Annotated in this window: 47 protein-coding genes and 1 pseudogene (2 of these 48 cut by a window edge); 20 read left to right on the top strand and 28 right to left on the bottom strand. The window is 72.2% G+C overall.

All coding sequences use genetic code 11. From position 1 onward, the window contains the following. On the bottom strand, positions 1–270 hold the start of the coding sequence (locus ACIBQ1_RS16890; protein WP_397278375.1) for an acetate/propionate family kinase. Its footprint begins 897 nt before the window's first position; only the first 270 of its 1,167 coding nucleotides appear in the window; the start codon lies at positions 268–270; its stop codon lies off the left edge, out of view. An 87-nt stretch (positions 271–357) separates the two neighbouring features. Here ACIBQ1_RS16890 and ACIBQ1_RS16885 point away from each other — a divergent pair, with 87 nt between their 5' ends. The 3 genes from ACIBQ1_RS16885 to ACIBQ1_RS16875 are packed head-to-tail and all read left to right on the top strand — an operon-like array spanning position 358 to position 3,838. Further along, positions 358–846 (top strand): (2Fe-2S)-binding protein, encoded by a 489-nt coding sequence (locus tag ACIBQ1_RS16885; protein ID WP_397278374.1) that lies wholly within the window; start codon positions 358–360, stop codon positions 844–846. Then, positions 843–1,811, top strand: coding sequence for an FAD binding domain-containing protein (locus ACIBQ1_RS16880; RefSeq protein WP_397278372.1), 969 nt, complete (start codon positions 843–845; stop codon positions 1,809–1,811). The genes ACIBQ1_RS16885 and ACIBQ1_RS16880 overlap by 4 nt, the downstream gene beginning before the upstream one ends. Continuing rightward, positions 1,808–3,838, top strand: coding sequence for a xanthine dehydrogenase family protein molybdopterin-binding subunit (locus tag ACIBQ1_RS16875; protein ID WP_397278370.1), 2,031 nt, complete (start codon positions 1,808–1,810; stop codon positions 3,836–3,838). The genes ACIBQ1_RS16880 and ACIBQ1_RS16875 overlap by 4 nt, the downstream gene beginning before the upstream one ends. 128 nt (positions 3,839–3,966) lie before the next feature. On the opposite strand, the gene ACIBQ1_RS16870 is transcribed toward ACIBQ1_RS16875, so the two are convergent. The 7 genes from ACIBQ1_RS16870 to ACIBQ1_RS16840 form a co-directional block, all read right to left on the bottom strand. After that, positions 3,967–4,284 (bottom strand): cation:proton antiporter, encoded by a 318-nt coding sequence (locus ACIBQ1_RS16870; RefSeq protein WP_397278369.1) that lies wholly within the window; start codon positions 4,282–4,284, stop codon positions 3,967–3,969. Between the two features lie 18 nt (positions 4,285–4,302). Continuing rightward, on the bottom strand, positions 4,303–4,563 hold the full coding sequence (locus tag ACIBQ1_RS16865; RefSeq protein ID WP_397278367.1) for a monovalent cation/H+ antiporter complex subunit F: 261 nt from the start codon (positions 4,561–4,563) through the stop codon (positions 4,303–4,305). Then, the gene (locus ACIBQ1_RS16860; RefSeq protein WP_397278365.1) at positions 4,560–5,063 is read right to left on the bottom strand and encodes a Na+/H+ antiporter subunit E; all 504 of its coding nucleotides are present in this window, start codon (positions 5,061–5,063) and stop codon (positions 4,560–4,562) included. Before ACIBQ1_RS16860 ends, ACIBQ1_RS16865 begins: the two co-directional genes overlap by 4 nt. Next, positions 5,060–6,664: a Na+/H+ antiporter subunit D gene (locus tag ACIBQ1_RS16855; RefSeq protein WP_397278441.1), complete on the bottom strand. Its 1,605-nt coding sequence runs from the start codon at positions 6,662–6,664 to the stop codon at positions 5,060–5,062. The genes ACIBQ1_RS16860 and ACIBQ1_RS16855 overlap by 4 nt, the downstream gene beginning before the upstream one ends. A 26-nt stretch (positions 6,665–6,690) precedes the next feature. Then, entirely contained in the window at positions 6,691–7,518 is an 828-nt protein-coding gene (locus ACIBQ1_RS16850; RefSeq protein WP_397278363.1) for a Na(+)/H(+) antiporter subunit C, read from the bottom strand. After that, positions 7,515–10,301 (bottom strand): Na+/H+ antiporter subunit A, encoded by a 2,787-nt coding sequence (locus ACIBQ1_RS16845; protein ID WP_397278362.1) that lies wholly within the window; start codon positions 10,299–10,301, stop codon positions 7,515–7,517. The genes ACIBQ1_RS16850 and ACIBQ1_RS16845 overlap by 4 nt, the downstream gene beginning before the upstream one ends. 136 nt (positions 10,302–10,437) lie before the next feature. Continuing rightward, complete coding sequence (locus ACIBQ1_RS16840) at positions 10,438–11,856, bottom strand: alpha/beta hydrolase (RefSeq protein ID WP_397278360.1); 1,419 nt, start codon at positions 11,854–11,856, stop codon at positions 10,438–10,440. Positions 11,857–12,210: 354 nt separating this feature from the next. Between ACIBQ1_RS16840 and ACIBQ1_RS16835 the strand changes: the two genes are divergently transcribed. From ACIBQ1_RS16835 to ACIBQ1_RS16825, 3 genes are read left to right on the top strand one after another with little or no spacing between them, the layout of a single operon-like run. Further along, positions 12,211–13,842, top strand: coding sequence for a TIGR02677 family protein (locus ACIBQ1_RS16835; RefSeq protein ID WP_397278358.1), 1,632 nt, complete (start codon positions 12,211–12,213; stop codon positions 13,840–13,842). Next, positions 13,839–15,047, top strand: coding sequence for a TIGR02678 family protein (locus ACIBQ1_RS16830; protein ID WP_397278357.1), 1,209 nt, complete (start codon positions 13,839–13,841; stop codon positions 15,045–15,047). The genes ACIBQ1_RS16835 and ACIBQ1_RS16830 overlap by 4 nt, the downstream gene beginning before the upstream one ends. Further along, positions 15,044–19,138 carry a TIGR02680 family protein gene (locus ACIBQ1_RS16825; RefSeq protein WP_397278355.1) on the top strand — a complete coding sequence of 1,365 codons (4,095 nt, stop codon included), beginning with the start codon at positions 15,044–15,046 and terminating at the stop codon, positions 19,136–19,138. Before ACIBQ1_RS16830 ends, ACIBQ1_RS16825 begins: the two co-directional genes overlap by 4 nt. 15 nt (positions 19,139–19,153) lie before the next feature. Here the strand turns inward: ACIBQ1_RS16825 and ACIBQ1_RS16820 are convergent, their stop codons facing one another. Together ACIBQ1_RS16820 and ACIBQ1_RS16815 are read right to left on the bottom strand one after the other, a co-directional pair. Further along, positions 19,154–22,336: an NACHT domain-containing protein gene (locus ACIBQ1_RS16820; protein ID WP_397278353.1), complete on the bottom strand. Its 3,183-nt coding sequence runs from the start codon at positions 22,334–22,336 to the stop codon at positions 19,154–19,156. A 68-nt stretch (positions 22,337–22,404) separates the two neighbouring features. Continuing rightward, the gene (locus ACIBQ1_RS16815) at positions 22,405–23,358 is read right to left on the bottom strand and encodes a carbohydrate kinase (RefSeq protein WP_397278351.1); all 954 of its coding nucleotides are present in this window, start codon (positions 23,356–23,358) and stop codon (positions 22,405–22,407) included. A 148-nt stretch (positions 23,359–23,506) separates the two neighbouring features. Between ACIBQ1_RS16815 and ACIBQ1_RS16810 the strand changes: the two genes are divergently transcribed. Genes ACIBQ1_RS16810 through ACIBQ1_RS16795 form a run of 4 tightly spaced genes read left to right on the top strand, consistent with a single transcriptional unit; the run spans position 23,507 to position 27,319 of the window. Next, positions 23,507–24,499: a sugar ABC transporter substrate-binding protein gene (locus ACIBQ1_RS16810; RefSeq protein ID WP_397278349.1), complete on the top strand. Its 993-nt coding sequence runs from the start codon at positions 23,507–23,509 to the stop codon at positions 24,497–24,499. A gap of 10 nt (positions 24,500–24,509) precedes the next feature. After that, the gene (locus ACIBQ1_RS16805) at positions 24,510–25,472 is read left to right on the top strand and encodes an ABC transporter permease (RefSeq protein ID WP_397278348.1); all 963 of its coding nucleotides are present in this window, start codon (positions 24,510–24,512) and stop codon (positions 25,470–25,472) included. After that, positions 25,469–26,281 (top strand): ATP-binding cassette domain-containing protein, encoded by an 813-nt coding sequence (locus tag ACIBQ1_RS16800; protein WP_397278346.1) that lies wholly within the window; start codon positions 25,469–25,471, stop codon positions 26,279–26,281. The genes ACIBQ1_RS16805 and ACIBQ1_RS16800 overlap by 4 nt, the downstream gene beginning before the upstream one ends. 24 nt (positions 26,282–26,305) lie before the next feature. Further along, the gene (locus ACIBQ1_RS16795; RefSeq protein WP_397278345.1) at positions 26,306–27,319 is read left to right on the top strand and encodes a LacI family DNA-binding transcriptional regulator; all 1,014 of its coding nucleotides are present in this window, start codon (positions 26,306–26,308) and stop codon (positions 27,317–27,319) included. On the opposite strand, the gene ACIBQ1_RS16790 is transcribed toward ACIBQ1_RS16795, so the two are convergent. After that, positions 27,316–28,044, bottom strand: a complete 729-nt coding sequence (locus ACIBQ1_RS16790; RefSeq protein WP_397278343.1) for an SDR family NAD(P)-dependent oxidoreductase — start codon at positions 28,042–28,044, stop codon at positions 27,316–27,318. The two genes, ACIBQ1_RS16795 and ACIBQ1_RS16790, sit on opposite strands and share 4 nt — an antisense overlap. Before the next feature lie 122 nt (positions 28,045–28,166). Between ACIBQ1_RS16790 and ACIBQ1_RS16785 the strand changes: the two genes are divergently transcribed. From ACIBQ1_RS16785 to ACIBQ1_RS16770, 4 genes are all read left to right on the top strand, one after another. Continuing rightward, positions 28,167–29,261, top strand: coding sequence for a glycerophosphodiester phosphodiesterase (locus ACIBQ1_RS16785; protein WP_397278341.1), 1,095 nt, complete (start codon positions 28,167–28,169; stop codon positions 29,259–29,261). A 55-nt stretch (positions 29,262–29,316) separates the two neighbouring features. Continuing rightward, positions 29,317–30,717, top strand: coding sequence for a tetratricopeptide repeat protein (locus ACIBQ1_RS16780; RefSeq protein ID WP_397278339.1), 1,401 nt, complete (start codon positions 29,317–29,319; stop codon positions 30,715–30,717). A gap of 115 nt (positions 30,718–30,832) precedes the next feature. Next, on the top strand, positions 30,833–31,660 hold the full coding sequence (locus ACIBQ1_RS16775; RefSeq protein ID WP_397278337.1) for a PIG-L family deacetylase: 828 nt from the start codon (positions 30,833–30,835) through the stop codon (positions 31,658–31,660). Positions 31,661–31,686: 26 nt separating this feature from the next. Continuing rightward, the gene (locus tag ACIBQ1_RS16770) at positions 31,687–32,391 is read left to right on the top strand and encodes a crotonase/enoyl-CoA hydratase family protein (RefSeq protein ID WP_397278336.1); all 705 of its coding nucleotides are present in this window, start codon (positions 31,687–31,689) and stop codon (positions 32,389–32,391) included. A 92-nt stretch (positions 32,392–32,483) separates the two neighbouring features. On the opposite strand, the gene ACIBQ1_RS16765 is transcribed toward ACIBQ1_RS16770, so the two are convergent. After that, positions 32,484–33,080, bottom strand: coding sequence for a TetR/AcrR family transcriptional regulator (locus ACIBQ1_RS16765; RefSeq protein ID WP_397278334.1), 597 nt, complete (start codon positions 33,078–33,080; stop codon positions 32,484–32,486). A 55-nt stretch (positions 33,081–33,135) separates the two neighbouring features. Here ACIBQ1_RS16765 and ACIBQ1_RS16760 point away from each other — a divergent pair, with 55 nt between their 5' ends. After that, entirely contained in the window at positions 33,136–33,933 is a 798-nt protein-coding gene (locus ACIBQ1_RS16760) for an SDR family NAD(P)-dependent oxidoreductase (RefSeq protein WP_397278332.1), read from the top strand. A 141-nt stretch (positions 33,934–34,074) separates the two neighbouring features. Here ACIBQ1_RS16760 and ACIBQ1_RS16755 read toward each other — a convergent pair whose 3' ends face one another. The 3 genes from ACIBQ1_RS16755 to ACIBQ1_RS16745 form a co-directional block, all read right to left on the bottom strand. Beyond that, positions 34,075–36,003 carry a hypothetical protein gene (locus tag ACIBQ1_RS16755; protein WP_397278330.1) on the bottom strand — a complete coding sequence of 643 codons (1,929 nt, stop codon included), beginning with the start codon at positions 36,001–36,003 and terminating at the stop codon, positions 34,075–34,077. Between the two features lie 33 nt (positions 36,004–36,036). Continuing rightward, on the bottom strand, positions 36,037–36,924 hold the full coding sequence (locus ACIBQ1_RS16750; protein WP_397278328.1) for a class I SAM-dependent DNA methyltransferase: 888 nt from the start codon (positions 36,922–36,924) through the stop codon (positions 36,037–36,039). An 85-nt stretch (positions 36,925–37,009) separates the two neighbouring features. Then, on the bottom strand, positions 37,010–38,173 hold the full coding sequence (locus ACIBQ1_RS16745) for a cytochrome P450 (RefSeq protein WP_397278326.1): 1,164 nt from the start codon (positions 38,171–38,173) through the stop codon (positions 37,010–37,012). A gap of 666 nt (positions 38,174–38,839) precedes the next feature. Here ACIBQ1_RS16745 and ACIBQ1_RS16740 point away from each other — a divergent pair. Further along, positions 38,840–39,301 carry an RrF2 family transcriptional regulator gene (locus ACIBQ1_RS16740; RefSeq protein ID WP_397278439.1) on the top strand — a complete coding sequence of 154 codons (462 nt, stop codon included), beginning with the start codon at positions 38,840–38,842 and terminating at the stop codon, positions 39,299–39,301. Between the two features lie 218 nt (positions 39,302–39,519). Here ACIBQ1_RS16740 and ACIBQ1_RS16735 read toward each other — a convergent pair whose 3' ends face one another. Continuing rightward, entirely contained in the window at positions 39,520–40,413 is an 894-nt protein-coding gene (locus ACIBQ1_RS16735; RefSeq protein ID WP_397278325.1) for an IS982 family transposase, read from the bottom strand. 113 nt (positions 40,414–40,526) lie between these two features. Continuing rightward, complete coding sequence (gene tnpA, locus ACIBQ1_RS16730; RefSeq protein ID WP_397278323.1) at positions 40,527–40,955, bottom strand: IS200/IS605 family transposase; 429 nt, start codon at positions 40,953–40,955, stop codon at positions 40,527–40,529. A gap of 23 nt (positions 40,956–40,978) precedes the next feature. On the opposite strand from tnpA, the gene ACIBQ1_RS16725 reads away from it, so the two are divergent. Together ACIBQ1_RS16725 and ACIBQ1_RS16720 are read left to right on the top strand one after the other, a co-directional pair. Continuing rightward, positions 40,979–42,292 (top strand): RNA-guided endonuclease InsQ/TnpB family protein, encoded by a 1,314-nt coding sequence (locus tag ACIBQ1_RS16725; protein WP_397278321.1) that lies wholly within the window; start codon positions 40,979–40,981, stop codon positions 42,290–42,292. Between the two features lie 47 nt (positions 42,293–42,339). After that, positions 42,340–42,459, top strand: a pseudogene (locus ACIBQ1_RS16720) (hemin transporter); the annotation flags it as partial. Positions 42,460–42,571: 112 nt separating this feature from the next. On the opposite strand, the gene ACIBQ1_RS16715 reads toward ACIBQ1_RS16720, so the two are convergent. The 9 genes from ACIBQ1_RS16715 to ACIBQ1_RS16675 are packed head-to-tail and all read right to left on the bottom strand — an operon-like array spanning position 42,572 to position 51,305. Beyond that, positions 42,572–43,780, bottom strand: a complete 1,209-nt coding sequence (locus ACIBQ1_RS16715; protein WP_397278319.1) for a M20 family metallopeptidase — start codon at positions 43,778–43,780, stop codon at positions 42,572–42,574. Further along, positions 43,777–45,084 carry an amidohydrolase family protein gene (locus ACIBQ1_RS16710; protein ID WP_397278317.1) on the bottom strand — a complete coding sequence of 436 codons (1,308 nt, stop codon included), beginning with the start codon at positions 45,082–45,084 and terminating at the stop codon, positions 43,777–43,779. Before ACIBQ1_RS16710 ends, ACIBQ1_RS16715 begins: the two co-directional genes overlap by 4 nt. Next, on the bottom strand, positions 45,074–46,363 hold the full coding sequence (locus ACIBQ1_RS16705) for a glutamine synthetase (RefSeq protein ID WP_397278315.1): 1,290 nt from the start codon (positions 46,361–46,363) through the stop codon (positions 45,074–45,076). Before ACIBQ1_RS16705 ends, ACIBQ1_RS16710 begins: the two co-directional genes overlap by 11 nt. Next, positions 46,360–47,130 (bottom strand): HpcH/HpaI aldolase/citrate lyase family protein, encoded by a 771-nt coding sequence (locus tag ACIBQ1_RS16700; RefSeq protein WP_397278313.1) that lies wholly within the window; start codon positions 47,128–47,130, stop codon positions 46,360–46,362. Before ACIBQ1_RS16700 ends, ACIBQ1_RS16705 begins: the two co-directional genes overlap by 4 nt. Further along, positions 47,123–47,971, bottom strand: coding sequence for a carbon-nitrogen hydrolase family protein (locus ACIBQ1_RS16695; RefSeq protein WP_397278312.1), 849 nt, complete (start codon positions 47,969–47,971; stop codon positions 47,123–47,125). The genes ACIBQ1_RS16700 and ACIBQ1_RS16695 overlap by 8 nt, the downstream gene beginning before the upstream one ends. After that, positions 47,968–48,675 carry an RraA family protein gene (locus tag ACIBQ1_RS16690; RefSeq protein ID WP_397278310.1) on the bottom strand — a complete coding sequence of 236 codons (708 nt, stop codon included), beginning with the start codon at positions 48,673–48,675 and terminating at the stop codon, positions 47,968–47,970. Before ACIBQ1_RS16690 ends, ACIBQ1_RS16695 begins: the two co-directional genes overlap by 4 nt. Next, entirely contained in the window at positions 48,672–49,484 is an 813-nt protein-coding gene (locus ACIBQ1_RS16685) for an amino acid ABC transporter ATP-binding protein (protein WP_397278308.1), read from the bottom strand. Before ACIBQ1_RS16685 ends, ACIBQ1_RS16690 begins: the two co-directional genes overlap by 4 nt. Then, entirely contained in the window at positions 49,481–50,368 is an 888-nt protein-coding gene (locus ACIBQ1_RS16680; RefSeq protein WP_397278306.1) for an amino acid ABC transporter permease, read from the bottom strand. The genes ACIBQ1_RS16685 and ACIBQ1_RS16680 overlap by 4 nt, the downstream gene beginning before the upstream one ends. Positions 50,369–50,372: 4 nt before the next feature. Then, positions 50,373–51,305: an ABC transporter substrate-binding protein gene (locus ACIBQ1_RS16675; protein ID WP_397278304.1), complete on the bottom strand. Its 933-nt coding sequence runs from the start codon at positions 51,303–51,305 to the stop codon at positions 50,373–50,375. Positions 51,306–51,555: 250 nt separating this feature from the next. Between ACIBQ1_RS16675 and ACIBQ1_RS16670 the strand changes: the two genes are divergently transcribed. Further along, positions 51,556–52,455, top strand: a complete 900-nt coding sequence (locus tag ACIBQ1_RS16670) for a MurR/RpiR family transcriptional regulator (protein ID WP_397278302.1) — start codon at positions 51,556–51,558, stop codon at positions 52,453–52,455. Between the two features lie 110 nt (positions 52,456–52,565). After that, positions 52,566–53,303: a Stf0 family sulfotransferase gene (locus ACIBQ1_RS16665; RefSeq protein WP_397278300.1), complete on the top strand. Its 738-nt coding sequence runs from the start codon at positions 52,566–52,568 to the stop codon at positions 53,301–53,303. Positions 53,304–53,393: 90 nt separating this feature from the next. Here the strand turns inward: ACIBQ1_RS16665 and ACIBQ1_RS16660 are convergent, their stop codons facing one another. Both ACIBQ1_RS16660 and ACIBQ1_RS16655 read right to left on the bottom strand, forming a co-directional pair. Next, a complete protein-coding gene (locus tag ACIBQ1_RS16660) occupies positions 53,394–54,734 on the bottom strand; it encodes an SLC13 family permease (RefSeq protein ID WP_397278298.1) in 1,341 nt (446 codons plus the stop codon). A 25-nt stretch (positions 54,735–54,759) separates the two neighbouring features. Continuing rightward, positions 54,760–56,482, bottom strand: the 3' portion of a protein-coding gene (locus ACIBQ1_RS16655) for an FAD-binding and (Fe-S)-binding domain-containing protein (protein WP_397278296.1). It continues 1,049 nt past the right edge of the window; 1,723 of the gene's 2,772 nt are visible here — the last part of the coding sequence; its start codon lies beyond the right edge, outside the window; it ends in the stop codon at positions 54,760–54,762.

The raw sequence follows: 56,482 nt of genomic DNA, 5'->3' as shown, positions 1-56,482 counted from the left end.
GGGGGCGCGGACGAGATCACCGCCGTGCACGAGGCGGTGCGCCACGGCGCGGATGCCGCGCCCGAAGTGCCCGCCGAGGAACGCCGACAGCTCCTCCCTGGCCGAGCCGGGGTCCAGGGCGCGCTCGGTGCGCACGCTGTCCAGCACGCAGCCGCCCTCCACCATGTCCAGGCGGAAGCTCGACGAGCCGGCGTTGACGGTCAGTATCGCCGCCGACTCCGTCACCTGCTCGTCGATCGACACCCCCATGCCCGCTCGGCTACCCCCCATCACAGCGACAAAACGGACACCATGGGGCGGGCCGCGCTTTACCCACCTCAGAGATTGGCTCTTCGGGAGGTCGGGTAGTCGTGCGCCATGGACATCACCCTGAAGGTGAACGGCGTGTCACGCTCTGTGCACGTGGACCCTCGGATGTCGCTGCTCGACCTGCTGCGCGAACGGCTGGGCCTGATCGGCGCCAAGAAGGGCTGCGACCACGGGCAGTGCGGGGCCTGCACGGTCCTGATCGACGGGCGGCGGGCCAACTCCTGCCTGGCCCTGGCGGTGGCGATGGACGGCTCGGAGATCGTCACCGTCGAGGGGCTGGCCGAGGGTGACGATCTGCACCCGCTGCAGGCCGCGTTCATCGAGCACGACGCCTTCCAGTGCGGCTACTGCACGCCGGGACAGCTCTGCTCGGCGGTGGGGATGCTGAGGGAGACGGGCCCGAGCGCGGTCACCGGCGATCTCCGCGACGATCCCGGCCTGACACCGGAGGAGATCAGGGAGCGCATGAGCGGCAACCTGTGCCGGTGCGGCGCCTACGTCAACATCGTCGGCGCCATCGCCGAGGTCGCGCCGTGAAGCTCTTCGAGTACGCCCGGGCGGGCAGCGCGGCCGACGCGGTGCGCCGGTTCGGGCCGGGCGCCATGTACCTGGGCGGCGGCACCAACCTGGTGGACCTCATGCGGCTGGGCGTGGCCGAGCCGGACCGCCTGGTGGACGTCGGCAGGCTGCCGCTCGACACCATCGAGCAGGCCGGCGACCGGGTGCGCATCGGCGCCGCAGTCCGCAACAGCGACCTGGCGGCCGACCCCCTCGTGCGCTCCCGCTACCCGATGCTGGCGCGGGCGGTGCTGTCCGGCGCCTCCGGCCAGGTGCGCAACATGGCCACGGTGGCCGGCAACCTGCTGCAGCGCACCCGCTGCCCCTACTTCCAGGACGTCACCCGGCCGTGCAACAAGCGGCAGCCCGGCTCGGGCTGCCCGGCCATCGAGGGCGACCACACGAACCTGGCGATCCTCGGCACCACGCACGCGTGCGTGGCCACCCACCCGTCGGACATGGCGGTCGCGCTGGCCGCTCTGGAGGCCGAGGTGCACGTCACCGGTCAGGGGGGTGACAAGGTCATCCCGATGCCGGGGCTGCACCGGCTGCCGGGCGACGCGCCCGAGCGGGACACCGTGCTGGAGCCGGGCGACCTGATCACGGCCGTGGAGCTGCCCGCGCCGCCGCCAGGCGCCTCGCTCTACCGCAAGGTACGCGAGCGGGCGTCGTTCGCCTTCGCCCTCGTGTCCATCGCCGCCGTGCTCGAGGTCCGCGACGGCTCCGTGACCGGCTGCCGCATCGCGCTCGGCGGCGTGGCCCACGCGCCCTGGCGGGCCGAGCGCGCCGAGCAGGTCCTGGTGGGCGGCCCCGCGACGGCGGAGGCGTTCCGCACCGCCGCCGAGGCCGAGCTGGAGCGGGCCCGCCCGCTCCCGCGCAACGGCTTCAAGGTGCCGCTGGCCCGCAACCTGATCGTCCGCACCCTTGAGGAGCTGGCGCCGTGAACCGCGTCGAGGGCCGCGTCAAGGTCGCCGGGCTGGCCACGTACGCCGCCGAATACCCGGTCGAGGGCGTCACGTACGCCTGTCCCGTGCAGTCGCGGATCGCCAAGGGCCGCATCAGGCGCATCGACGCCCGTGACGCGCTCGCCATGCCAGGGGTGCTGGCCGTGCTGTCCACCCAGGACCCGCCCCGGCTGGGCCCGGCCGCCGAGGGCGAGCTGGCGCTCTTCCAGAGCCGGGACGTCGCCTACCGGGGCCAGCTCGTGGCCGCCGCCGTGGCCGACACCTACGAGAACGCCCGCGCCGCCGCCGACGCGATCGTCGTGGAGTACGAGCAGGACATCCACGACGTGGCCCTGCGCTCCGACCACCCCAATCTGTACCGGCCGGAGACCGTCAACCCCGACTACCCGTGCGACACCGTGAAGGGCGACGTCGAGGCCGGGCTCAACGCGGCCGAGACCGTGATCGACGTGACCTACACGACGCCCGTCCAGCACAACAACCCGATGGAACCGCACGCCGCCCTGGCGCTGTGGGACGGCGAGGGCAGGCTGCTGGTGTACGACACCACGCAGGGCACCTCCGCCAGCCGCGACCTCATCGCCAAGACCCTGGGCCTGCCCGGCGAGCAGGTGCGGGTGGTGGCCCGGCACGTCGGCGGCGGATTCGGCGCGAAGGGCACGTCGAGGCCGCAGGCCGTGCTGGCCGCCCTGGCGGCCAGGGCCGTCGGCAGGCCTGTCAAGATCGTGCTGACCAGGCAGCAGATGTTCGACGTCACCGGCTACCGCACGCCCACGATCCAGCGGCTGCGGCTCGGCGCGGACGCGGACGGCCGGCTCACGGCGCTGGAGCACGTGGCCTGCGAGCAGAGCTCGACGCTGGTGGAGTTCGCCGAGCAGACCGCGATCCCGGCCCGCGTCATGTACGCCACGCCCGCGCTGCGCACGGCCCACCGGCTCGTCCGGCTGGACGTCGCCACCCCGTCGTGGATGCGCGCTCCGGGCGAGTGCCCCGGCATGTACGCGCTGGAGTCCGCCATGGACGAGCTGGCCTGCGCCGCCGGCGTCGACCCGATCGAGCTGCGCGTCGTCAACGAGCCGGAGACCGAGCCGGACAGCGGCCTGCCGTTCAGCTCCCGCAACCTGGTCGCCTGCCTGCGCGAGGGCGCCCGCCGCTTCGACTGGGACCGGCGCGACCCCGAGCCCGGACGCCGCCGGGAAGGGGAGTGGCTGATCGGCACCGGCGTGGCCGCCTCCACCTACCCGTCCAGGCGCTGGCCGTCGAAGGCCGTCGTCTCCATGCGGGAGGGCGACTTCCTCGTCCAGATGGCCGCCGCCGACATCGGCACGGGCGCGCGTACCGCGCTGGCCAGGATCGCGGCCGAGGCGCTGGGCGTCGCGCCCGACCGGGTGCACGTCGAGCTGGGCGACAGCGACCTGCCGGACGCCCCGCTCGCGGGCGGCTCCATGGGCACGGCCTCGTGGGGCTCGGCGATCGTACGCGCCTGCGAGCACCTCAAGGTGAACGGCACGGTGGGCCGCGCCGACACCGCCGAGGAGGTCGCGCGGGACGCGGAGCTGGCCAGGCACGCCTTCGGCGCCCAGTTCGCCGAGGTGCGGGTCAACTCCGTGACGGGCGAGGTGCGGGTGTCGCGCCTGCTCGGCGTGTTCGCCGCGGGGCACATCGTGGACGCCGAGCTGGCCAGGTCGCAGTTCATCGGGGGCATGACGATGGGCATGGGGATGGCGCTGATGGAGGAGACGTACACCGACGAGGAGTTCGGCGGTTTCCTCCGGCGCGACCTGGCCCAGTACCACGTGCCCGCCTGCGCGGACGTGGAGCGGATCGAGGCGGTCTGGCTGGAGGAGGAGGACGGCGACCTCAACCCCATGGGCAGCAAGGGCATCGGCGAGATCGGCATCGTCGGCACCGCCGCCGCGGTCGGCAACGCCGTGCACCACGCCATCGGCCATCGCGTGCGCGATCTGCCCATCACCCCGGCCAAGATCTTGCGGGCGATGTTCTAACGCGCCCCGGCGAGGAAGGAGAAGCCTCTCGGCGGCGGGCGGCGGCGGCTGTTCCGGCAGGGGCGCAAGGAGACCCTGGTACGGAGCTCCGACTTCTACGGCCAGGCGGCGATCAGCCGCTCGGACGATCAGTCCTCCGGCGGCAGCTCGGTGTCGTCGTCCGCGCGCTCGCGCGAGTAGGCGCCCCGCGCCACCGTGTACGCCGCGACCGACACGGTGATCACCTGGGAGACGCCCGCCAGCAGCAGCGGCCCGGCGCTCGCCCAGGTGGGCCGGTGCAGCCACATGGCCGCCAGCACCAGCAGCACGCCGAGCACCTGCGGCTTGGTGCCCGCGTGCATGCGGTCCAGCGTGGTGCGGAACCGGACGAGCCCGGCCCCGGCCGACAGCGCCAGCACCGCGCCCAGCAGCAGGCAGGCCGCCGCCGCCACGTCGAGCCGGCTCACCGCGATCTCACCATGACCTCACCGCGATCTCCCCGAGAAGAAGCGGGCCAGCGACACGGACCCGACGAAGCCCAGGAGCGAGAGCACCAGCAGGATCGGCAGGTCCGAATAGTCGTCCCGGACCACGGCGAACGCCCCGACGGCGCACATGGCCAGCGAGGTCATCACGTCGACCGCGACCGCCCGGTCCAGCATCGTGGGGCCGCGCGCCACCCGGTAGAGCGTGGCCGCCGCCGCGCATCCGAGCAGCACGAGCGTCACGAGGTACACCACGGTCACGGCAGCTCCTCCCGGTCCCGCCGGGTGCCGAACGCCGCCACGACGCGCGACTCCAGCCCGGCCACATCCGCCCGCACGGCCTCGGTGACGTCACCCGGACGCCCCAGCACGTGCAGGACCAGCTCGCGCTCCTCGGGGTAGGCCTCCACGACGAGGGTGCCGGGCACGGTCGACAGCGCGATCATGATCATCACGGTCATGGACTCCGACGACGTACGCAGCCGTACCCGGACGATCTGGGTGGGCGGCACGCCGGGCCGCACCACCCAGACCACCACCCGCACGGTCGAGACCACCAGGTCCCGGCCGAACCAGAGCAGGAAGCCCACCAGCGCCACCGGGTGGATCCTGATGCCCGGGTCGAGGACGGGCAGCGGGAGCAGCCACGTCACCACGAGCCCGGCCGCCAGGCCGCCCAGCACGTTGCCGGGCGACAGATCGCCCCACAACATCACCCACACCACCGCCAGCCAGGCGATCAGCGCCAGCCGCGGCGTCACGGCCGCCCCCCGAGGACGGCCGTGACGTACGGCTCGCGGGCCATCAGCTCGGCGGCGGCCCGGTGCGTGAACGCCGACAGCGGGCCGGCCAGCACCGTGAACGACAGCCCGATCGCGACCAGCGCCGCCACCGCCGCCGTCAGCGCCCCCGGGACGGCCGCCGTCGTGACGGTGGGCTCCTCGCCGGTGTACTCCTCGCTCTCCACGACCGTGCCCACCCGGACGGCCCGCGGACCGCGCCAGAACGCCTTCCCCCACGTCTTGGCCACGGCGTACAGGGTGAGCAGGCTCGTCACCAGACCGGCGGCCACGAGGGCGACGGGCAGCGGGCGGCCGTCGGCCAGGCCCGCCTGCACCAGCATCAGCTTGCCGAGGAAGCCGGACATGGGCGGGATGCCCGACAGGTTCATGGCGGGCACGAAGAACAGCACGGCGAGCAGCGGCGCGGTCGTCATCAGGCCGCCGAGCCCGTTGACCGAGGTGGTGCCGGTGCGCCGCTCCACCAGCCCGGTCACCAGGAACAGGGTCGTCTGCACGGTGATGTGGTGCACCACGTAGAAGATCGCCCCGGCCAGCCCGGCCACCGTGGACAGGCCGACGCCGAACACCATGTAGCCGATGTGGCTGACCAGCGTGAACGAGAGCATCCGCTTGAGGTCGGTCTGCGCGACCGCGCCCAGCACACCCGTCAGCATCGTGGCCAGCGCCACCCACATGAGCAGCGTCGAGACCGGCCCGCCCGGGAACAGCAGCGCCTCCAGGCGCACGATCGAGTAGACGCCGACCTTGGTCAGCAGCCCGGCGAACACGGCCGTGGCCGGCGCGGGCGCCGTGGGGTAGGAGTCCGGCAGCCAGGCCGACATGGGGAAGATCGCCGCCTTGATGCCGAACGCCAGCAGCAGCGTCAGCTCCACCAGCAGCGCCACCTGCGTGGGCAGCCTGGCGAACCGCTCGGCGAGCTGGGCCATCGACAGCGTCCCCGTCGCCGCGTACGTGACTCCCAGCGCGATCAGGAACAACATCGACGAGGCCAGGGCCATCAGCGTGTACGTGGCGCCCGCCCGGATCCTGGACTCGGTGCCGCCGAAGGTGAGCAGCACGTACGAGCCGCCCAGCAGCAGCTCGAACGCCACGTACAGGTTGAACAGGTCACCCGACAGGAACGCGTCCGCCACGCCCGCCACCATGACCAGGAACGCCGGATGGAAGATCGCCATGGGGGCGTCGTGCTCCTGCGAGGCGTAGGCGCTGACGACCGAGTACACCATGACGCAGAACGTGACCGCCGACGACACCAGCAGCACCAGCGTGGACAGCCGGTCGGCCACCAGGCAGATGCCGATGGGCGGCGGCCAGCCGCCCAGCTCGGTGACCAGCGGGCCGCGGGCGTCGGCGGCGACCAGCAGCAGCGCCGAGACGACGACCGAGACGGCGAGGGTGACCAGGCTGATGAGCGACTGCAGCCGGCGCAGCCGCCCGCCGATCGCCAGCTTCACGCCGGCGGCCAGCAGCGGCAGCAGCACGGGCACGCAGATCAGCCTCTCCACCCAGGCCGTCTCCACCCAGGCCGTCTCCACCCAGGCCGTCTCCACCCAGGCCATCTCCAGCGGGGCCGGCTCCACCGGGGTCAGTCCTCGCCTTCGAGCTCGGGGTCCTGCGCGAGGGCCTGGCGCTCGCGCTCCTCCCGGATGGCCGCCCGCATCTGCCTGCGCGCCTCCCGCTGCCGCGCCTTGAGCTTCCTGCGCAGCACCCGCTCCCTGGCCACCTGCTCCTCCCGGCCGCGCGTGTGCTGCTCGCGCAGCTCCTCGATGCGCTCGGCGTTGTCCAGGGCGGCCGCGTCCTCGCCCAGGCCCGCCTCCTCGCGCAGCCCCGCCTCCTCGAAGCGCCGGTGGACCTCCTCCTCCGTCAGCCCCTCCAGCCGCCGCTCGTGCATCCACCGCCCCAGCTCGTCGTGCACCCGGGCGATGCGCTGCTCCAGGTCGGCCTCCTGCAGCCGCTCGCGCTCGGCCTGCTCGGCCGCGAGCTTGGCCAGCTCGGCGCGCTGCTCGATGACCAGGCGCCGGTAGGCGTCCCGCCGGGCGCGCACGGCGTCGCTCAGCTCGCCGCGCCGGGCGCGCAGCCGGATCCGGCGGTCCTCGGTGTCGTCCTGGACCTCGTCGCTCCCGGACAGCTGCCACGATCGATGCACCAGGGCGAGCAGGAACGCCGTCACCCCCAGAGTGATCACGATCGCCGTGAGCACCATGGCCTGCGGCAGCGGATCGGCCCGCCCGCGGACGTCCACGAAGGGCGGGCCGCCCGGGTCGCCGCCCGCGGTGACGATCAGCAGGTTGACGCCGTTGCCCAGGAGGATGACGCCGGCCAGCACCCGTACCAGGCTCCGCTCCAGCAGCAGCGTGACCCCGGTGGCGACCAGCGCGAAGCAGGCCAGGAACGGCAGCAGGGTGACGGTCACGCGCCCTCCTGCCGGTCCAGCTCGGCGCCGAGGCCGCGCAGGACGTCCTGGACCATGCCGACGACGGACACGTACACGCCGAGGTCGAACAGCAGCCCCGTGGACACGTGCAGGTGCCCCACCGGCGGCACGCTGACGTCCACGGACAGCAGGTCCAGGGCCGCCCGCCCGAACAGCAGCCCGGCCAGCGCCGTGCCCGTCGAGAGCGTGAGCCCGACGCCCATGAGCACGCCCGCGTGCATCGGTACGGCGGCGGCCAGCTCATTCCGCCCGCCCGCGAGATAGCGCACGGTGATCGCCATTCCGGCCACGATGCCGCCGGCGAACCCGCCGCCGACCGCGCTGTGCCCGATGAACAGCAGGAACACCGAGAGCACCAGCAGCGTGTGGAACGTCAGCCGGGCCACCACCTCGAACGCCAGCGCCCGCTGCCCGCGCGGCAGCGTGGCCGACAGCCAGCGGGTGCGCTCGGCGGCCGGCATCGGGCCCGGCTCGATGTGGTACGACCTGCGCCGCAGGAACACCAGGCTCGTCACGCCCAGGGTCAGCACGACCAGCACCGTGCTCTCGCCCATGGTGTCCCAGGCGCGGATGTCGACGATGAGGGCGCTGACGACGTTGCGGGCGCCGGCCTGCTCGGCGGCCGGACCCAGGAGCGCGCCGACCGGCTCGGCGGTCCGCGCGCCCATCGCCAGCATGCCCGCCCCGGCGACCAGCACGCCCACGGCCAGCCCGAGCCCCAATCGGAACGGGAACGGCAGCCGCCCCCTGACCGGGCCGAGCGGCAGCCTCCTCAGCACCAGCGCGAACACGACCAGGCTCACCGTCTCGGCCAGGAACTGGGTCAGGGCCAGGTCGGGCGAGCCGTGCGCGAGGAACAGCAGCGCCGTGCCGTACCCGGTGAGGCCGATGACCAGGGCCAGCAGGATGAACGCGCGGGCGAACAGGGCCAGCACGGCCGCCGCCACCGTCAGGACGGCGACGCCGGGCTGCTCGGGGCTCTGCCAGAGGACGACGGGCACGCCGAGGTGGGGCGGGCCGCCGGAGGCGAGGGAGAACACGCCGACGCCGACCGCGGCCAGCAGGGTGAGCGTCAGGTAGTCGGGCACGGATCCGCGCTGGATGAGGCCGGTGAGCTGGATGGCGAAGCGGTCGAGCCGCTGCACGAGCGCCCAGAAGAGCTGCGCGGAGTCGACCACGTGCAGCGCCGCCCCGGCCCTGGCCACGGGCTCTCTGGCCAGGAACAGCACCACCCCGGCCGTCACCGACACCGCCGACAGCAGGAGCGGCAGGGTGAAGCCGCCCCACAGCACCAGATGGACGTCAGGCCCTTTGACGCGATAAGTCCCGATATATCCGGACAAGGTGCTGGCGTACCACCCGGCGAACGGCGCCAGGACCAGCCCGAGCGCCGACAGCAGCGCGGCAGGCCCGGTCATGGCCGGAGGCATGCGACGCACCCGCCGCGGCGCCCGATGATCGGCCCGGTGATCGGCCCGGGGGTCGGCCGGGTGATCGGCCCGGTGATCAGCGGGGCCCGGCTTGTCCCAGAACGCGCCCCACAGGAACCGCAGCGTGTACGCCGCCGTCAACGCCGACCCGGCCACCACGCCCGCCAGGACGACCGGCGTGCCCATGACCGCCTCCAGCGCGGCCTCCTTGCCCACGAAACCCGCCAGCGGCGGCAGCCCCGCCATCGAGGCGCCCGCCAGCACCGCGACCGCGCACACCCACGGCATCGCCCGGCCGACCCCGCTCAGCTCGCGCAGGTCGCGGGTGCCCGCCGCGTGATCGACGATGCCCACCACCAGGAACAGCGCGGCCTTGAACAGCGCGTGCGCCGGCAGCATGCCCGCGCCGGCCAGCGCCGCGCCCCCGTCGCCCGAGCCGAACAGCACCGTGAGGAGCCCGAGCTGGCTGACCGTGCCGTAGGCCAGCAGCCGCTTGAGGTCCGTCTCGCGCAGCGCCCGCCAGCCGCCCAGCACCATCGTGACCAGGCCGAGCGGCACCGCCACCGCCCGCCAGGCCGTCAGGTCCCCGAGTGCGGGGCCGAGCCGGGCCAGCAGGTACACCCCGGCCTTGACCATGGCGGCCGCGTGCAGGTAGGCGGAGACGGGGGTGGGGGCGGCCATGGCGGCCGGCAGCCACGTGCTGAACGGGAAGATCGCCGACTTCGACAGCGCGCCGGCGAGGATGAGGACGACGGTGACGGCGTTCACGTGGGGCGGGTGCGCGACGACGTCCGAGATCCGGTACGTGCCCGCCGCCTCCCCGAGCAGGACGAACCCCGCCAGCATGGCCAGGCCGCCGAACGTGGTGACCATCAGCGCCTTCATGGCGGCCTGCCTGCTCTGCCTGCTCGCGGGGTCGTACCCGATGAGCAGGTAGGAGAAGACGGTGGTCAGCTCCCAGAAGACGTACAGCAGGAGCAGGTTGTCGGCCGCCACCAGCCCCAGCATCGACCCGGCGAAGCCCGTCATGAAGCAGCCGTAGCGCCCGAGCCCCTCGTCGTCGCGGGCGAAGTAGCGGGAGCTGTAGATCATGACCAGCGTGCCCACGCCGGTGACCAGCGACATCATCAGCACGGCCAGTGCGTCGGCGCGGAAGGCCAGCTCCAGCCCCAGCACGGGCGCCCAGGTCGTGTGCTCCCGCGGTGGCAGCCACAGCAGCGCGGCGAGGAAGGCGATGCCCGGGGGAAGGGCGAGCACGGCCAGGGACATGCGCCTGACCAGCCAGGGAGCGCACACCGCCGCCACCGCGTGCAGGACCAGCAGCGACTCCATGGGCTCCTCGGGAGGGACTTTTCCGGCTACGTCCGCCAATCTCTCCCGGCTCGGCCCGCCCGCCCCGCAGGCGCGGCCATGGTTGACCCGAACGACACCAGTCCCACACCGTGGTGTGGGACTGGTGCCGGCGGATTCAGGCTCCAGTAGTGTGCGGGGCCGTGCAGGCGCCGGGGCGCGGCGGGACGACCGTGATCAGGTACCGGTCGATCTGCTTCTCCACGCAGCTCGAACCGCCGCTGTACGCGGTGTGCCCGTCGGCGTCGTTCGTCAGCAGCACGCCCTTCGACAGCTGGGAGGCCAGCGCCCGCGCCAGGCTGTACGGCGTGGCCGGGTCGCGGGTCGTGCCCACCACCAGGATCGGCGGCGAGCCCTGGGCCCGCACCTTCTTGGTGAACCTGGTGCCCTTGACCGGCCAGTACGGGCAGCTCGACTCGGGGTGGTCGAGGCAGTTGATCGCCATGAGCGCCTCGTACCGGTTGTCGTAGCTGCCGTCGGCCCGCCGGCCGTTGTAGTTGTCGGCGAGCAGCAGCAGCTTCGTGCCGTCGCCCTTGAACGCCTCGCCCAGCGCCACCCGCAGCGTCGGCCAGTAGGCCACGGAGTAGAGGGCGTTCATGACGCCGGTCCGCGCGACGGCCTCGCTGACCTGGCGGCCGTCGTAGATGTTGCGCAGCGGCGCCCGGTCGGCCCGCTTGTACAGCGCGTTCAGCTTCTTCCACGCCGCGCTGATGGAGTGCTTCTTGAACGGGCAGTCCTTGGCCTTGAAGCAGTCGCGCAGGAACGACTCGGTGGCCACCTGGAAGCCCTTGGCCTGCGACCGGGCGAACTCGGCGCCGGTCTGGACCGGGTTCTCGGCGCCGTCGAGCACCATGGCGCGGATCCTTGTGGGGAACAGGTCGGCGTACCTGGCGCCGAGGTAGGTGCCGTACGACCAGCCGAGGTACGTCAGCCGCCGCTCGCCCAGCGCGGCCCGCATCACGTCCATGTCCCTGGCGGCCTCCCCGGTGCCGACGTGCGCGAGGAGTTGCTTGCCCGCGTTCTTCGCGCAGGCCCCGGCGAACGCCTTGGCCCACTGCTTGGCCTGCTTGACCTCGGTGCGGTTGTCGGGCGTCGGGTCGGTGGCGAAGAGCGCGTCGAGGCCGAGCGTGCCGAGGCAGCGCACGGGCGCCGACGCGCCCACGCCGCGCGGATCGAAGCTGACCACGTCGAAGCGCTGCCTGAGGGCAGGAGAAACCATGGCCTTGCTGGCCTTCAGCGAATCGACGCCGGACATTCCCGGGCCGCCGAAGTTGAGCACGATCGACCCGATCTTCTTTCCGGTCGCCCGCAGCCGGATCATGCTGATCTTGATCTGCCTGCCGCCGGGCTTCGAATAGTCGAGCGGGACCCGCAATTTCCCGCATTCATATCCGTTGCCGCAGGAGGACCACGCCACCCGCTGACCGTAATAAGCGTCGAGCCCGCCGGGCTCGGCCGCCCGCGCCGGTCCGGACAGACCGGCCGCGGCGATCAAGCCTGCGATGGCGGGCGAAATGATGGTGATTAGACGTCGCATGAATAAAACGTGAATGTGAAAGCTTGCGACGTCCTTTAAATGCGCTGGAATAGATCGTCTGCAAGCGCCCGTTTCAGCCGGTCAGCCGTGACCGGGGGAGTCGAGGACATGATCGAGCCTGGGTTCGCCCATGCGCCGCCCTTCACAGGGTAATCGCTTGGTAGCGCTCGGGCACCGGATCGCGCCGATTCCGCGTCAGGCGCGGGGACGTGTCGTACCGAACTCCGCCATCCCGGCTCCCGTTCCCATGCCAGCGCCGTACCCTCGTGATCTGCGCGCAAACCGCGACCGCGCCGTGGTGGCTTCCCGCTACGGTTGCGCGCGTGGAAATCGTGCGGCGAGGGGAGCGGGCCGATGGCTGAGCCGCCACGGGTGCCGCCGGAGATGTTCCGGTTCACCGCCACCGACCGGTCAGACCTGAACACCGCGGTCCTCTACGCCTTCGGCGAGGCCAACGAGCGGCTGGAGACGGCGCTCACCGTGGACGCGGTGCGGGCGCGGCTGCGGGAGGTGGGCTGGTACGCGCCGGTCGGCGAGCAGGAGCTGACCACGACGCTCAAGCAGCTCGCGCTGTGGGGGCTGCTCGACGTCATCTTCAACCACGCCGGCAGCTTCGCCACCGCCGAGGAGTACGAGCGCAAGAACCTGCGGTATTCGCTGACCAGGCGGGGCGAGGCGGCCTTCGCCGGCGTGCAGCACGCCATGGCGATGCTGGCCTCGGCCGGCGCGCTGCAGACCGCGGTGCTCGACGCGATCGCCGACCGGCTGGGGGAGCTGGAGTCGCTGCTGCGCGATCCGGATCCCGGGCGCAACCGGCGGATCTTCGCGAGCCTGCGGGAGCTCGAAGGCCACCTCGACGGGCTGCGCGACAACACCAGGCAGTTCAACGGCGAGCTGCAGCGGCTGCTGCGCGTCGAGGGGACCGACCTCACCACGTTCCACGAGGTCAAGGGGGCCACCGTGGCCTACCTGCAGGAGTTCGTGACCCATCTGGAGCAGCGCGGCGACGCCGTCGCCGCCGCCCTGCGCGAGGTGGCCGGGCACGGGGTCGGCGTGCTGCACGCCCGGGCGCTCGACGGGGCCGACCTGCCGAAGGTGCCGGGCGCGGATCACGCCACGCCGTGGCTGGCGGTCCGGGCGGCCAAGTGGGAGAGCCTGTGCCTGTGGTTCGCACCCGGCGAGGAAGGCTCAGAGAGCGGTGGGGTGCCGCGGGTCCGCCGGCTCCATGACGTGGCGCGGCGGGCCATCGTGTCGCTGCTGCAGGTGCTCGACCGGATCACCGACTCCCGCCGCCGCTCCTCCAGCGCCGCCGCCGACTTCCGCACGCTGGCCCGCTGGTTCGCGGGCGCGCCGAGCGAGGACGACGCGCACCGGCTGTGGGACGCGGCGTTCGGGCTGGGGCCCGCCCGGCACGCGCACCTGGGGCACGCCGACGCGGAGCTGATCCCGGCCGGGGTGCCCTGGCAGGAGGCCGAGCCCGTGGAGGTGTCGGCGCTGCTGCGCTCGCGCGGGCGCACCGAGCGGATGGGCCGCACGGGCAAGGTCCGCGACGTCGTCGCCCTGCGGGCCGAGCGCCGGGAGCGGGCCGGGAAGGAGCGGGCCGAGCTGGAGGACGCCTGGTCCGCGCTGGCCACCACCGGGGCGACGCGGCTGTCGCAGCTGGGGGAGCTCGACCACGACACGTTCGGGCGCCTGCTCGACCTGCTCGGCAGGGCCCTGGCCGAGCCGCCCGACTCGACCGGGTTCCGGCGGGCCGTGACCTCGGACGGGCGGGTGGAGATCGTGCTGCGGGCCCCGGACGACGGCGCTGACGACGGGGCGGTGGCGGTGCTGCGTACCTCGGAGGGCTGGTTCCGGGGGCCCGACTACCTCGTCGACGTGCGCTCGCTGGGGCTCGGCCGGGAACGGGAGGGCGCCCGCGGGAGGGCGCCCGACGAGCGCGGACGCGGCTCCGCCGGCTACCGCGAGCGGGCGGCGGGCGCATGAGCAGCCTGGCCAACCAGCTCGTCAGGGCCGAGAAGGAGGAGATCGCGCGGGCGATCAGGACCCTGCTCGGCAGGCCGCTGGTGTCCCTGCACGACGACGCCGCCGCCTTCGACCTGATCAGGAAGCGGCGGCAGCCGCTGATCCAGTGGTTCGACTACTTCTGCGGCTGGCGGCTGGTCGTGGAGCCGCGCCAGGGGTACGCCCGCCTCGTCAAGGTCAGATCCGAGGCGAGCGCCACCCGGCCCGCCCGGCGCCGCCGCACCACGAGGGCCCCGTTCGACCGCCGCCGCTACACGCTGCTCTGCCTCTGCGCGGCCGAGCTGCTCACCTCGCCGGTCACCACGATCGGCATGCTCGCCCACCGTGTCGTCCAGGCCGCCGCCGTGGAGGCCGGGGTGCCCGCGTTCGACCCGGTCAGAGGGGAGGAACGGGCCGCGTTCGTGGACGCGCTGAAACAGCTGGAGCACTACGGCGCGATCACGGCCATGGACGGCGTGACCGACTCCTACCTCGGCGACGAGCACGCCAAGGTGCTCTACCGCGTCGACACCACCCGCGTGATCAGGCTCCTCGCCGCCCCTGCGCCCCCCTCCCGCATCGCCGCCGAGGGCGACGGCCCGATGGAGCAGGTGCTCGGCACGCTCACCACCGAGGCCCGGTACGGCGGCGACGAGCCGACCGAGACCCAGCGCAACCTGTGGGCCAGGCACTCCCTCATCCGCCGCCTCCTCGACGAGCCCGTCGTCTACCGCGACGAGCTGACCCCCGCGCAGTCGGCCTACGCCGCCTCGCTCACCGGCCGCCAGATCATCCGCCGCGCGGCGGAGGAGGCCGGGTTCGTGCTGGAGGAACGGGCCGAGGGCTTCCTGCTCATCGACACCGACGCCACCGCCACGGACGCCAAGTTCCCCGACGACGGCAGCCACGCCAAGGTGGCCGCCCTGCTCATGCTCGACCTGCTCGTCTCCTCCGGCCCCGTCCGGGCCGCCCGGCTCGACGCCGAGGCCGCGGAGCTGCTGCGCCGCTTCCCGCAGTGGGCCAAGGCGTACCAGTCCGACGGCGGCGGGCCGCGGCTGGCCGCCGACGCGCTGGAGGTGCTCGATCTGTTCGGGCTGGCCCGCCGCACGGGTGACCGGGTCGCCGCTCTGCCTGCCGCGGCCCGCTACCGGGTCGACCGCGGCACGGCCGTCCAGGAGGATTCATGACAGTCACGGAGCTCACCGCCGCCCTCACCACCGGCACGCGTGCCGCGCAGGGCATGGACGCCCGCTGGGTCCCCGTACGCGCGGGGATCCTCAACGTGTGGCGCTACTACGACGAGGTGTTCGAGTTCCACCGGGGCAGGCTGCTGCTGCGCGGGCCCAACGGCAGCGGCAAGTCCAAGGTGCTGGAGCTGCTGCTCCCGTACGTGCTCGACGCCAGCCTCAAGCCGAGCAGGCTGTCCACGTTCGGCGGCACCGAGCGCACCATGCACTGGAACCTCATGGGCGACGGCGCCACCGGCACCACCCGGGTCGGCTACGTGTGGCTGGAGTTCCGGCACGCCGACGGGCGCTGGTTCACGTGCGGCGCCCGGCTCCAGGCCACCGTCCACACCAAGAACGTCACCGCCGCGTACTTCACGACCGAGGCCCGCGTCGACGCCCCCGACGGCATCCGGCTCACCGGCGAGGGCGGCCAGCCCCTGACCAGGGCGCAGCTCGCCGAGGAGCTCGGCGGCTCGGGCAAGGTCCACGAGTCCGCCGACGCCTACCGCTCCGTGGTGCGCCAGACGCTCTACCGGGCGCTCAACGAGCAGCGCTACGACTCGCTCCTCACCGCCCTGCGCCAGCTGCGCACCCCCAAACTCTCCGAACGCCTCGACCCCGGCCTGCTGTCCGACCTGCTGTCGAGCGCCCTGCCGCCGCTCGGCGAGGGGGAGATCCACGAGATCGCCGAGGGGTTCGAGCGGCTCGACCGGCAGCGCGAGGAGCTGCGCCTGCTCGACCGCGACGTGGAGGAGGCCGACCGGCTGGCCGGCCGCCAGCGCGGCTACGCCCAGCGCGTCCTGCGCGCCGCCGCGGCCGCGGTGACGTCCGCGGGGCAGGCTCTCGACTCGCTGGCGGCCGAGGCCAAGGCCAAGCGCGAGGCGCTCAAGGAGGCCGAGGGCGAGCTGAACGCCACGACCGTGCGGCTCGGGGAGGAGGAGGCGCAGGAGTTGGCGCTGGCCGCGCAGATCGACGGGCTCAAGGAGAGCGAGGCCTACCGGGCGGGTTCCGAGCTGCACCGGCTCCGCACAGAGGCCCAGGCCGCCCACGAGACGGCCGCCCGGCTGCGCGACCAGGCGGGGGCGGCGGCCCGCTCCGCCGCCGCCAGGCAGGAGCTGTCGGCGCGGGCCGAAGCCGTCGCCCGCACCGCCGCCGCCCTGTCGGAACGTTCCAGGGCCGAGGCCCGCCACGCCGCCGAACGCGCCGGGCTCCTGGCCGCCCACGAGGAGTCCGAGCGGGCGGGCTCCCCCCAGGAGGGCGAGGAGGGCGATCACGGAGGCGCGTCCCCGGGGCCGGGGCACGCCGCCGACGGCGCGGACGCCGTGCACCGGGCGCGGGAGCTGCTGCGGGCCGCCGTCACCAGCCGCGCCGCCCAGATCCGGGAGGTGCGCGCCGGAGCCGTCGAGCACCAGGAGGCGATCAACCGGCGCACCGCCGCCGAGCAGGACCGCGACCGCGCCCGCGACGACCTCGCCACCGCCCAGACCGCCCACGACGAGGCCGAGCGCCTGCGCGACGAGCGGGCCGCCAACCTGTCCGCCGCCCTGGCCGAATGGGCGGCCGGGTGCGCGCAGCTCAAGCTCGACGCGGACGAGCCGGCGGGCGCGGTGGAGCGGTTCGAGCAGGCCGACGAGCTGGTCGGCGCCGCCCGTACGGTGGCGGCCGTCAAGCTGGCCGCCCGCGAGCAGCACCTGACCGGCCTGCGCGACAAGCTGCTGGCCGAGCGCTCCGAGCTGACCCGCGAACGCGAGCGCCTCAACGACCGGGCCGTCCTCGACCCGCCCACCACGCACGCCCGCGACATGGCCGCCAGGCAGGGACGGCCGGGCGCCCCGCTGTGGCGGGCCGTGGCGTTCAGGTCGGGCCTCGATCCCGTCGCCCAGGCGGGCGTGGAGGCGGCACTGGAGGCGGCGGGCCTGCTGGACCTGTGGCTGCGCCCGGACGGCGGGTTCGACGCGGGGGAGCACGACGCGTTCGCCGTGGCCGCGCTGGCCAAGCCCGCGCCCGGCTACAGCCTGGCCCACGTGCTGCTCACGGAGGCGGACTCCCCGGTGAAGGCCGACAAGGTGCTGGCGGGCATCGCGTTCGCGCCCAGCGCGATCGGCGTCGACCACCCGGCGGTCGTCGGCGCCGACGGCACCTGGCGGCTCGGCCCCGCCGCGGGCCGCTGGGTCAAGCCCGAGCCCTCCTACATCGGCGCCACCGCCCGCGAGCGCGCCCGGCGCCGCCGCGTCGCCGAGCTGGACGACCGGCTCGGCGAGCTCGCCGGGACGGTCGCCGAGTGCGACCACCTGCTGGCCGTGGTCGACGCCGACCGCGACAGCCTGGCCGCCGAGCTGCGGCGCAGGCCCGGCAGGCGGCGGTACGCCGACGCCCTCGACGCGCTCGACGGGGCGGTGAAGAAGGTCGCGCTGCTCGAAGACCAGCTCAGGGCCTACGAGCAGCGCCTGCACGACCGGGAGAAGGAGGTCGGCGGGTCGCTGCGGCGGCTCACCGAGCTGGCGGCCGGGCACGCCCTGCCCACCGCGCTGCCCGCGCTCGACAACCTCGAAGAGGCCCTGCGCACCGCCGAGACGGCCGGCACCGCCTGGCACGACCGCCGCGCCGACGCCCGCGCCGCCGCGGAGCGCGCCGAGCACGTCGCCGAGACCGCGGGCGAGTACCAGGACCTCGCCGTCCGGGCCGTCGAACGCGCCGAGGACGCCGCCGCGGGCGCCGTCACGCTGGCGGAGAAGCTCGCGGCCGTCGAGTCCACGGTCGGCGTCGAGCACCTGCGCGTGCTGGAGCGGCTGCAGGAGACGCAGGCCGCGTACCAGACCTGCCGCCGCCTCATCCGCTCGGTCAACGACGACCTGGCCCGGCTGCACGCCCGGCTCGGCGAGCTGAGGGGCGAGCTGGGCACGGCCGAGGAGAAGCACGCCGAGGCGGGGCGGGTGCGGGACGAGGTGTCCGAACGGTTCCGCGCCCTGACGGCCGGGCACCTGGCGGCGGACGCGCGGGCGACGGTCGAGCTGGCGCGCGACGCCGGGGTGCGGGCCGTGCTGGTGTCGGCGCAGGCCGTGGCCGAGCAGCTCGCGGCGGTGCCGTACGAGCAGAAGAACGTCAAGGAGGCCGAGGCGCGGCTGCAGGACGCCTTCCACCACGCCAGGGAGATCCTCGCCGACCGGGCGGACCTGGAGCTGACGCCCGACGAGGACGTGCAGCTGCTGACCGCCACCGTCAGCGGCGTCCGGGCGGGGGCCGCCGCGCTCAGCGAGGCGCTGCGCAAGGAGCGCGACGAGCGGCGCTCGGACATCACGGAGGCGGAGCGGGACCTGTTCGACCGGACGCTGGCCGGTGACACGCGGCGGCACCTCGCTGACCGGATCAGGCAGGCGACCGCGCTGGTGGAGGGCATGAACCAGCGCCTCGAACGCGTCCGCACCGCCTCCCGGGTGGCCGTCCGGCTGGTGTGGCAGGTCGATCCCACCCAGTCGCCCGGCACCCGGGCCGCCCGCGACCTGCTGCTGCGTGACCCGGCCGGACTGGACGAGGCCGACAGGGAGGCCCTTTACGTCTTCTTCAGGGACCGGGTGGAGGAGGCGCGGGCCGACAACTCGTCGGCGAGCTGGGAGGACCAGCTCATGAAGGTGCTTGACTACACGGCCTGGCACCGGTTCGTGGTCAGGCTGGACCGCGGCGACGGGCAGGGCTGGCAGGACCTCACCAGGAAGCTGCACGGAGCCCTCTCCGGAGGGGAGAAGGCGATCGCGCTGCACCTGCCGCTGTTCGCCGCCGTGGCCGCGCACTACCAGAGCGATCCGGGCTGCCCTCGGTTCATCCTGCTGGACGAGGTGTTCGTGGGGGTGGACAAGACGAACCGGGGGCAGGTGTTCGACCTGCTGGTGAACCTGGGTCTGGACCTGGTGCTCACGTCCGACCACGAGTGGTGCGAGTACCGCGAGCTCGACGGGATCGCCGTCCACCAGCTCATCACCGGCGACGGGGACGACGCCGTGACGACCGCCCGCTTCGTCTGGAACGGCTACCGGACGGTCCCGACGGATTGACCGTTCCCGACGGTGCTAATCGTTCTGAATGATCACGCTCTGGGTCTGCCCGAAGTCGGCGCCGTCGAGTTTGCCGTCCAACCGGTAGGCCGCGAGCAGCTGCCAGAGTGCATGGTCGGCGCCCGCAACCCCGGGATCGAGCTGTGCGCCGAGCGAGGCCAGGGCCGGAGATTCCGGCCCTGCCATCCTGAACAGCAAGGCGACGCCGGGCGCGCCCGCATAGGTCTCGAGCTCGGTGAGCCAGGGGATCTCGTCGGCGAGCGCCGGATGCGCGCACAGCACGGCCGCCATCGCGTACGGGTCCGGGCTTCTGCCGCGGCCGACCCGCTCTGTCCACCGGACCACGTCCGCCGCCGACTCGGTCGTCAGCATGCGGCTGCACTGTTTGAGCAGCGTCGCCAGCTGATCCAGCACTTCCGCCAGCTCGTCGTCGGCGTCGTCGCCAGGGTCGACCAGAACCAGGTGTCCCTGGCGGCCGGGCCTGGTGAGCATCGCGCCGATGGAGCTCTTGACGATGTCGGCCCACGAGTCGCCGGGACTGGAGTACTGAAGGCCCCCGACCGAGCTGTGGCCGAAGCGAAGCCGCCTCTCCAGGGCGGTGTCTCCGACGAGGCGTGCGTACATGACATCCGGGGCGTCGGCTACCAGCTGCGCATTCGGCTGCTCCGAAATCTCGACCGAGTCGCCGTCGAGCCTCAACGTGCTGAGGATCGACTGCCTTCCGGCCGTGTCGAGGCCCGACATCCACAACGTCACCATGGATCGCCACCGCGCCCGCTCGTTCTCACTGTCCGGCCAGAGCTCGTCGAGCTCCACCGAGTCCCTCAGCAGGACGAGCAGCGTGACCAGGTTGGCCGAGTAGGCCGCCAGCTGCCGCACCCGGTCCGTCGGGGTCGGCCGGTAGTCGGCATACCGCTCCGAGCCGAACCTGCGGCGATGGCCCGCGATGAGCGCCGTGAGAGCGCTGGCGATCCGTTCCCGCTGCTCCGCAGGCAGCTCGTCGGCCAGCTCCTCCACGAACGTCAGGATGGTCCGCCGGTTCGACAGCGGCTGGTGCGACAGCAGCGCGAAGAGGAGGTTGTCGTTCAGGTCGCGGGCTCCGCGCCGGGGCGTGGTCTCGGCGGCCAGCTCGCCGAGCAGCTCGATGGCCTGCGCGGCCATCAGGTACTCGCCGAAGGTGGCGTGCATGAACTCGTAGCTCTGCCGCGTGTCGGCACCGGGCGCGCGGGCCTCGGCGGTGTGGACGAAGAAGAACTGCCCGATCAGCCGCCTGCCGACCTCGTCGGTGCGGCTCGACGAGGAGGACTGCTCGTCCAGCGCCAGCAGGTCCGCCCCCAGCTCGGCGTCCGTCACGTTCTGCCTGCCACGGTTGAACATCGCGAACGCCGCCACGGCCAGCCTCCAGAGCTGTTCGCGTACGAGCTCCTCACGCCGGTGGTCGGTGAGCTTCTTGTTGGTACGTTCGATCTCCCGGCGGGCGAAGTTGTCCAGCAGCCTTCTGTAGAGGTCGGCGGTCGAGAGCCCTTCGTCGAGCGCGGGCGCGCCGGGATCGGCGGAATACAGCGCGAGCATGAGCAGCAGGAGCGGCTGTCCGGCCAGCTCCGGATGCCGCATGGCCGCCCGGGGAGTCAGCGCAGGCGAGGTGCCGCCGCTGTTGGCGGAGTTCCACACCCGCAGCCAGTCCGCGATCTGGTCCTCGTCGAACTCCTCGAGCTTGACGGCCACCGTCCCGTCCGGAACGGTGATCCGGTCGGCGACCACCGTCCGAGAGGTCACGATCACCACGACCGGACGTTCCTGATCGGCCTCCTGGCGCTGGAACGCCATGACCTCCTGCAGGTAGCCTCCCCGGTGACCGGCTGCCTGGAGCAGTTCGTCAAGCCCGTCCAGAAGGACGACTCGGATGGTGGCGCGGCTCTTGTCGGCCAGCTCCCACCAGCTGACCCGGCCATGGGTCGCCAGGTCGAGCGCTTCCTGAACCTGGTCGTGCACCGGTGCCGCTGCGCCGACCCGGCGCAGCGGGACCCGCACCGCGGTGAACGCTGAGGCGGGCAGCCGTCCGGCGAGCACCTTCGTCAGGGAGCTCTTGCCCGCTCCCGGGTGCCCGAGCAGCAGCATCGGCGCCCGGGTGGCCTGGGCCGAGGTGAGGTGCGCGGCGAAGAGGAGGTCGAGGTCGCCGGAGACCGGCTGCTCACTCCACCAGTTCTCGTCGGCCAGCTTCTGGTTCCTGCCGCCCGGGCCGATCCGGTAGCGGGGGTCGATGAAGGCGTCCTCGAGCGCGGGGAAGGTGAGCTCGGGGGTGGCCAGCACCGCGTCCTCCGCGACGATGTGCTCGCGTAACGCGCCCCGGTTGGCCCGGCTCACGATGGCGCACAGGTCGGGCTCCTCCCGCCGGTCGCCGACCATCGACTCCAGCACCCGCTCCAGGCGTGAGAGGGCGGCGGCGTGGCTGTCGAGAGCGGTGCGGACGTCTTCGCGTACGCCGGTGACCGCGGTCCTCGTGGCGGCGTGCTCACCCAGGCTCGCCCAGACGAGGAACTCCGGCACGGTCGTGCAGAGCGACAGGTAGTGGGACCGGTAACGCTCGATCGCCGCTTCGACGATCGTGCCCACATGCGCCTGGGGTGTGGAGGCCTGCGCGGCATCGAGAACCGTTAAGAAGGGCGTGTGGAGCGCCTCCATCCATCGCTTCACCTCCGAGATGTTCTCCTCGAATCCCCGAGCGGGAGACGGCGCAGGGACCTCGCTGTGATAGAGGGCGTCGATCAGGTGCTGATGAGTGTCGGGGGCAGCACCCATGACGAGCCCGGCCTTGTCGGCGTCCGTGAGACCGAACTGCTTGTTGAGCAGATCCCCCAAACGCTCGCGCCACGTGTCGAAGACGGCCGCCGCGACGATCGTGGTGTGGGCGGCGCAGATCAGCCGATGTCGTTCGTAGCCGGAGAGCTTCAGCAGCCGGTCGGTGGCGCTGTCCAGGGCCGCCCGCAGCAGCGAGACCGCCTCGTTCTTCTGATCCACCCAGCCCCAGACCGCCGCGAACGCCGCCAGCGGCGGCAGCGCCGCCCCGCCGAGAGCCACGGCTCCGGCGGTCAGGATGGCGCCGCCCAGGAGCTTGCCCAGCCGGTCGATCCGGGGGCGGTCGTGATGGCCGAGGATCGCCAGCGCGCCGCGATAGGTCAGATCCGGATCGCGGCGCATGACACCTCCACTGCTGCGTGCATGTGCCAAGTGTGGCCGGTCTTCGCCTGTCCCGCCTCTCGGTCGGGTCAGAGAGCATCGGCCCAGGGCGGGTTGGCGCCCGCGACCGAGCACGTCAGCGCCGACACCCTGACCGCGAACTCGGCCGCCGCCACCGCCGTCGCCAGGTCCAGGCCGTCCAGGCGGCCCCCCAGGCGGCCCTCGGCGGCCAGGCTGTGCAGGAGGCCCGCCGTGAAGGAGTCGCCCGCGCCGACTGTGTCCACCACGCTCACCTGGGGCGCCGGCACCGACGCCCGCTCGCCGTCCAGCGACACCAGCGCGCCCGCCGCGCCCCTCGTGACGACGATCAGGCGGGCGCCCGCGGCGTGCCAGGCGTCGCAGGCACGTTCCAGCGGCACGCCGGGCTGCAGGAAGTCCAGGTCGTCCGCGCTGAGCTTGAGGATGTCGGTCCACTCGCACCAGCGTGACACCGGGTAGTCGGCCCTGGAGGCGAGGCTGGGGCGGACGTTCGGGTCGATCGAGATCGTGGCGCGCCCGGCGGCCTCCCGCGCGAACGCCTCCACCGCCTCCCGGCCCGGCTCCCTGGCCAGGGCGAGCGATCCGGTGTGCAGGCAGGCGACCGGGCCGAGGCGGTCCAGGTCCAGCTCGTACGGGGTCCACTGCCAGTCGGCGGTGCCGTCGGCGTAGAAGGTGTACTCGGCCTGGCCGCCGGTGTCGAGGGCGGCGACGGCGAGCGTGCTGGGCTCCTTGGCGTCGACGGAGGCCGAGAGGTCCACGCCCGAGGAGGTGAGGTGGCGGCGGAACAGCTCGCCGAACACGTCGCCGGAGACGCGGCCGAGGAAGCGGGTGGGGGTTCCGAGCCGGGCCAGCGCCACCGCCGTGTTCGCGGGCCCGCCGCCCGGCAGCACCCGCAGCGCCAGTTCCAGCCCCTCACCGGGGAGGACACCGCCGTCCGGGGGCGGGGAGCCGGGGGAGCGGGCGGTGAAGCCGTCGGCGACGCACTCGCCCAGGACAGCGATCATCGGGCCTGCCTTTCAGGCACGTTGCCGATTTGTTACGGCATGGGGGCATTGACGTTTCTCGGATGGGAGTCCATCATCACAGCACAGCGGATGTCAACGTTGACATATGTCAACGATGACATCGGGTCCCCCCTGATAGGAACCGCCAATGAACACAAAGATTTCGGCCGGACTCCTGGTCACCGCCCTTCTCGTCACCGGATGTGGCGGCGGGGGCGGAGGCGGCGGGCAGAGCGCCTCCGCGACGCCCAAGGTCGGCCTCATCACCAAGACCGAGACCAACCCGTTCTTCGTCAAGATGAAGGAGGGCGCCCAGAAGTCGGCCCAGGCCAACGGCATGGAGCTGATGACCGCGGCCGGCAAGTTCGACGGCGACAACGCCTCTCAGATCACTGCCATCGAGAACATGGTCGCCGCCGGTGTGAAGGGCATCCTCATCACGCCGAGTGACACCAAGGCCATCGTGCCCGCCATCAAGAAGGCCCGCGACGCGGGCGTGCTCGTCATCGCCCTGGACACGCCGACGGACCCGCAGGACGCCACGGACGCGCTGTTCGCCACCGACAACCTGAAGGCCGGCGAGCTGATCGGCCAGTACGCCAAGGCCGCCATGGCCGGGAAGCCCGCCAAGATCGCCACCCTCGACCTGGCCCCCGGCATCACCGTCGGCCAGCTCAGGCACGACGGCTTCCTGAAGGGGTACGGGATCGCGGAGGGCGACCCGTCCATCGTCTGCTCCCAGGACACCAGGGGCGACCAGGCGAAGGGACAGACCGCCATGGAGAACTGCCTGCAGAAGGCCCCCGACATCAACCTCGTCTACACGATCAACGAGCCCGCGGCGCTGGGCGCGTACACGGCGCTGAAGGCCAAGGGCCGCGAGAAGGACGTGCTGATCGTCTCCGTGGACGGCGGCTGCACCGGGACCAAGGCCGTCAAGTCGGGCGAGATCGCCGCCACGAGCCAGCAGTACCCGCTGAAGATGGCCGAGGACGGCGTCAAGGCGGTGTCGGAGTTCGCCAAGACCGGCAAGAAGGCCTCCGGCTACACCGACACCGGCGTCACCCTGATCACCGACAAGCCCGCGTCCGGCGTCGAGGCCAAGGACACGGTCTTCGGCCTGGCCAACTGCTGGGGCTGACATGGCGGTCATGGAAGCGACGCTGCCGCGCCGCCTGATCTCGACCCCGGTCGCGGGTCCGCTGGCCGCGCTCGTCCTGGCCTGCGCCTTCTTCGCGCTCAGGACCGACCAGTTCCTCACCGGCCCGAACTTCTCGCTGATCATCCAGCAGGTCATGGTGGTCGGCACGCTGGCCATCGGCCAGACGCTGATCATCCTGACCGCGGGCATCGACCTGTCCAACGGCGCGATCATGGCGTTCGGCGGCATCGTGATGACCAAGCTGGCCGTGGACAGCGGCCTGCCGCCGGTCCTCGCGATCGTCGCCGGGCTCGCCGTCTGCGCGGGGTTCGGGCTGGTCAACGGGTTGCTGGTGACGCGGATCTCGCTGCCGCCGTTCATCGTGACGCTCGGCATGCTGAACGTGGTCTTCGCCCTGACCCACATCTACTCGAACGAGCAGACGGTCACGGACCTGCCGCCGCTGCTGACGTTCCTCGGCCAGACGTTCCAGGTCGGGCAGACGAACGTCACCTACGGCTCGCTGCTGACGATCCTGCTGTTCCTGCTGTTCGCGTACCTGCTCGGCTCCACGGCGTGGGGCCGCCACGTGTACGCGCTCGGCAACAGCCCCGAGGTGGCCCGCCTGACCGGCATCAGGACGCGCCGCCTGACCATCGGCGTCTACACGCTGGCCGGCTTCGTGTACGGCATCGCCGCCCTGCTGCTGGTCTCGCGTACCGGAGTGGGCGACCCGCAGGCCGGCCAGACCGACAACCTGGACAGCATCACCGCGGTCGTCCTGGGCGGGACGAGCCTGTTCGGCGGCCGCGGCCTGGTGATCGGCACGCTCGTCGGAGCGCTCATCGTCGGGGTGTTCCGCAACGGGCTGCAGCTGATGGGCGTACCGTCGATCTACCAGACGCTCATCACCGGCGTCCTGGTGATCCTCGCCGTCGCCGTCGACCAGCTCTCCCGCAGGAGGAACCGATGACGACCCCCGTCCTCCAGGCGCGCGGCCTGGTGAAGCGGTACGGCCACGTGACCGCGCTCGACGGCGCCGACTTCGAGCTGATGCCCGGCGAGGTGCTCGCCGTCATCGGCGACAACGGCGCCGGCAAGACCAGCCTCATCAAGGCGCTCACGGGCGCGCTCCAGCCCGACACCGGCGAGATCCTGCTCGACGGCGAGCCGGTGCGCTTCCGCGACCCGCTGGAGGCGCGCAGGAAGGGCATCGAGACCGTCTACCAGGACCTCGCGGTCGCGGCCTCGCTCGACATCGCCACGAACATGTTCCTCGGCCGCGAGCTGCGCAAGCCCGGCATCCTCGGCAGCGTCTTCCGCCTGCTCGACAAGAAGCGCATGCGCGAGGAGTCCGCCCGGCACATGGCCGACCTCAAGATCGGGCTGCGCTCGCTCACCCAGCCCGTCGAGTCGCTGTCCGGCGGCCAGCGGCAGGGCGTGGCCGTGGCCCGGGCGGTGGCGTGGGCCACGCACGTCGTGGTCATGGACGAGCCCACGGCCGCGCTCGGCGTCAAGGAGTCCGGCCAGGTGCTCGACATGATCAAACGGGTCCGCGACGGGGGCACGCCGGTCGTGCTGATCAGCCACAACATGCCGCACGTGTTCGAGATCGCCGACCGCATCCATGTCCAGCGGCTCGGCCGCCGGGTCGCCCAGATCAAGCCGGGCGACCACAGCATGGCAGAGGTGGTGGCCATCATGACCGGCGCCCTCCAGGTCTCGGAGGGCAAGGCCGTGGTGGCGGACCAGGGCGCGGCGGAGGCGATCGGGTTGTCCTGATGAGCGGCCACTAACATGGGCGCAATGCGGCGTCCGACGATGACAGATGTGGCGCGTGAGGTCGGCGTCACGGCGAAGACGGTCTCGCGGGTGCTCAACGACGACGGCCCGGTCGCCGTCGAAACCCGCGAGCGCGTCATGGCGGCCGTCAGGAAGCTGGGCTACCAGCCCAACCTGATGGCCCGCAACATGCGGGTCGGCGCGCGCGACGCCGCGATCGGCCTGGTCATCCCCGAGATGGGCAACCCGTTCTTCGGCACGGTCGCGGGCGGCGTCGAGAGCGCCGTCCGCGCCCGCGGCCTTACCCTCATCGTCGGCAACTCCAGCGAGACCGCCGACCTGGAGCAGTCGCTGATCGCGACGTTCCTGGCCCGCAGGGTGAGCGCGCTCATGGTGGTCCCCTCGGCCACCAGCGACCACCGCCACCTGCGCAACGAACGCGTGGCGGGCCTGCCCATCGTCTTCCTCGACCGGCCGGCCGTCGGGCTGACCGCCGACAGCGTGGTCAGCGCCAACCGGGAGGGCGCCAGGGCCGGCGTCGCCCACCTGATCGCCCACGGCCACCGCCGGATCGGCTTCGTCGGCGACGTGCCCGCCACCCTCTACACCCGCCGCGAGCGTTTCCAGGGCTACCGCGACGCGCTCGAAGGCGCGGGCCTGCCGTTCGACCGGGGCCTGGTGGAGACGGGCCACGACCAGGAGGCGGCGGCCCGGGCGACGATGCGGCTGTTAGACCGCGACGATCCGCCGACGGCCCTGTTCGCGGGCAACAACCTGGCCGCCACGGGCGCGGTGGTGGCGCTGTCGCGGGCCCGCCGCAGGGATGTGGCGCTGGTGGGCTTCGACGACCTGCCCCTGGCCGAGTGCCTGGACCCGCCGCTGACGGTCGTGGCCCAGGACCCGGCGCGGATGGGCGCCGCGGCGGCCGAGCTGGTGCTGGCGCGGCTCGACGGCGACCGCTCCAAGGCCCGCAGGACGATGGTGCCCACCCGGCTGATCGTCCGGGGCTCGGGCGAGCTGCCCGCCGCCGGCGCCTAGCGGGGGTACAGGCCGCCGTCCAGGCTGAGCACCTGGCTGGTCAGGTAGCCGTTGCGGAGGACGGCCAGGGCCAGGTCGGCGACCTCCTCCGGACGCCCGAAGCGGCCGACCGGCAGGCGGCTCGGGCTCGCCGTGGCCGGGAGCATCGCGGTCTCCTCGATCAGGGCGGGCGCCAGCGCGTTGACCGTCACGCCCCGCGCGGCCACGCGGGCGGCCAGGAAGTGGATCATGCCGTGCAGGCCCGCCTTGGACGCGGCGTAGTGCGGGCCGACGCTGCCGCCGGTGAAGGCCGCGATCGACGACATGAACAGCACCCGCCCGAACCCCCGCTCCGCCATCCCCGGCAGCGCCTGCTGCGCCAGCAGGAACGGCGCGCGCAGGTTGACCGCCATCGTGCGCTCCCACGTCACCGCGTCCACCGCCGTGTACTCCTGCTGGATGGCGTAGCCGGCGTTGGAGATCAGCAGGTCGACGGGGCCGAGCGCGTCGGCCGTGGCGCGCAGCAGGGCGAGCGGGACCTGCGGGTCGGCCAGGTCGCCCGGGAGCGCGATCGCGTCCACGCCGGCGGCCCGCCCCCGCGCCACCAGGTCGTCGGCGTGCTCGGAGCGGGTGCCGTACGTGAAGGCGGTTCTGACTCCGGCGGCGATGAGGCGGCGTCCGATCGCCTGCCCGATGCCGCCCGACGCGCCGGTCAGCAGGGCCACCCGGCCAGTGAGTTGGGTCATGTCACCCAATCTTCCCCGTGACAGAGGCGCTGACAGCAGGTTGGAATGGGGCGTTTCCGTACGTCTTCCACTGTGTGCTCACGCGTAACTCGCGGTCCACCTGGCCGGTCTACGGTGCGCGCATGACAATGCGCAGGTTACTCGCGAGTGTGCTGGCCGGAGTCGTCGCCGGCGGTACCGTCGCCGTCGTGCTGACCCAGACGACTCCCGCCACGGCCGACCGCCGCGGCGACGCACCCATCGTGATCGGACATCGGGGCGCGAGCGCCCACCGGCCCGAGCACACGCTTCTTTCGTACGAGACCGCCATCGCCATGGGCGCCGACTACATCGAGCCCGACCTCGTCTCGACCAAGGACCACGTGCTGGTCGCCAGGCACGAGAACGAGATCTCCGGCACGACCGACGTGGCCGCGCACCCGGAGTTCGCCGACCGGCGCACCACCAAGACCGTGGACGGCCGGCCGGTCACCGGCTGGTTCACCGAGGACTTCACGCTGGCCGAGCTGAAGACGCTGCGCGCCAAGGAACGCGTCCCCGACCTGCGGCCGGACAACACCGCGTTCGACGGTCTGCCGGAGATCCCGACGTTCGAGGAGGTCGTGAAGCTGGCGCAGCAGCACGGCGTCGGCGTCTACCCCGAGACCAAGCACCCGACGTACTTCGACTCCATCGGCCTGTCGCTGGAGGAGCCGCTGCTGGAGGTGCTGAACCGGTATCGCGTGCGCAAGGCGTACATCCAGTCCTTCGAGACCGCGAACCTGCGTGACCTGCGCTCCAAGACCCGCCTGCCGCTGATCCAGCTCATCACGTTCGGCGGCGCGCCGTACGACTGGGTCGCCTCCGGCAGCACCCGCACGTACGACGACATGGTGAAGCCGGACGGGCTGCGCGAGGTGGCCACGTACGCGAACGGGATCGGGGTGGACACCCGGCGCGTGGTGCCCCAGGACGCCTCGGGCAAGACCCTCGAACCCACCACGCTGGTCTCCGACGCGCACCGGCGCCGGCTGGAGGTGCACGTCTGGACGGTACGGAACGAGAACTCCCAGCTCCCCGCCGACTACCGGCTCGGCAACCCGGCCAGCCCCGTCTACCCCCGGGCCACCGGGAACGTGATGGGGTGGCTGTCGAAGCTCGTCGACCTGGGCATCGACGGGGCCTTCTGCGACGACCCCGCCATGGGCAGGGCCGTGGTGACCGGACGGTCGGCGTAGCGACGCGAAGGGCGTCGGTCCTATTCCCCACCGGATCAGTGGGTACATTGGTCCGGTGAGGAACGACCAGCACGGCCTGGCGATGACCGGGGCCGGCGCCACCGCGGTGCGGCATTACGACCGCGCGATCGACGAACTGCTGCACTTCCGGGTGGAGGTCGCCGCCGAGACCAAGGCGGCGCTGGCCGACTCGTCCGACTTCCCGATGGGCAACGTGCTGAGCGCGTACCTCGGGCTGCTCTCCACCGAGGCGGAGGACGCGCGGAAGGCGCGGGCGCGGTTCGGCGCGTTCCGGGACAGGACCGGCCCGGCCTCGCTGCTGCCCCGCGAGCGCGCCCACGTGGCGGCCGTGCAGGCGCTGCTCGACGGCGACTGGCTGACCTGCGGGCGGCTGCTGGCCGAGATCACCGTGGAGCACCCGCGCGACGCCCTGGCGCTGGCGGCCGGGCACCAGGTCGACTTCTTCACCGGCGACGCGCGCTCGCTGCGCGACCGGATCGGCGGGGCGCTGAACGCCTGGCGGGAGGACGACCGGCACTTCGGCCACGTGCTGGGGATGTACGCGTTCGGGCTGGAGGAGGCGGGGCACTACGACCGGTCGGAGGAGGTCGGCCTGCGGGCGGTCGAGCTGAACGCCCGCGACGTGTGGGGCATCCACGCGGTGGTGCACACGTACGAGATGCAGGGGCGGTTCGGGGAGGGGGTGCGCTACCTCGACGCGCGGCTGCCCGACTGGTCGACCGGCACGTTCTTCAACATCCACAACTGGTGGCACTACTGCCTGTACGCGCTGGAGTCCGGCGACGAGGCGCGGGCGCTGGCGATCTACGACGCGGTGCTCGCGGGCGGGGAGTCCTGCATGGAGCTGCTGGACGCCGCCGCCCTGCTCTGGCGCCTCCACCTGGAGGGCTCCGAGCAGCACGAGCGCTGGCGCGCGCTGGCCGACGCGTGGCCGGACAGGGTGGCCGAGCCGTTCTACGCGTTCAACGACATGCACGCGGTCATGTCGTACGTGGGCGCCGGGCTGGTCGGGGAGGCGGAGAAGCTGGTCGCGGCGCGCGAGGCGTACGTGCTGGAGCCGCGTCCGGGCGTCACCAACCTGGACATGACCCTCCGGGTGGGCCTGCCGGTGTGCCGCTCGCTGGTGGCCTTCGGGCGGGGCGACCACGACGCGGTCGTGGACCTGCTCTATCCGATCAGGCACCGGGTCAACGAGTTCGGCGGCAGCCACGCGCAGCGGGACGCCGTGCAGCGGACCCTGCTGGAGGCGGCCCTGCGGGCGGGGCGGGGGGACGTGGCGCGGGTGCTGGTGAGCGAGCGCGTCAGCGTCCGGCCGTGCAGCCCGTACAACTGGCTCAAGCAGGCGGCCCTTGCCGACATGCTGGGCGAGCGGGGCGCCGCCGCGGCCGCCCGCCTGCGCGCCGGCGAACTGGCCCGGAACGGCGGCCGGCCCTAGCCGTCCGATGGATGGTCTCGGCCGGTCTCGGCCGGCCTCGGCCGGCGGGCTGGGCCTGAGCGGCGGGCGGCCTCGGCCGGGGAACTGTCGGGGGTGGCGGGTAGTGTTTCCAGCCATGGATCGGCAACTCACCCTGATGGTCGTACACGCCCACCCCGACGACGAGTGCCTGAGCACCGGCGGCATCCTGGCCCGCTACACCGACGAAGGCGTCCGCACGGTCCTGGTCACCTGCACCAACGGCGAGCAGGGCGACGACCAGGGCGGCGTGAAGCCCGGCGAGGACGGCCACGACGACGCGGCGGTGGCCGAGCGGCGCCTGGCCGAGCTGCGCGAGTCGGTGTCCCATCTGGGCATCGACCACCTGGAGCTGCTCGGCTACCGCGACTCCGGCATGGAGGGCTGGGAGTCCAACGCCCACCCCGAAGCGTTCGCCAACGTGCCGGTCGAGACGGCCGCGGCCAAGCTCGCCGCATTGATGGAGCACTACCGGCCCCAGGTCGTGGTGACCTACGACGAGACCGGCGGCGGCGGTTACGGTCACCCCGACCACGTCCAGACCCACCGCGTCACGGTGGCGGCCGTCGAGCAGACCGGCATTCCCGACAAGTTCTACTACACGGCGATGCCGCGCTCCGGCATCAAGCAGATGTTCGAGATGATGCGCGCCAACGGCGTCGACCTCGGCGGCTTCGAGCCGTCCGACGACTTCGGCACCCCCGACGAGCGGGTCACCAGCGTCGTCGACATCGCGCCGTTCGTCGAGCGCAAGCTCAAGGCGCTCAGGGCGCACGAGAGCCAGGGCGAGAACATCTTCCTGCTCCGCATGCCGGAGGAGGTGCAGCAGCAGGCGTTCGCGCACGAGGCGTTCGAGCGGAAGCTGTGCAAGGTGGACGCGCCCGACCACGAGGACGACCTGTTCGCGGGACTGCGTGACGCCTAGCGTCCTAGAACATTATTCTATGCCCCATGGGCACTCTCGTCGGTTACCGGCTCAAAGACTCCGTCGCCACCATCACCATGGACGACGGCAAGGTGAACGCGATCTCGATCCAGCTGCTGACCGAGCTCGGCGCCGCCCTCGACCGGGCGGCCGCCGACTCGGCGGTCGTGCTGCTGGAGGGCCGGGAGGGGGTCTTCTCGGCCGGGTTCGACCTGGGGACGCTCGCGGCGGGCGGCGACGGGGCCCTGGCGCTGGTGCGGGGCGGGTTCGAGCTGGCGGCGCGGCTGCTGTCGTTCCCGGCGCCGGTGGTGGCCGCCTGCACGGGGCACGCGGTGGCGATGGGCACGTTCCTGCTGCTGTCGACCGACTACCGGGTGGGCGCGGCCGGGCCGTACCGGCTGGTGGCCAACGAGGTGGCGATGGGCATCACGATGCCGTACGCGGCGATCGAGATCGTCCGGCAGCGGCTCACGCCCGCGTGCTTCACGCGGGCGGTGCTGCTGGCCGAGACCTTCTCGCCTGACGACGCAGTGGCGGCCGGGTTCGTCGACCGGGTGGTGGAGCCCGCCCGGGTGTCCGACGCCGCCCGCGAGACGGCCGAGGCGCTGACCGCCCTGGACATGAAGGCACACGCGGCGAGCAAGGCACGCGCCCGGCGGCAGACGCTGGAGGCGATCCGGGCGGGGATCGCGAAGGAGTTCGGCGCGGGGGCGACCTGGCCGCCGGCCTAGCGTGGGGCCGGCTGCTCTGAGGCGAGGTGACGCAGCCGGCCCAGGTGGTGCAGCGCCGGGGGCTGCCGCAGCCGGAGGAGGCCGCTGGGGTGTCAGCACTCCCGCATCGCGGCGCGGGTCTGCGCGGTGGACAGGGGTGGGGCCGGCAAGGGCCGGGCGGCGATGGCGCGCAGGCCGTCCAGGGCCAGGGCGAGGTGCCGGCGCCAGGCTCCCGGCGCCACCTTGCCGGTGGCCCGGACGGTCGCCGCCACCCCCCAGATCACGAAGGACATGTCAGCCAGCGTCACGTCCGCCCGCAGGCCGCCGGACAGCTGGGCGCGTTCGAGGATCTCGCGCATCAGGTCGTGCCCGCGGTCTCCGTCCACCGCGGCGGTCCGTGCGGCGAGGTCGTTGTAGCCGAGGTCGGCCGCCTGCAGCTCGCACACCCCGGTCAGGAACGCCACGAACCCCTCCCAGGCGTCGTCCATCGCCAGCGCCTGCTCGGCCAGCTCGGCCACGGTCGCCACCCGGTCCGCGAAGACCGCTTCCACCAGGACCTCCCGCGTGGGGAACCGGTTGTAGAGCGTCCCGATGCTCACCCCGGCCGTGCGCGCGATCTCTTCGAGCGGCACGTCCAGCCCCCGGTCCGCGAACAGCTGCCGGGCCGCTCGCAGGAGGCGCTCGCGGTTCTGTACGGCGTCCTTGCGCATGTCCGCCAGCTTAGCTAACTTGAGGCACACCTTAACTTAAGGAGTGCCTCAACTTATGTCCCGCACCATCGTGATCACCGGCGGCACCAGCGGCATCGGCAAAGCCCTCGCCCACCGCCACACCGAGCTCGGCGACCACGTCATCGCCGTCGGCAGCAGCGAGGAAGGCGGGCGGCGCCTGCGCGATGAGGTGCCCGAGGCTCGCTTCGTCAGGTCCGACCTCAGCTCCCTGCGCCAGACCCGCGACCTCGTGGAACGGCTCAGCTCCGAGCACCCGGCGATCGACGCGCTCGTGCTGGCCGCGTTCCGGTTCAACCCCACCCGAACGGAGACCGGCGAAGGGTTCGAGCACACCTTCGCCCTCTACGTGCTCAACCGCTGGCTCATGGCCGAAGGGCTGCGCGGCCCGCTGGAGAACGCGCCGGCACCGGTGATCGTCAACCTGTGCGGCGCGGGACAAGGTGGCCGGATCCACTGGGACGACCTCCAGCTGAAGAACGGATACCGGGCCCTCACCGCGACCATGCAGGGCGCCAAGGCTGGCGAGCTGCTGGGAACGGCCCACACCTCGGAACGCACGAAGTACGTGCTCTACAACCCGGTATACGTGGCGACCGCCCTGCACGAACCCTTCAGACAACCGCTGCGCGGCCTCGTACGCCTGGCGTCAGCGATCTTCGCCCAACCGGTCGCCGAAGCCGTACCGCCCATCGCCGCCCTCATCGACCACCCGCCGGCCGAGCCCCTCACGGCCTGGAAGAAGGGCAAACCCATCGATCTCACCGTGGACCCGGACGAAGCGCGGCGATTCGCGGAAACCATCCGCACCCTGACCCACTCCGCGCTCTCATGAGGCCGGGAAGGACACCGGCTCTTTCGCGAACCGCTCCGGCGCGTCGCGGGGCAGTCAGCGGCCGGCATCGGGCACGAGGGCGAATCGGGCGTCCGGGATGAGGGCCGCCACCGGCCCGAGCGCCGTCCCGCACAGCCGTTTTCAGGCCCGGCGAAGGAGGGCGGACGCCGCCTCCACGCTCGCGACGACGTCGAGACCGCCCCAGCGGACCGGCCAGGAGAAGCGGCGGTCGACGGTCCAGGCCAGGACGGCGTCGAGATCGTCCAGGCGGTCTCTGTCGGCGATCACCAGGGCGGCGGCGGGGCCGACGGCGGGGTCGGCGACGGCGCACCACGAGGAGTCCGCCAGGGGAAAGGCGTCCGCCTGGAACATCCCGTGCAGCGTCGCGCAATCGTCGTCGAGCGGGCTCCGTTCGCTGTCGAAGTGACGGCCGAACGCGAAGTCGCCCAGCACCGCACCGGTGAAGGCGCCGACGAAGCGGAGCGTCCGCGCGCCGATCAGCGCGAGCACGCCGTCCGCGCCCCACAGCACCGCCTCCGTTCCTTCTGGGGCCTCGATCGACCCGACCTGGGCTGGTTCGTCCCCCAGTGACCACACCTCCGCCCGCCCGTCGGCGGTCAGGCACGCGCCGAAGTCCCCCGCGCTCTCCCAGGCCCAGGGCCGCTCCTGGCCGTCGTAGAAGTACCGGCCGATGCGCTTCGTGGTGGCGATGGGCAGGTGGTGCCGGTGGCGCCCGTGCGCGTCGTGAACGTCGACACCGCCGCCGTCCTCCACCACGACCGCCAGCCGGGCCTCGGACCCGCGCATGCCCCAGTGCAGCGACCCCTCGGCCTGGGCCACGGGGTCGCCCACCGGCTGCCCGCTGTCGGCGTCGAAGACGGTCAGCAGGCGCGGGCGGCCCGGCGTCAGCGCCGCGGCGTACCGGTCGTCCGGGCTCCACGCGACAGGGCCGGCGGTCAGCGCCAGCCAGCGCATCCGCCCGCCCGGGAGGTCGACCACGGCGGCCCAGGTGTCGTTGTCCCCGAGCAGCCGCCCGCCGTCGCGGGACCAGCGGACCCGGCGGAAGGAGAAGTAGTCGTTCTTGAGGCGGTTCTTCGCCTCCTCCGGCAGCGGCTCGGTCAGCATGGCGGGCTCGGGGCCGGTGTTGTGGTGGCGGTAGTCGTTGTAGAAGACCTTGCCCTCGTCCAGCGCCGCGACGCAGCCCATCATCTCGTGCTCGCTGCTCATCGAGATGTAGGCCCGCCGGCCGTCGGGGGCCAGGGCGAAGATGGCCGCGGCGTCGTACCCGTCCGTCACGTCCGCGCTCCCGTACGGATTGGTACGCGCGCCGAACGGGTCCCACACCCCGACGTTGTTCGTGCAGAACGCCAGCGCGACCCGGGTGCCGTCCGCCGACCACCGCACGGTGTCGCGGCGGCCGGGCCAGCCGACGCCGTACATGATGTCGATCGTGTTGACCAGGCGCCCCGTGGCCATCTCCCACACCTGCAGGGGACCGGTGCCGTCGTACTCGCCCTTCTCCAGGCCCCGGCCCGTGGCGAGGTAGCGGCCGCACGGGCTGAGCGCGTAGTCCTGGAACTCGCCCCCGAACATGGTGTACGGGTGCCGCAGCCGCGCCCCGCGCTCGCGCAGGCGGCCGGTGACCAGCCGGTGCGCGCCCGTGACGCCGTGCCGCTCCTCCACCTCGGCCAGCAGGGCACGCAGCGCGAGCAGGTCCCGCTCCGGCTCGAACGCCGACCAGTCGGCCTCCTCCAGCAGCGCGAGCAGGGCCGCGGGGTCGTCCCGCACCGCTTCGAGATCGGCATGCCCGGGAAAGTCCCCGGACCCCGTGCGCGCGGGCGGCGGGGTCAGCAGTTCCTCCACCGGCAACACCGGCACGCCCAGCTGCTCCGCCGCGCGGACGCGGTCGTTCGGGAAAGCGCCGTCGCACCCGTCGAACACGACGTCCACGGAGCGCGACACCTCGTCCACGACGCTCGCGCCGGCCTTCTGGACCAGCGCCTTCAGCTTCGCGACGGACTCGGTACGGAAGCTGCCGGCCAGGACGACGGTTTTGCCGCGAAGATCCATAGCTGGGGAGGATAGACGAACCCGGCCCCGTCCTCACACAGGATCGCGACGGGGCGCCCGGCGGGCGACGTACAGGATCCGGTCGTGCTCGTCCTCGTCGGCCTGCTCCCGCGCCGACGTCCCCACTAGCCCGTGGGCGGCCACGACGCGCAGCCCGGCCTGCTCGGCCGCCTCGCGCACCGTCCGTTCGGAGTGGTGCCGCTGCACGTGCCGCATCGACACCCGCTCCCAGCCCGCGCCGTTCCGCTCGAAGAGGTCGAACTGGGTGATCACGACCGCGTCGGGCTCGATCCGCGGGGACACCGCGAACCAGGCCACGTACCGGTCGCCCCGGTCGGCGACCGCGGGGACGCCGAACGTGCGCCGGTAGTAGCCGATGGTGTTCAGATCGAAGACCAGCACCCCGTCCTCGGTGAGCTGGTCGCGCGCCGCCGCCAGCGACCGCCGCAACTGCTCCGTGCCGGTCAGGTACGTCATCGGCACGTCCACGCAGGCGACCACGTCGAAGCCGGTCAGCCCGGGCGGGGGCGCCTCCAGCCGGCCCACCAGGAACCCGATCCCCTCGGCCCCCGGCCGGCGCCGGGCCAGCGCCACCATCGCGGACGACAGGTCGTAGCCGGTCACCTCGAACCCCCGCTCGCCGAAGGCCACGCTGCTGCGGCCGGTCCCGCACCCGGCGTCCAGCAGCCGCCGTCCGCCCGATCCGTACCGATGCGCCGCCTCCACGAAGCGCTCCACCAGGCCGGAGGTGTCCATCCGCGCGTTGAGCTCGTCGTAGCGGGCCGCGACGCTCTCGTACGCGGCCAGCGTCTCGTCCACATGCGACATGCGCGCCTCCTGTTCGAGGGGGTCGCGTCGGGTGCCGTGCCGGGTGGTGAGGCCCGGCACGGCCGACGGGAGATGGACTACCAGATGAACCATGCCTGCCGGTTGATCCGGCGGCCGGTGACGCGGCGCAGCAACTTCCTCATGGTGCTCACCTCCTTTCCTGACGACCGTTCGGTGGTCAGGTCTGGCGCGGGGTCCGGTGGAGCCGGAACGGGGGAGGGGTGATGATGCCCGCGACGTGGGGCTGTCCGCGGCCGCCGCGTACCTCCAGGCGGGCGTCCTCGGTCACCGCGGCGAGCAGGTCGGTGGCCAGGGTCCGGGCGACGACGGCGCCGGCGCAGGTGAACGGGCCGCCCCCGAAGGGCAGGTAGGGCCCGCGGGGACCGGGGCCGTCCCACCTGTCGGGCCGGAACCGGGTGGCCTGCGGCCAGTGCCGCTCGTCGCGGTGCAGCAGGTAGGCGCAGACCGACACGCTGTCCCCCCGCTCCAGCCGTACCCCGCCGACCTGGTGGGGACGGCGGACGGGGCGGCCCATCAGCCACGCCACCGGCCACAGCCGCAGCGACTCCCGTACGGCCGACTCCGCGGGCACGGTCGCCAGGTCGACGCCGTGGGCCGCGGCCGCCAGCAGCGTCCAGGCGACCACGTGGCCCACCGGCGCCACCGAGGTTCTGAACAGCAGCAGGTAAACCTGCGCGAGCTGCGGGGCAGGCGTGCCGCGCGGGGTGACCTCGAGTACGGCGTCCAGCAGGTCGCCGGGCCCGCCGGGCCGCGAGCCGGCCCGGCGGGCGCGCACCTCGCCGGCGAGCGCCCGCACCACCCGCGCCCACATCGCCCGCCGCGTCAGGCGTGCCAGCCGGCCGCCGGGGCGGATCAGGACGTCCTGCCGCACCACCTGCGCCATCAGCTCCCGCAGGGCCGGCGGGCTGTCCGGCCGCAGCAGCACCTCCGCCAGGAACCGGTACGCGGCGGCGCGCCCGGCCGCGGGCCACTCGCTGACCTCTCCCATTTCCGCCACCACGGCGGGCAGTCGCTCGCGGTGGGCGGTCAGGTGGGCGCGCAACGTCGCGCGGGCCGCCCGCCCGATCGCGACCTGCGTCTCCCGCGGCCCCAGCCGGCCGCCGCGGACGTGGAAGAAGTCGGACACGTCGTCGTAGTGGCCCTCCTCGTCGTGCAGCACCCGCAGGGCCTCCGCCGGGTCGGCCACGCACAGTGACCCGTCGTCGGGCAGCCGGAACACCGGGCCCCGCTCGCGGGCCGCGTGCTCGACGAACCCCAGCGGGTCCCGGCGGTACCACCGCGCCGCCTCGCCCGCCCACGCCGGTTCCGTAACCGTCGCCATCCCACCCGCCATTAAGTTAACAATGAGAAGTATCTGTGCTGAATTTACATAGTCAGTGGAATCTCGGCAATGCGTGTATTGCCATCCAATGGCCTTGCTTACCGTATCCGCTTCGTTTCTGTTTGTGTGCGGGTATGGCCGGCGGCGTAGCCGCGGCTTCACCCTCCGATCAGGCCGCTGGTCACGATTTCGGCACCCAAGTCTTTTCCCGTATAAAGGTGGGAGCCGAAATGGCGGATCGCGACAACCCCGCTACGCTCGTGCTGCTCGTCCCCGTCTCCCGCGTCTCCGAAAAGCTGACGGCACAAGTCGCGGGACGGACGGAATGACGGAGCTCTTTCTCGCGCGTACTCGCCGGCGCGGGCGCCGTCGCCCGGACGGCGATTACCGGCCCCACCGAAAAAGGTGGCCCGGTGCGTCATGATCGGGGGGATCGCGGTCATTCCGAAGAATTACGCGATGTGGATCCCCGGCTGCGCCGACGGTATGACCGTGGTGGACGCCGAGAAAGCGTGGCCGGGCACGAAGGTGAAATGGCTCCCGCGCCGCGCCGGGGAGCGGCGGCACATGGTCGGCCTCGACGCGGAGGAGGCCGATGCCGTCGCCTCGGCCGGATCGGCGCCGGCTGACGCCGTACCACTGCTGGACACCGCCTACCGTGGGTGCATGCGCCTGACCGCCTTCACCGACATCTCCCTGCGCATCGTGATGCGGCTGGCCGTGGCGGATCCCGACGACCTGCTCACGACGAGGGTCGCCGCCGACCTGCTCGCCGTCCCGTACACCCATGCCGCCAAAGCCGTGGCGAGGCTGAGCGAGCTGGGCGTGGTGGAGGCCAGGCGCGGCCGGGGCGGCGGGTTGCAGCTCACCGGCGCCGGGCGCGAGGCGACGGTCGGGGGGCTGGTCCGCGCGCTGGAGTCCGCGGGCGACGTGGTGGGGTGCGAGGACGACCCGCCGTGCCCGCTGCGTGCGGCCTGCCGGTTGCGGTCTGCGCTGCGCCAGGCCCAGGAGGCCTTCTACGCCTCGCTCGACACGATCACTGTCGCGTCCCTGGTGGACGCGCCGACCGGGCCCGTCCTGCTGTCGCTGACGACCCCCGGAAAGAGGGCCGGCCCTGCCGCTCCTTAATATGAATCTCAGATACCAATTTTTGGTCCTTCTGGGAGGTCTGCATGCTGTCCGCTGAGAGCGCGGCGATCGTCGGCGAAACCCTGCCCGTCGTGAGGGCGCGGCTCGAGACGATCACGGCCAGGTTCTACCAGAATGTGGGCCAGTGCTCCGGCGTTCACGCCGGGAGTGAAGGCCCACATGGGAGTGCCCGCTAGACGAGTAAGTCCGATCTCCGGTCAGTGGTCGTAGGCGGTCAGTGACCGGGTGATCGATGCGTTGGTTGCGTTGTTGTGCCAGATCGCGGCAGCCATCGCCAGGATGCGCTGGGCGACGCGGACAGCGACGCCTGCGAAGGACCGGCCACCGTGGTCTTCCAGGTCGAGCTGGCCCTTGAGGGTGTCGTTGACAGACTCGATCAGTTGCCGGACCTTCTTGAGCATCGGCTCGCCGTAGCGGGCCTTCTCGTTCTTGCGGGACGGCCGCAGCATCGTGATCCCGTAGTCGCCCAGCAGCGTCTCGAAGTCTTTGCCGGCGAATCCCTTGTCGCAGATCAGAAGGATGCCGTCGTGCTCTGCCGCCACGCTCGCCTCGACTTCGAGCATCGCGGCCAGTACCTCGCGCTCGCCGATCTTCGGGTCGGCCAGGGCCCACAGGATCGGCATTCCGGCCGGGGTGCAGACCAGGTACAGCCTCAGTCCCCAGTAGAACCGCGAGTGGCTGGCGCAGTAGCCGTAGCCCGCCCACCCGGCCAGGTCCGAGCGTTTCACGGTGGGCCGGGACATGCCGCACGGCAGCGGGGTGGAGTCCACGATCCAGCAGTCGTCGAGCCAGAAGTCGCTCGACTTCGCGAGCATCCGGATGACCCGCTTGACCAGGCCAAGCGCGGCGCGCAGCCGTTTGTTGCAGCCGGATTGCTGCGGCAAGTAGGGAAACAGGCCGGTCAAGTGCTTGCGGGCGTAGCGCAGCCAGTGCGCCTCGGAAGTGAACCCGAGCAGCGACTGAGCGACCGCGACGCACACCAGCTCGGAGTCGGTCAGCACCGGGGGCCGGCCCGTCCATCGCGACCCCTTCAGCTCATCGTCGATCTTCACGTAAAGTGCGGTCAGGAGGGTGTTCAGGTCTTGCGTCACAACATGATCTTGAACGCCCTCTACTCATGCCTGATCACCGGGCCCAGGACATAGGACTTACTCGTCTAGGGCGCGAGCGTGCCCTGACCTTTCAGGTTTGTCGGCAGCTTCACTCACACAGGTCGTTTCTGCTGCTCGATGTACTGCTTGAGCGCGGTGAGCGGCGCCCCGCCGACCGACCCGGCGAAGTAGGTACCAGACCAGAAATGTCCACCCCAGAGGTATTTGCGTACGTGTGCGCTGTATTCCTTACGAAGCATCCGAGCCGAGACCCCCTTCAGCGAGTTGACGAGTTTGGACAGGGCGACCTTGGGCGGGTAGTGGACCAGCAGGTGGACGTGGTCGTGCTCGCCGTTGAACTCGCGCAGTTCTACCTCGAAGCCGGCGCATACCTCGCGCATGAGGTCCTCGCAGCGGATCAGCATCTCATCGGTGAACACCCCACGCCGGTACTTTGTCACGAACACCAAATGGGCGTGAAGGTTGTAGACGACATGTCGTCCCGTTCTCACATCGGGGTTCGGGTTCCATCGCGGTGACATAAACCAAACGATATGATCAGCGTGTGGAGAAGGTGAAACGGACTCGTGCGCACGTGGCGCGACTCGACCTCAGCCCGGCCCAGGTGGCCGTTGTGGACGGTCAAGCCCACACCGCGCGTGCCTTGTGGAACGTGCTCCATGAGTTCATGACCTTCCGCCAGGGCCGGTTCGCCTCACCGAAGGAGTGCGACGCGGCGATTCGGCAAGCCCGCCACGAGATCGAGTGGATGGGGCAACTGCCCGCTCAGGCCGCGCAAGCCGTACTGAAGACCTACCGGCAGGCGTGGGCGAACTTCTTCAACCCCGGCCACCCGGCCAAGCGCCCGACGTTCAAGAGCCGGTTGCGGTCCCGGATGGCTGTGGACGTTCCCCAGGCCCGCGACTTGCAGATCAGCCGGATCAACCGTAGGTGGGGCGCGGTGAACCTGCCCAAGGTCGGGCGGGTGAAGTTCCGGTGGACGAAAGACCTGCCCGGCCTCACCAAGGGCGGGCCATCCGGCAGGGTCACCGGGGCTCGCCTGGTAAAAGAAGCCCACGGGTGGACCATCGTCTTCCGTACCGAGCTGCTCGTATCCGCCTGCGTCTCGCATGCCGGGCCGAAGGTCGGCATGGACCGGGGCATCACGGTCCCCCTCGCTCTGTCCACCGGGCAACACCTTCGGCACGGCCCGTGGCTGTCCAGCGGGGAGAGTGAGCGGCTTTTGCGTCTTGAGCGCAAAGGTGCCCGTCAGCGTGCCATCCGTGAGAAAGGCGACCCGGTCTCCAACCGGGAACGCCGCACCTATGACCAGATCGCCCGGCTCCGCGCGACAGCCAAGCGCCGAGCCGTCGACTGGCAGCATCAGAGCACGACCGACCTGGCGCGGCGATTCAGCGCGATCGTGGTCGAAGACCTGAACATCACCAACATGATGGCCTCGGCGTCTGGGACCGTGCAGGAGCCGGGGGCCAACGTCGCCCAAAAGCGGGGCCTTAATCGCTCGATCGCGGGCCAGGCGTGGGGCCGGACGGTGGAGTTCCTGACCTACAAGAGCGCCGACCGTGGCGGTCTGGTCGCCAAGGTCCGCCCGCACGGCACCAGCCAAGAGTGTCACCGCTGCCACACCACCACCGCAGGATCACGCGAAACGCAGTCGCGGTTCGCGTGCAAGAACCTGGCGTGCGGATGGATCGGCAACGCCGATACCAACGCCGCCCGAAACCAGCTTCATCGGTACAACTCTGCCGCCGGACGGGCGGTCACAGGACGTGGAGACTCCGGGATACCGGGGCCTGTGAAGCGTCAAGCATCCTGTCCCACAGTCTCGCCCGCACCTGCGCTGCGAGCTGCTGCGTAAGCAGCACAGGAATCCTCCACATTTATTTATGTGGAGGAGCACGTCAAATGTGCGGCCCCCTGCCGTTCATGCGCGCGGCGCGCGGCGAGCTCATCGCGGCCGGGGTCGCGCCGCGCGACATCCACTACGAGGTCTTCGGCCCGGACCTCTGGCTCGGCGCGGCCTGAACACGGCGCCTGAACACGGCCGGTCCGAACACGGCCCAGCCGGAGAACGGGGCGGTTGGCGAGCGGCCCGGTTGGGCCGTGGGCGCGTGCCCGGTCCTTGCCGGCCGGTATCTCATGGGCGCGTCACCGGTTCCTCCGTCCCGGCCGCGGCGGCATAGCCGGCGAGCATGGCGAACGCGACATCTCGTACGGCGTCGTCGGAGGGCAGGAAATCGCTTCCGTGCAGCCGCGCGCCCGGCCCGCCGTCCACCCCCACGAACATCATCAGCCCGGGAAGCGCCGCCGCGAGGTAGGAGAAGTCATCCGCGCCGTAGGAGATCATCGGCAGGGAGACGCTCAGCCCGAGCTCGGGCAGCAGCGCGCTCGCCCGGACGGCGAGTGCCGGGTCGTTGTCCAGGACGGGCTCGCCACGGGTGATCTCCACCTGTGCGGTGCACCCGTGCGCCCGGGCGACGAGCTCGGCGACCTCCACCAGGCGCCGGTGCACCTGGTCGCGGGTCGCTTCGCGCATGGTCCTGACAGTGCCGCCGGCGCAGGCCTCGTCGGGGACGACGTTCGGCGCGTTCCCCGCCAGGAGCGTGGACACGCCGAGCACCGCGGAGCTCGTCGGGTCGACGTCCCGGCTGACCACCCGCTGCAGGGCGACCACCACGTGCGCGAGCGCGACCACGGGGTCGTCGGTCAGATGGGGGTAGGCCGCGTGCCCGCCGCGCCCGCGCACCACGACGCGGAACTCGTCGGCGGCGGCGTTGACCGCGCCGGGCGTGGCCGCGACGTGGCCCCGCGCCAGGGTCGGCTGTACGTGCGCGCCCACGATCGAGGTGATCCGGTGGTCGCGCAACAGCGTGGACTCGGCGATGTCCCGCGCGCCGGACGGGTAGGTCTCCTCGCGTGGCTGGAGCACGGCGACCAGCGGTGCCGATCCCTCGGTGGCGTGGACCGCGCGGCACAGCGCGACCAGGGCGGCCAGGTGCACGTCGTGCCCGCAGGCGTGCATGCGGCCCGCGCGGGCCGAAGCCCACGGCACGCCGGTCCGCTCGGTGACCGCGAGCGCGTCGAGCTCGGCCCGCACGCCCACCGCGGGGCCGGGGCCGCCGATGCGCACCAGCGCGCCGGTGCCGCCGGCCGCGTCGACCTCGCCGCCGGGCAGTTCGGCCAGGACCAGGTCACGGGTCGGGCCTTCCAGCCCTGACAGGTCGGGGGCCGCGTGCAGCCTGCGCCGCAGCTCGACGGCGCGGGGGAGCTCGCGTTCGAGCGCGGCACGGACGCGGGCGAGCGGGACGGCGCCCGCGGTGGCGGGGGTGGTGACGTGTTCGATCACGCGGAGGACCTCAGGCCGTAGACGCGGAGCGCGTTGTCCGAGCCGATCATGGTGGCTACCCGGATCGCGTCGGACTCGGTCCATTCTCCCGCCTCCACCCATCCGCGCAACGCCCTGCCGAGCCCACGCCGGAAAAGGCGGGCGCCGAGCAGATGGAGCTCGGCCGGTCCCCACGCGTCGGAGGAGAAGAGAATCTTGGCGAACGGCGCCAGCTCCAGCGACTCGGCGATCAGCGCGTCCGAGCGGCTGCCCGTGTAGTTGATCCCGAGCCCGACGTCGAAGTAGACGTGCGGGAAGACCTGCGCCAGGTATCCGGCGTTGCGGTGGTACGGGTAGCAGTGCAGCAGGGTGATGTCGACGCCATGGGGCTCCACCAGCTTCAGCCAGCGAGTGAGCAGGAGCGGGTCGCATCGGTGCAGCTCGACGTCCGGGTCACCGTAGCCGGCGTGGAGCTGCAGGGGGAGCCCGCGCTCGACCCCGGTCCACAGCCCGAAGCGGAGCAGCACGGGATCGTCCACACGGGGGTCCGCTCCCGTCTCCGTCCGGGCCAGCCACCGGCCGGCCGCGTCGATGACCTCCTTGTCGGAGGGGACCGCCGGGTCGAAGTCGAAGCCGTGCCGGTAGGCGACGATGCTCTTGAGCCCGACGGCCGCCGCGCTCCGCGTCGCCAGGGCGGCGCGGAACCGGTCGGGGAAGCTCGCCGCCGAGACACCGCCGGCGGCGACCTCTTCCATGACCCGCTCGATGCGTACGACCTCGTGGGCCGGTCTGCCGGACACCTTCGCCATCTGAGCGGGATCGAGGACGTCGTCGCCCCGGTAGCCCGTCTCGACCAGCCACCTGCCGATGCCGCTGGCCACCAGCAGACGCCGATTGACCTCGGCCGGTCCGAGCTCGGCACGGCGGGTCAGGTAGTCGTCCGGGTGCGCGTGAGCGGGCAGGCCGAGCACGGGCGCGCACCATCTGCGGATCGCGAAGCCGATCTGGGAGTCGAACTGCGTCATGAACGACGGGATGGCGCGGTCCGACTCGGTCACCAGGGTCTCGAACTCGGGGCGGGCGAACTCTCCCGCCGACGCGCCGTGGACGTGGTGATCGACGAGCGGCAGCCCGGCGATGACGGACTCCAGCCCGCCGCGCCCGCCCGCCTCGACCGAGCCGTGCCCGCCCGCCTCGACCGAGCCGTGCCCGCCCGCCTCGACCGAGCCGTGCCCGCCCGCCTCGACCGAGCCGTGCCCGCCCGCCTCGGTCGAGCCGTGCCCGCTCGCCTGAGCGGAGCCGTGCCTGTTCTCCTCAGTAGACACGGGTCACCCTTTCGCACAGATCGCCGTCCGTCAGCTCCGAGACGGCGGCCAGCTCGGCCCGCCGCACGGCCAGGAACGTGCCGAGCAACTCGTCGGGGAACCAGCCGCGGGCGACAGGGTCGGCCTCCAGCGTGGTGAGGGCCTCGCTCAGGCTCGCCGGCAGCGACGGCTCCGCGGCCAGGTCCGCCTCCGTGGCCGTTTCCGGCCAGACCCGCGCGGGCCCCTCCGCCGCCAGGCCGGCCAGGCCCGCTCTGATGAGGACACCCAGCACCAGCCAGGGGTTCGCGGTGGCGTCCGCCGCCCGGTACTCCAGGTGAAGTTGCCCGGCCGGATCGGCGCCGCCGATCTCCACCGTCGGGGCGACGCGCAGCAGCGCCTCGCGGTTGCGCTCGGCGAGGAACGCCCCGCCCGCGCTCCAGCGGTGCGGGGTCAGCCGCAGGTAGGAGGAGGGGTTCGGCGCGGTGACCGCCACCACTGCCGCCGCATGACGCAGGATGCCCGCCGCGAACCTGGCGGCGGTGCCGGACAGCCGTCCGGGGGCGTTCGCGTCGAACATGACGGTGTCGCCGCCCGCGTCGCGCAGCGAGAAGTGCACGTGCACGCCGTTGCCCACACTGGCCGGGTCGGCGATGGGCGCGAAGGTGACAGGCAGGCCGCGCCGCGCGGCGAGGTCGCGTACGAGCTCACGCAGCAGGATCGCCCGGTCGGCCGAGACCATGCCGGGCGCGGGCCGCATGGTGATCTCGAACTGGCCCGGGCCGTACTCGGGCAGCCAGGTCTCGGGGTCGAGGCCCGCCTGCTCCATCGCGGTCACGAGCTCGGTGCCGAACGGCTCGGCCGCGCGCAGGCGTTGGAACGAGAATGGCGGATGCTCGGCCCGTTCGCCGAGCATGAACTCGTGCTCGAAGGAGGCGTACACCTCGAGCCCGGCGCAGGCGCGCAGCTCGTCGAGCGCGCTGGAGAGGAAGTTGCGCGGGCAGCCCGGCCACGGGCTGCCGTCCAGGTTCGTCTGGCCCGCCAGATAGACGCGCGTGCCGGGGACGTCGCCGTCGGCGGGGATGTCCAGCGTGGCCGCGGGGTCGGGTATCAACCTCAGGTCTCCGACCGACCCGAAGGCGTGGCCGGGGGCGAGCCCGCCGAAGCAGTCGAGCGCGAGGTCGGCGGGCACCCACCCGACTCCGGTGCGCAGCGTCCGGGCGAGCCGCGCCGCGGGCACGGCCCGGCCGCGGACCTGCGCGGCGAGGTCGCAGGTGGCGACGAAAACGGTCTCACTCGTCATCGGCCCGCCGCCTCCGCACGGGTACGCGCCTCCTCGACGAGCGAGGCGAAACCGCGGCCGAGCGCCGTGTACTCGTTGGCGATGACCATGCCGCCCGCCCCGTGGGCGACGGCGAACTCCTGCTCCAGCGGGTGCCAGGCGGGCAGGATCCAGTCCTTCGACGCGGCGGCGCAGGCGTCGGCGATGCGCCGCAGGTCGGCGAAGTCCTCCTCGGAGCGGCTGTAGCAGCCTCGGCCGCGGCGGATGGCGAGGTCGGAGGGGCCGGGGAAGGCCCCGTCGACGACGTCAAGAGCGACGATCTCCTCGATCTCGTCGAGGGCCGTGGCGTCCTCGATCATCGCGTAGCAACGGGTCCTGGCGTCCTGCTCGGCGATCCATTCGGGAGTCAGCGCGCCGTAGCCGAGGGCTCGCTCCGCGGCGAGGCTGCGGTCTCCGGCCGGCGGGAACTTCGCGTACCCGCAGACCTCCCGGGCGTGCTCGGCGCCGAGCACGTGCGGAATGATCACGCCGTCGGCCCCGAAGTCGAGCGGGCGCTGCACCGACTCGCGTGTCGGTGCCTTGACCTTGACCAGGACCTCTTGGCCGCGTGAGCGCAGGAGCGGGATGACGACGTTCAGTCCCGCGTCGTCGATCGCGCCGTGCTCGGCGTCGATGACGACGAAGGCGGTCCCGTACGAGCTGCCGATCTCGGCGGCGGTGATGCTGCCGCTGGCCAGCCAGGCTCCCAGCCTGGGTGGCGTCGCGGCGGTCGGTAGGCGGTCAGACATGGAGTTTCCTGAGTTCGTAGACGTCGTTGCGGCGGTTGGCGAGCGACGGGACCCGGACGCGGACGTCGTCCTGGTAGCCGAAGTCCAGATCGGCGACGGCCAGGGTGCCCGGCCGGTCCGGGGCACAGGCCAGCACGGTCCCCCAGGGGTCGATGATCATGCTGTGGCCGAAGCTGTGCCCGTTCGGGGCGTAGGGCCCTATCTGGCCGGCCGCGACCACGAAGCACTGGTTCTCCACCGCGCGGGCGCGCAGCAGGAGCTCCCAGTGGGCGGCACCCGTGTGGTGGGTGAACGCGGCGGGAAGGGCGAGCAGCCGCGCGCCCGCGAGCGCGTAGATCCGGAAGAGCTCGGGGAAGCGGAGGTCGTAGCAGATGGCCGCGCCGGTCGGCACGCCGTCGATGTCGCTCAGCAGGAGATCGTCCCCCGGGCGGACGGTGTCGGACTCGCGGTAGCTGAACCCGTTGTCGAGCTCGACGTCGAACAGGTGCATCTTGCGGTAGACGCCCACCCGCTCGCCGTCGGGGGCGAACAACTGCGCGGTGTTCGCCATCCGGTCCGTGCCGGGCGAGCGCTCGTGCAGGGAACCGGCCAGGATCCACATGTCGTGCGCGACGGCCTTGGCGGCCATGCGCGCGGCGAAGACGCCGTCCAGCGGTGCCGCCACGGCGGCGGCGTCCTCCGCCGGGCCCATGAAGTCCACGGCCTCGGGAAGCACGGCGAGGCGGGCGCCCTGCCGGGCGGCGGCGTCCAGCACGTCCTCGGCGGCCAGCAGGTTCGCCTCCGGGTCAGGGCCTGAGCCGAGCTGGCAGGCGGCGACCCGCAGCGGAGCCGGCGTACTCATGGGTGGGATTCCTCCTGATGTGCGGTTTCGTGTTCGGTGACGGATCGGCCGTGCTCGGCCAGGACGCGGTCCGCGCCGGTCATCTCGGTCAGGGGGACGCCCTCGCTGAACCGGGCCAGGTAGCCGGGCTCGCCCGCTTCCCTGGCGGCGACCAGCGGGGCGAGCCTGCGGGCGAGCTCCACCGGCAGGACCAGGACGCCGTCGTCGTCGCCCAGCACGATGTCTCCGGGGTTGACCCGTTGCCCGCCGATGGTCACCGGGACGTTGACGGATCCGGGAGCCCCGATGACGCGGGTGGTCAGCGGGGAGACGGCGCGGCAGAAGACGGGGAGCGGGCCGGAGCGCAGCTCGGCGGTGTCGGTGACGGCTCCGTCGACCACCACGCCGGCCGCCGACCGGAGAGCGAGCATCGCGGCGACGATGGCGCCGACGCCGGCCTGGCGGGTGTTCTCGCCCGTGTCCACGACCAGGACGTCACCCGGCCGTACCAGATCCACGGCCGCGTGGATCGGAGTGGAGTCGGGGCAGGTGATCCGGACGGGCAGCGCCGTTCCGACGAGCTTGACGCCGGGACGCAGGGGGAACAGCCCCGGCAGCGCGCCGGTGGAGATCTCATGGCCGAAGGACGCCGTGCCCAGCGGACGCAGGGCCTCGGCCAGCCCGGCATCGAGTGCCGCGCCCGGCAGGCCGATCAGGATGGTCATGGCGCGTCCGCGAATCGGGTCGTGTGCGACAGGAAGGCCCGCAGCCGCGGGTTGGTGCTCTCCTTCATGACCTCGTGGGGAGTGCCGGACTCGACGATGCGGCCGTCGGCCATGAAGACGATCCGGTGCGCGATGTCCATGGCGAAGTCCATCTCGTGCGTGACGATGACCATGGTCTGGCCGTCCTCGCTGAGCTGCCGCATCACGGCGAGCACGTCGCCGACCAGCTCCGGGTCCAGGGCCGAGGTCGGCTCGTCGAAGAGCATCACCCGGGGCTCCATCGCCAGCGCGCGGGCGATGGCGACCCGCTGCTGCTGCCCGCCGGAGAGCTTCGCCGGATAGGCGTCGCGTTTGTCCGACAGGCCCACGCGGGCGAGGAGTTCCTCCGCCTGCCGCCGCGCGTCCGCGGGCGTCATCCGGCGGACGTGGACGGGGGCGTGGACGATGTTCTGCAGCACGGTCATGTGGGGGAAGAGGTTGAACTGCTGGAAGACCATGCCGAACTGGCGGCGCTGCCGGGTCACGTCGGCGGGGCGCCGCTCCCGGAGGGAGCCGCGGTGGAGCTCGTAGCCCAGGATCTCGCCGTCGAGCGCGATCTCGCCGCCGCTGATGGGTTCGAGCTGGTTGAGGGTGCGAAGCAGGGTCGACTTGCCGCTGCCCGACGGGCCGATGATCACGACGACCTCGCCGGCGTGGATGTCGAGGTCGATGTCGACCAGGACGGTGTGCTCGCCGAAGTCCTTCCGCAGCCCGCGGACGGTGACCAGCGGAGGGGCCGCGGCGGTGGCCGGCGGCGTGGGAGCGCTCATGGGCGGTGCCCTCTTCCGAAGCGGCGTTCCACCCAGGTCTGACCGAGGTACAGCACGCTCGTCACGGCGAGATACCAGATGCAGGCCACGACCAGCAGGGGGATCGTCTTGTAGTTCTGGTTGTAGACGGCCTGCACGGAGTAGAGCAGGTCGCTCATGGCGATCACCGACACCAGGGAGGTGCCTTTGAGCATGTTGATGACCTGGTTGCCGGTCGGGGGGACGATCGAGCGCATGGCCTGTGGCAGGACGATGTGGGAGAAGATCCGCGTCCGGCTCAGGCCCAGGGTCTGGGCGGCCTCGGACTGGCCTCGCGGCACGGAGAGCAGCCCGCCACGGACGATCTCGCACATGTAGGCCGCCTCGCTGAGGGCGAGCCCCAGAAGCGAGGCCACGAACGGCGTGATCAGGTCGTTGGTCTGCCAGCTCGCGAGCTCCGGCCCGAACGGGACCGCGATGCTGATCTTCGGTATGAAGATCGACAAGTTGTACCAGAGGATCAGCTGCACCAGCACCGGGGTGCCGCGGAAGAACCAGACGTACGCATCGGCCGGGACGCGCAGGACCGGGGTGCGCGACATCCGCAGCAGGGCCAGGACGACGCCGCCGGCGATGCCGAGGACCATCGCGAGGACGGTGAGCTCCAGCGTCATGGCCAGCCCGTGCAGGACGGTCGGGAAGGTGAGATAGCGGCCCACCACCGGCCATTCGATGGTGGGGTTGGTGATGACCCCGTACGCCATCCGGGCGGCGATCACCACGACGACGGCGGTCAGGATCCACAGGCCGAGCCGGGGCCGGCGCACCGCCGCGCCCGCGTCGGTCCGTCCCGGTGCCCACGACGCCGTTCCAGGCGGGGCGTCCGCGTTCACATGCGCGTTCATGGGCTCAGCTCGCGGCGGTGCCGAGATTGACGCCGATGTCGGGCAGTTCGTTGCCGGACAGGTTCCACTTGCCCATGATCTTGCCGAGCGTCCCGTCCGACTGGAGCTTCTTGAGGCTGTCGAGCAGGACGCCGGTCAGCTTCGAGTTCTTGGGGAAGAACGAGCCCTGGCGCAGCTTGTCGAAGCCGTTGGCCTTTCCGGTGCCGGCCAGTTCCAGGGCGCCTCCGGTCTTGCCCATGAAGTAGGTGAGGCTGGCCTGCGAGGAGAAGTAGGCCTCGATCCGCTTGGACTGGACGGCCAGGATCGCGCCGTTGACGTCCTGGAAGGACTGCACTTTCACCGGGCTCTTGCCGGAGGAGACGCAGGTCGCCGAGTACTTCTGGATGACGGTCTCGGCCGAGCCGCCTCCGAGGACGCCGATCGAGTGGCCGCAGGTGGACTCGAGGGAGTCGATCTTGGCGGGGTTGCCCTTGGGGACGGCGAACACCACGAACTCCTGGATCCAGTCCACGAAGTCGAAGGACTTGGCCGTGTCGGCATTGTCGGCGTACGGGCCGAGCCCGAAGTCGTAGCGGCCGCTCTGGATGCCGGTGATCGCCTGCGAGAACGCGGGCACGATCTCGGTCTTGACCTTGACCCCGAGGAGTCCGGAGAGCGCCTCGGCCAGGTCGACGGACGCTCCTTCCAGGGTCTTCCCGTCGTCCTTGTAGTTGATGTACGGCGGGAAGGTGACCATCGTCGCGTTGAGGGTGCCCTTGTCCAGGACCTCCTTCGGCAGCGCGTCGCGCAGCTTCTGGTCCAGGGCGACCTGCGAGGTGGACGCGGCCGCGCTCGCCTGGGGTGCCGCATCGCCGGAACCGGCGCCGCAGGCGCTGAGGGTGAGTGCCGATATGACGATGAGCGCGGCGCCACCTGCGCGTCTGTGCATGCGCGGCATGGAGATCTCCTTGGGGTACGTGCAGCGTGCTTGTGCGTCGGGGGAAGGGGGAGGACGACGCGGTCAATGAAACATACAATTCGGAATGCTAGTCAATAGGATGATATGAAATTAACGTTACGAAGCGCACGTCGCGGCCCGAGCGGAGGCTCAAGGCCGGCGCTCCGCGTGACCTGCGCCGACGTGTGCGGCGGCAACGCCTGCTCGCCGGTCGCGGGGTGAGAGGATGATCGTCCACAGAGGAGGGAACATGCTCACCACACCTGAGCCGTCCACGGTCGCAGCCCAGTTGCGCGAGGTGCTCCCCAAGCTGCCCAAGGCCGAGCAGCGGGTCGCCCGGGCGCTGCTCGCGGGCTATCCCACGGTCGGCCTTGAGCCTCTCGCGGCCGTCGCCAAGCTGGCCCGGACCAGCGCGGCCACCGTTTTACGGCTGGCCTACCGGCTGGGGTTCGAGGGTTATCCGGAGCTGCAGCAGGCGTTGAAACGCGAGACCCAGCAGCGTTACGCCTCCCCGCTCGCCCAGTACGGGGCCGCGGAGGCCGGCGACCAGGAGTCCGTCGGCGTGATGGCCCGGTCCCGGAGCGTCCTCCTGGACGCGACGACGATGACCTTCGACCAGCTCCCCGAGGGCGAGCTGGTCAGGGCGGCCGAGCTGATCTCCGACCGGAGCAGGCGCGTCTCGGCGGCGGGCGGGCGCTTCAGCGACATGCTCGCCCGATACCTGATCGCCCACCTGCACCAGTTGCGGCCGAACACCGCGCATGTCGGCGGGGCGACCTCCGACCACGCCGCCTACCTGCTCGATGTCGGCCGCCGCGACGTCCTGGTGCTGTTCGACTACCGGCGATACCAGCGGGAGACCATCATGCTCGCCCGTCAGGCCGCCGCCAAGGACGCCAAGATCATTCTGCTCACCGATCCCTGGCTGTCCCCGGCCGCGGCCGTCGCCGACGTCGTGCTGCCGGCCCAGGTCACCTCCCCCTCGCCGTTCGACTCCCTGACGCCGGCCCTCGCCGTGATCGAGACCCTGGTCGCGGCGGTCGTGGAGCAGCTCGGCGAGAGCGGCAGGGAACGGGTCGCCCAGTACGACCAGATGGCCGGCGACGTGCTGCGCGACGACGGCGACTGGGCCGGGGCGTCGGCCACGTGAGACCCGGCGGCCCGCCCCCGAGCTCCGGCGCGCGGCAAAGCGGGCCGGCCGGCGGCGATCCCGGGAAAACGGGTTGCGGGGCATCGGCCTGATCGTCTTACCTGGACGCCGTGACGACGCCGACAGCGGACTCGTACTTTGTCTGCGCCACCCCGCGCACCGGCAGCTCCCTGCTCCTCGGCCTGCTGGAGTCCACCGGGGTGGCGGGCCGCCCCCAGGCGTACTTCCGGGAGCCCGACGAGCCGCTGTGGGCCGAGCGCTGGGGGCTCCCGAGCGCCGCGGGCTACGGCGAGTTCGTGCGGGCGGCGCTGGCCGCCGGGCGGACGGAGAACGGCGTCTTCGGCGCCAAGCTCATGTGGGGGACGCTGGACCTGGTGGTCGACCGGCTCGGCACGGTCCACCCCGCGTCGGCGGGTCACGACGTGGACCTGCTGGAGCGGGCCTTCGGCCGCACGCGGTTCGTGTACCTGCGGCGTGACGACGTCCTGGCCCAGGCGGTGTCCTGGCTGCGCGCCGAGCAGACCGGCATCTGGGAGGCCGGCGGCGACGCCGAGCCGGGCGGGCAGGCGCCCGGCTACGACGCCGCCGGCATCGGGGAGTTGATCGAGCGGATCGGCGAGCACAACGCGGCCTGGGAGCGGTGGTTCGCGTCCTGCGGCGTACGGCCCCACCAGGTGCGGTACGAGGACCTCGACGCGGACCAGGCAGGCGTGACGCGCGGGATCCTCGCCTTCCTGGGCCTCGACCTGCCGGAGGGGCGCGCGATCACGCCCGGCCACCGGCGCCAGGCCGACGAGCTGAACGCGGCCTGGATCGAGCGCTACCGCCGCGAGCCGGCTCGATCATGAACGGCCCGCGACCCGCGCAGGCCCGCGCTCCCCGGGTCGCGGGGCTTGCCTGAGGCACGGAACGCGCCGAACGGGCTCGTGCCGAAGGGGTCAGCCGAGCCAGCCGGGCGCCACCAGGACGGCCCAGGCCGCCAGAGGGCCCACCACGACGATCGCCGCACCGTACGCCAGGAGCCGGCGGTAGAAGGCGTCCCGCTCCATACCCCTGACGTTGGCCACCAGCAGCGCGCCCGTCGTCGAGAACGGGCTGACGTCCACGATGGCCGACGACACCGACAGCGCCGCGATCATCGCGACCGGCCCCAGGGTGCCCTGGCTCAGCAAGGGCACGGCCAGCGGGACCAGCGCGCCCAGGATGCCCACCGTCGAGGCGAACGCCGACACCACGCCCCCGACATAGCAGATGAGCAGCGCGACCAGCAGCGGGATGCCGATCGCCGCCACCGCCGAGCCCACGTAGTCGACGGTGCCGATCTCCTGGAGCACGCCCACGTACGTGACGACGCCGCAGATCAGCAGCACGGTCGGCCAGGCCACCCGCTCGACGGCGCCCTTGTTCGTCCTGGGGGAGGTGAGGGACAGGACGACGGCCACGGTGACGGCGGTCAGGCCGACGTCCAGCTTGAACACCAGCACCGCCAGGCAGAGGGCGACGATGCCGGTCAGGGTCAGCGCCTGGTGCGGGGTGAGGCGCAGCCCGCCGGACCCGGTGTCGGCCTCCACGGAGACGGAGGTGGCGGTGGCGGTGGCGGACCCGCCTGAGGAAGAGGGGCGGGCGGGCGTCTCGACGGCGGCCGAGGCTTCGGAGGGGGAGACGGCGCCGCGGCTGACCAGGTGGCGGCCGCCGAAGACGAAGAACACGACCGCCGCCGCGGCCGCGTTGAAGGCGAAGCTCGACAGGAACAGCACCAGGTTGTCGCCGGGCAGCTTGGCGTCCCTGGTCACGCCGTTCACGATCCCGCCCAGCACGCTGATCGGCGAGAACGCCCCCGCCTGCGTGCCGTGCGCCACCATGAGCCCGATCAGCATCGGATGGATCCGGTAGTCGGCCGCGAACCCGAACGCGATCGGCGCCAGGATCGCCGCCACCGCGGGGGCGGGCGCGCCCACGGCCGTCAGCAGCGCCGAGATGGCGAACACCACGATCGGGATGGCGGCCAGCCGACCGCGCACCAGATGCACGGCGGCCCGTACGAGCCAGTCGACCGTGCCGTTGTTGGTGGCGATCGCGAACAGCAGCGTCACCCCGACGAGGATCACGAACAGGCTGCCCGGGAAGGCACCCAGGATGTCGTCCGTGCTCATCCCGGCGGCCAGCGTGCCGACGAGGAAGGCGCCGACCAGGGCCAGCGCGCCCAGGTTCACGGGGAAGACGGTCGCGACGACGAACATGACGATGAGGGCGAGAATGGACAGGAGCTCTGCGGACACTGAGTACTCCGATCTCCCCCGAGCGTTATGGCAGGTCGACCACCTGGTGAAGGAGCTCGACCGGATGGCGGGCAGCGCGTCCGGCGCCGTGGGCGATCTGCTGCCGGCAGGAGACCCCCGTGGCCGCCAGCAGGGTGTCGGGCGAGGATGCGGCGATCGCCGGGAAGAGCCGGAGACCGCCGATCTTCATGGACAGGTCGTAGTGCTCGCTCTCGAAGCCGAACGAACCGGCCATTCCACAGCAGCCGGCGTCGATCTCTTCCACCTCCGCTCCCGGGATCCTGGACAGCAGCTCGCGCGTCGCCCTGGTGCCGACGACGGCCTTCTCGTGGCAGTGGCCGTGCAGGAGGATCCGGCGCCCGCTCAGCCCGCCGTTCAGCGGCAGCGAGCCGTCGTCGACGGCCTCCGTCAGCAGCTCGGGGACGAGCCTGGCCCGCGCCGCCACCGCCGCCACCCGGGGGTCGCCGGGGAGCAGGGCGGCGTACTCGTCCTTGAGCGTGAGCAGGCAGGACGGCTCCAGCCCGACGATCGGCGCGTCCGAGCCGGCGAGCCTGCCGACCATGGCCTCGGCCATCGCGCGGGCGCGATCCAGCAGCCCCTTGGAGATGCTCGACCGGCCGCAGCAGCCGTCGGACTCCAGCCGTACCCGGTAGCCGGCGCGCTCCAGCAGCTCGACGGCGGCCCGCCCGATGCCGGGCTCGGTGTAGGAGGTGAAGGAGTCCGCGAGCAGGATCACCTCCCGCCGCCCGGAAGAGGCGGGCCGCCGGGCGAACCAGCGGAGCAGGTTGTCGCGGCGGAAGCGGGGCAAGGGCCGCCGCGGGCTCAGCCCGAGCGGCCCGCGCAGGGGATCGGCCAGCCAGTTCGACAGGGGCGCGGTCGCCGACCCGAGCCGGTTGAGCGTCCTGATCGCCCCGAACAGCCGCGACCGCGGCGGCACGCCGTGGGTCTCCTGGTACTGGTGCAGGAACTCGCTCTTCATCGCCGCCATGTCCACCCCCAGCGGGCACTCCGACTGGCAGGCCTTGCACTCCAGGCAGAGGTCGAGGATCCCGTGCAGCCGCTCGTCGCCGAGCGCCCGCCGGGGGTCGTCCGAGGACAGGGCCTTGACCAGGGCGTTGGCCCGGCCGCGGGTGGAGTGCTCCTCCTCGCGGGTGGCCATGTACGACGGGCACATGACGCCCGTATCGTCCTTGCGGCAGACCCCGACGTTCATGCACCGGTCGGCGGCGGCGTGCATGCCGTCCGCGAACGCCAGCGTCGTGCGGAGCGGCCGCGGCGCGGGCATCGCGGGGTCGCGCAGGTGCTCCGTCATCGGGGGCGCGTCCACGATCTTGCCGGGGTTCAGCAGCCCGCGGGGGTCGAAGGCGCGCTTGATCGCCCGCATCGCGTCGTAGACCGCGTCGCCGAACAGCCGCCGGTTGAACTCGGAGCGGGCCAGCCCGTCGCCGTGCTCGCTGGAGTTCACGCCGCCGTGCCGGGCGGCCAGCTCGGCGATCTCCTCGGCGACCGCGCGCATGGTGCCGATCTCCCCGGGCACGCGCAGGTCCACGAACGGCCGGATGTGCAGGCAGCCGACCGAGCAGTGGCCGTAGAAACCCGCGGAGAGCCCGTGCCGGGAGAGGATCTCCGCGAACTCCTCGACGTACGGCAGCAGCCGCTCGGGCGGCACCGCCGTGTCCTCCACGAACGCCAGCGGCCTGCGGCTGCCCACGCTGGAGGCCATCAGCAGCCCGAGCCCCGCCTTGCGG

This window comes from Nonomuraea sp. NPDC050153 (assembly GCF_044460125.1).
In the GTDB taxonomy this organism is placed as follows: Bacteria; Actinomycetota; Actinomycetes; order Streptosporangiales; family Streptosporangiaceae; genus Nonomuraea.
The sequence above is the reverse complement of the archived record's forward strand: the minus strand, read 5'-3'. Positions and strand labels throughout refer to the sequence as shown.

Excerpts from the sequence above, each read along its gene's own strand:
- ACIBQ1_RS16885 (WP_397278374.1), top strand. The coding sequence starts at position 358 with ATGGACATCACCCTGAAGGTGAACGGCGTGTCACGCTCTGTGCACGTG.
- ACIBQ1_RS16855 (WP_397278441.1), bottom strand. The coding sequence starts at position 6,664 with ATGGCCTGGGTGGAGACGGCCTGGGTGGAGACGGCCTGGGTGGAGACG.
- ACIBQ1_RS16845 (WP_397278362.1), bottom strand. The coding sequence starts at position 10,301 with ATGGAGTCGCTGCTGGTCCTGCACGCGGTGGCGGCGGTGTGCGCTCCC.
- ACIBQ1_RS16840 (WP_397278360.1), bottom strand. The coding sequence starts at position 11,856 with ATGCGACGTCTAATCACCATCATTTCGCCCGCCATCGCAGGCTTGATC.
- ACIBQ1_RS16835 (WP_397278358.1), top strand. The coding sequence starts at position 12,211 with ATGGCTGAGCCGCCACGGGTGCCGCCGGAGATGTTCCGGTTCACCGCC.
- ACIBQ1_RS16830 (WP_397278357.1), top strand. The coding sequence starts at position 13,839 with ATGAGCAGCCTGGCCAACCAGCTCGTCAGGGCCGAGAAGGAGGAGATC.
- ACIBQ1_RS16825 (WP_397278355.1), top strand. The coding sequence starts at position 15,044 with ATGACAGTCACGGAGCTCACCGCCGCCCTCACCACCGGCACGCGTGCC.
- ACIBQ1_RS16820 (WP_397278353.1), bottom strand. The coding sequence starts at position 22,336 with ATGCGCCGCGATCCGGATCTGACCTATCGCGGCGCGCTGGCGATCCTC.
- ACIBQ1_RS16815 (WP_397278351.1), bottom strand. The coding sequence starts at position 23,358 with ATGATCGCTGTCCTGGGCGAGTGCGTCGCCGACGGCTTCACCGCCCGC.
- ACIBQ1_RS16810 (WP_397278349.1), top strand. The coding sequence starts at position 23,507 with ATGAACACAAAGATTTCGGCCGGACTCCTGGTCACCGCCCTTCTCGTC.
- ACIBQ1_RS16805 (WP_397278348.1), top strand. The coding sequence starts at position 24,510 with ATGGAAGCGACGCTGCCGCGCCGCCTGATCTCGACCCCGGTCGCGGGT.
- ACIBQ1_RS16800 (WP_397278346.1), top strand. The coding sequence starts at position 25,469 with ATGACGACCCCCGTCCTCCAGGCGCGCGGCCTGGTGAAGCGGTACGGC.
- ACIBQ1_RS16795 (WP_397278345.1), top strand. The coding sequence starts at position 26,306 with ATGCGGCGTCCGACGATGACAGATGTGGCGCGTGAGGTCGGCGTCACG.
- ACIBQ1_RS16790 (WP_397278343.1), bottom strand. The coding sequence starts at position 28,044 with ATGACCCAACTCACTGGCCGGGTGGCCCTGCTGACCGGCGCGTCGGGC.
- ACIBQ1_RS16785 (WP_397278341.1), top strand. The coding sequence starts at position 28,167 with ATGACAATGCGCAGGTTACTCGCGAGTGTGCTGGCCGGAGTCGTCGCC.
- ACIBQ1_RS16775 (WP_397278337.1), top strand. The coding sequence starts at position 30,833 with ATGGATCGGCAACTCACCCTGATGGTCGTACACGCCCACCCCGACGAC.
- ACIBQ1_RS16770 (WP_397278336.1), top strand. The coding sequence starts at position 31,687 with ATGGGCACTCTCGTCGGTTACCGGCTCAAAGACTCCGTCGCCACCATC.
- ACIBQ1_RS16765 (WP_397278334.1), bottom strand. The coding sequence starts at position 33,080 with ATGCGCAAGGACGCCGTACAGAACCGCGAGCGCCTCCTGCGAGCGGCC.
- ACIBQ1_RS16760 (WP_397278332.1), top strand. The coding sequence starts at position 33,136 with ATGTCCCGCACCATCGTGATCACCGGCGGCACCAGCGGCATCGGCAAA.
- ACIBQ1_RS16755 (WP_397278330.1), bottom strand. The coding sequence starts at position 36,003 with ATGGATCTTCGCGGCAAAACCGTCGTCCTGGCCGGCAGCTTCCGTACC.
- ACIBQ1_RS16750 (WP_397278328.1), bottom strand. The coding sequence starts at position 36,924 with ATGGTTCATCTGGTAGTCCATCTCCCGTCGGCCGTGCCGGGCCTCACC.
- ACIBQ1_RS16745 (WP_397278326.1), bottom strand. The coding sequence starts at position 38,173 with ATGGCGACGGTTACGGAACCGGCGTGGGCGGGCGAGGCGGCGCGGTGG.
- ACIBQ1_RS16740 (WP_397278439.1), top strand. The coding sequence starts at position 38,840 with ATGCGCCTGACCGCCTTCACCGACATCTCCCTGCGCATCGTGATGCGG.
- tnpA (WP_397278323.1), bottom strand. The coding sequence starts at position 40,955 with ATGTCACCGCGATGGAACCCGAACCCCGATGTGAGAACGGGACGACAT.
- ACIBQ1_RS16705 (WP_397278315.1), bottom strand. The coding sequence starts at position 46,363 with ATGACGAGTGAGACCGTTTTCGTCGCCACCTGCGACCTCGCCGCGCAG.
- ACIBQ1_RS16700 (WP_397278313.1), bottom strand. The coding sequence starts at position 47,130 with ATGTCTGACCGCCTACCGACCGCCGCGACGCCACCCAGGCTGGGAGCC.
- ACIBQ1_RS16695 (WP_397278312.1), bottom strand. The coding sequence starts at position 47,971 with ATGAGTACGCCGGCTCCGCTGCGGGTCGCCGCCTGCCAGCTCGGCTCA.
- ACIBQ1_RS16690 (WP_397278310.1), bottom strand. The coding sequence starts at position 48,675 with ATGACCATCCTGATCGGCCTGCCGGGCGCGGCACTCGATGCCGGGCTG.
- ACIBQ1_RS16685 (WP_397278308.1), bottom strand. The coding sequence starts at position 49,484 with ATGAGCGCTCCCACGCCGCCGGCCACCGCCGCGGCCCCTCCGCTGGTC.
- ACIBQ1_RS16680 (WP_397278306.1), bottom strand. The coding sequence starts at position 50,368 with ATGAACGCGCATGTGAACGCGGACGCCCCGCCTGGAACGGCGTCGTGG.
- ACIBQ1_RS16675 (WP_397278304.1), bottom strand. The coding sequence starts at position 51,305 with ATGCCGCGCATGCACAGACGCGCAGGTGGCGCCGCGCTCATCGTCATA.
- ACIBQ1_RS16670 (WP_397278302.1), top strand. The coding sequence starts at position 51,556 with ATGCTCACCACACCTGAGCCGTCCACGGTCGCAGCCCAGTTGCGCGAG.